Annotated in this window: 52 protein-coding genes and 3 pseudogenes (1 of these 55 running past the window's edge); 28 read left to right on the top strand and 27 right to left on the bottom strand. The window is 67.1% G+C overall.

Translation table 11 applies throughout. The features are described 5' to 3' along the window. Positions 1-100: 100 nt before the first annotated feature. Positions 101-355, top strand: a complete 255-nt coding sequence (locus VAPA_RS05325) for a hypothetical protein (RefSeq protein WP_021005741.1) — start codon at positions 101-103, stop codon at positions 353-355. 28 nt (positions 356-383) lie between these two features. On the opposite strand, the gene VAPA_RS05320 is transcribed toward VAPA_RS05325, so the two are convergent. The 4 genes from VAPA_RS05320 to VAPA_RS05305 form a co-directional block, all read right to left on the bottom strand. After that, a complete protein-coding gene (locus VAPA_RS05320; RefSeq protein ID WP_021005740.1) occupies positions 384-1616 on the bottom strand; it encodes a dihydrolipoamide acetyltransferase family protein in 1233 nt (410 codons plus the stop codon). Then, positions 1617-2630 (bottom strand): alpha-ketoacid dehydrogenase subunit beta, encoded by a 1014-nt coding sequence (locus tag VAPA_RS05315; protein WP_021005739.1) that lies wholly within the window; start codon positions 2628-2630, stop codon positions 1617-1619. Positions 2631-2635: 5 nt separating this feature from the next. Further along, on the bottom strand, positions 2636-3877 hold the full coding sequence (locus tag VAPA_RS05310; protein ID WP_021005738.1) for a 3-methyl-2-oxobutanoate dehydrogenase (2-methylpropanoyl-transferring) subunit alpha: 1242 nt from the start codon (positions 3875-3877) through the stop codon (positions 2636-2638). A 104-nt stretch (positions 3878-3981) separates the two neighbouring features. Then, the gene (locus VAPA_RS05305) at positions 3982-4260 is read right to left on the bottom strand and encodes a GIY-YIG nuclease family protein (RefSeq protein WP_021005737.1); all 279 of its coding nucleotides are present in this window, start codon (positions 4258-4260) and stop codon (positions 3982-3984) included. A gap of 29 nt (positions 4261-4289) precedes the next feature. Here VAPA_RS05305 and VAPA_RS05300 point away from each other — a divergent pair, with 29 nt between their 5' ends. From VAPA_RS05300 to VAPA_RS05285, 4 genes are all read left to right on the top strand, one after another. Beyond that, complete coding sequence (locus tag VAPA_RS05300) at positions 4290-4559, top strand: helix-turn-helix domain-containing protein (RefSeq protein ID WP_021005736.1); 270 nt, start codon at positions 4290-4292, stop codon at positions 4557-4559. A 48-nt stretch (positions 4560-4607) separates the two neighbouring features. Then, positions 4608-4988, top strand: a complete 381-nt coding sequence (locus tag VAPA_RS33785) for a hypothetical protein (RefSeq protein ID WP_230558971.1) — start codon at positions 4608-4610, stop codon at positions 4986-4988. 86 nt (positions 4989-5074) lie between these two features. Then, positions 5075-5536, top strand: coding sequence for a hypothetical protein (locus VAPA_RS33780; protein ID WP_196232546.1), 462 nt, complete (start codon positions 5075-5077; stop codon positions 5534-5536). After that, positions 5533-7323, top strand: a complete 1791-nt coding sequence (locus tag VAPA_RS05285; protein ID WP_021005733.1) for a SulP family inorganic anion transporter — start codon at positions 5533-5535, stop codon at positions 7321-7323. Before VAPA_RS33780 ends, VAPA_RS05285 begins: the two co-directional genes overlap by 4 nt. A 211-nt stretch (positions 7324-7534) precedes the next feature. Here VAPA_RS05285 and VAPA_RS05280 read toward each other — a convergent pair whose 3' ends face one another. From VAPA_RS05280 to VAPA_RS05270, 3 genes are read right to left on the bottom strand one after another with little or no spacing between them, the layout of a single operon-like run. Continuing rightward, positions 7535-8170, bottom strand: a complete 636-nt coding sequence (locus VAPA_RS05280) for an aspartate/glutamate racemase family protein (protein ID WP_021005732.1) — start codon at positions 8168-8170, stop codon at positions 7535-7537. Further along, positions 8167-9072: an allantoinase PuuE gene (locus VAPA_RS05275; RefSeq protein ID WP_021005731.1), complete on the bottom strand. Its 906-nt coding sequence runs from the start codon at positions 9070-9072 to the stop codon at positions 8167-8169. The genes VAPA_RS05280 and VAPA_RS05275 overlap by 4 nt, the downstream gene beginning before the upstream one ends. After that, positions 9069-10382 carry an MFS transporter gene (locus VAPA_RS05270; RefSeq protein ID WP_021005730.1) on the bottom strand — a complete coding sequence of 438 codons (1314 nt, stop codon included), beginning with the start codon at positions 10380-10382 and terminating at the stop codon, positions 9069-9071. The genes VAPA_RS05275 and VAPA_RS05270 overlap by 4 nt, the downstream gene beginning before the upstream one ends. Before the next feature lie 125 nt (positions 10383-10507). Between VAPA_RS05270 and VAPA_RS05265 the strand changes: the two genes are divergently transcribed. The 3 genes and pseudogenes from VAPA_RS05265 to VAPA_RS33775 all read left to right on the top strand — a co-directional run bounded on the left by VAPA_RS05265 (position 10508) and on the right by VAPA_RS33775 (position 13392). Further along, the gene (locus tag VAPA_RS05265; RefSeq protein ID WP_021005729.1) at positions 10508-11446 is read left to right on the top strand and encodes a LysR family transcriptional regulator; all 939 of its coding nucleotides are present in this window, start codon (positions 10508-10510) and stop codon (positions 11444-11446) included. 168 nt (positions 11447-11614) lie between these two features. Beyond that, a pseudogene (locus tag VAPA_RS05260) lies at positions 11615-13029 on the top strand (IS1182 family transposase). 75 nt (positions 13030-13104) lie between these two features. Then, positions 13105-13392 (top strand): DUF938 domain-containing protein, encoded by a 288-nt coding sequence (locus VAPA_RS33775; RefSeq protein WP_021005728.1) that lies wholly within the window; start codon positions 13105-13107, stop codon positions 13390-13392. A gap of 25 nt (positions 13393-13417) precedes the next feature. Here the strand turns inward: VAPA_RS33775 and VAPA_RS05255 are convergent, their stop codons facing one another. After that, positions 13418-14104, bottom strand: a complete 687-nt coding sequence (locus VAPA_RS05255; RefSeq protein ID WP_021005727.1) for a hemerythrin domain-containing protein — start codon at positions 14102-14104, stop codon at positions 13418-13420. A gap of 299 nt (positions 14105-14403) precedes the next feature. On the opposite strand from VAPA_RS05255, the gene VAPA_RS05250 reads away from it, so the two are divergent. Both VAPA_RS05250 and VAPA_RS05245 read left to right on the top strand, forming a co-directional pair. After that, positions 14404-15408 (top strand): NmrA/HSCARG family protein, encoded by a 1005-nt coding sequence (locus VAPA_RS05250; protein WP_021005726.1) that lies wholly within the window; start codon positions 14404-14406, stop codon positions 15406-15408. Positions 15409-15462: 54 nt separating this feature from the next. Continuing rightward, complete coding sequence (locus VAPA_RS05245; RefSeq protein ID WP_021005725.1) at positions 15463-18258, top strand: LuxR C-terminal-related transcriptional regulator; 2796 nt, start codon at positions 15463-15465, stop codon at positions 18256-18258. A 171-nt stretch (positions 18259-18429) separates the two neighbouring features. On the opposite strand, the gene VAPA_RS05240 is transcribed toward VAPA_RS05245, so the two are convergent. Beyond that, the gene (locus tag VAPA_RS05240) at positions 18430-19251 is read right to left on the bottom strand and encodes a hypothetical protein (RefSeq protein WP_021005724.1); all 822 of its coding nucleotides are present in this window, start codon (positions 19249-19251) and stop codon (positions 18430-18432) included. Between the two features lie 998 nt (positions 19252-20249). Next, positions 20250-22130 carry a glutamine--fructose-6-phosphate transaminase (isomerizing) gene (gene glmS / locus VAPA_RS05235; RefSeq protein ID WP_021005723.1) on the bottom strand — a complete coding sequence of 627 codons (1881 nt, stop codon included), beginning with the start codon at positions 22128-22130 and terminating at the stop codon, positions 20250-20252. Positions 22131-22268: 138 nt separating this feature from the next. Between glmS and VAPA_RS05230 the strand changes: the two genes are divergently transcribed. Continuing rightward, positions 22269-22754, top strand: a complete 486-nt coding sequence (locus tag VAPA_RS05230; RefSeq protein WP_021005722.1) for an Lrp/AsnC family transcriptional regulator — start codon at positions 22269-22271, stop codon at positions 22752-22754. Positions 22755-22775: 21 nt separating this feature from the next. On the opposite strand, the gene glmU is transcribed toward VAPA_RS05230, so the two are convergent. Next, positions 22776-24206 (bottom strand): bifunctional UDP-N-acetylglucosamine diphosphorylase/glucosamine-1-phosphate N-acetyltransferase GlmU, encoded by a 1431-nt coding sequence (glmU, locus tag VAPA_RS05225; RefSeq protein WP_021005721.1) that lies wholly within the window; start codon positions 24204-24206, stop codon positions 22776-22778. A gap of 31 nt (positions 24207-24237) precedes the next feature. On the opposite strand from glmU, the gene VAPA_RS05220 reads away from it, so the two are divergent. Continuing rightward, positions 24238-25092 (top strand): DUF6279 family lipoprotein, encoded by an 855-nt coding sequence (locus VAPA_RS05220; protein WP_230558970.1) that lies wholly within the window; start codon positions 24238-24240, stop codon positions 25090-25092. 30 nt (positions 25093-25122) lie between these two features. Here the strand turns inward: VAPA_RS05220 and VAPA_RS34825 are convergent, their stop codons facing one another. The 3 genes from VAPA_RS34825 to VAPA_RS05205 all read right to left on the bottom strand — a co-directional run bounded on the left by VAPA_RS34825 (position 25123) and on the right by VAPA_RS05205 (position 27001). Beyond that, a complete protein-coding gene (locus VAPA_RS34825; protein WP_021005719.1) occupies positions 25123-25794 on the bottom strand; it encodes an IS630 family transposase in 672 nt (223 codons plus the stop codon). Further along, positions 25794-26237, bottom strand: a complete 444-nt coding sequence (locus VAPA_RS34820; RefSeq protein WP_021005052.1) for a helix-turn-helix domain-containing protein — start codon at positions 26235-26237, stop codon at positions 25794-25796. The genes VAPA_RS34825 and VAPA_RS34820 overlap by 1 nt, the downstream gene beginning before the upstream one ends. A 71-nt stretch (positions 26238-26308) precedes the next feature. Then, the gene (locus VAPA_RS05205) at positions 26309-27001 is read right to left on the bottom strand and encodes a Crp/Fnr family transcriptional regulator (protein ID WP_041946019.1); all 693 of its coding nucleotides are present in this window, start codon (positions 26999-27001) and stop codon (positions 26309-26311) included. Positions 27002-27169: 168 nt separating this feature from the next. On the opposite strand from VAPA_RS05205, the gene VAPA_RS05200 reads away from it, so the two are divergent. Beyond that, a complete protein-coding gene (locus tag VAPA_RS05200; RefSeq protein WP_021005717.1) occupies positions 27170-27574 on the top strand; it encodes a BLUF domain-containing protein in 405 nt (134 codons plus the stop codon). A 90-nt stretch (positions 27575-27664) separates the two neighbouring features. Here the strand turns inward: VAPA_RS05200 and VAPA_RS05195 are convergent. From VAPA_RS05195 to VAPA_RS05185, 3 genes and pseudogenes are all read right to left on the bottom strand, one after another. After that, a pseudogene (locus VAPA_RS05195) lies at positions 27665-28515 on the bottom strand (reverse transcriptase domain-containing protein); the annotation flags it as partial. 176 nt (positions 28516-28691) lie between these two features. Then, positions 28692-29252 (bottom strand): annotated as a pseudogene (locus VAPA_RS05190) (reverse transcriptase domain-containing protein); the annotation flags it as partial. A gap of 426 nt (positions 29253-29678) precedes the next feature. Then, positions 29679-29999 (bottom strand): DUF2917 domain-containing protein, encoded by a 321-nt coding sequence (locus VAPA_RS05185; RefSeq protein WP_021005713.1) that lies wholly within the window; start codon positions 29997-29999, stop codon positions 29679-29681. Positions 30000-30165: 166 nt separating this feature from the next. Here VAPA_RS05185 and VAPA_RS05180 point away from each other — a divergent pair, with 166 nt between their 5' ends. Continuing rightward, entirely contained in the window at positions 30166-31149 is a 984-nt protein-coding gene (locus VAPA_RS05180; protein WP_021005712.1) for a LysR substrate-binding domain-containing protein, read from the top strand. A 99-nt stretch (positions 31150-31248) separates the two neighbouring features. On the opposite strand, the gene VAPA_RS05175 is transcribed toward VAPA_RS05180, so the two are convergent. Continuing rightward, positions 31249-31866, bottom strand: coding sequence for a 5-formyltetrahydrofolate cyclo-ligase (locus VAPA_RS05175; protein WP_012746142.1), 618 nt, complete (start codon positions 31864-31866; stop codon positions 31249-31251). A 36-nt stretch (positions 31867-31902) separates the two neighbouring features. Here VAPA_RS05175 and VAPA_RS05170 point away from each other — a divergent pair, with 36 nt between their 5' ends. The 3 genes from VAPA_RS05170 to VAPA_RS05160 all read left to right on the top strand — a co-directional run bounded on the left by VAPA_RS05170 (position 31903) and on the right by VAPA_RS05160 (position 35284). Beyond that, the gene (locus VAPA_RS05170; protein WP_196232545.1) at positions 31903-33906 is read left to right on the top strand and encodes a lytic transglycosylase domain-containing protein; all 2004 of its coding nucleotides are present in this window, start codon (positions 31903-31905) and stop codon (positions 33904-33906) included. 1 nt (position 33907) lies between these two features. Continuing rightward, the gene (locus VAPA_RS05165; protein WP_021005710.1) at positions 33908-34480 is read left to right on the top strand and encodes an MgtC/SapB family protein; all 573 of its coding nucleotides are present in this window, start codon (positions 33908-33910) and stop codon (positions 34478-34480) included. Between the two features lie 120 nt (positions 34481-34600). Further along, positions 34601-35284: a glutathione S-transferase family protein gene (locus VAPA_RS05160; protein WP_021005709.1), complete on the top strand. Its 684-nt coding sequence runs from the start codon at positions 34601-34603 to the stop codon at positions 35282-35284. 21 nt (positions 35285-35305) lie between these two features. Here VAPA_RS05160 and VAPA_RS05155 read toward each other — a convergent pair whose 3' ends face one another. Then, a complete protein-coding gene (locus tag VAPA_RS05155; protein WP_021005708.1) occupies positions 35306-36031 on the bottom strand; it encodes an OmpW/AlkL family protein in 726 nt (241 codons plus the stop codon). Between the two features lie 160 nt (positions 36032-36191). Between VAPA_RS05155 and VAPA_RS05150 the strand changes: the two genes are divergently transcribed. The 4 genes from VAPA_RS05150 to otsA all read left to right on the top strand — a co-directional run bounded on the left by VAPA_RS05150 (position 36192) and on the right by otsA (position 41603). After that, the gene (locus VAPA_RS05150) at positions 36192-37451 is read left to right on the top strand and encodes a multifunctional CCA addition/repair protein (protein ID WP_021005707.1); all 1260 of its coding nucleotides are present in this window, start codon (positions 36192-36194) and stop codon (positions 37449-37451) included. A 74-nt stretch (positions 37452-37525) separates the two neighbouring features. Continuing rightward, positions 37526-38302, top strand: coding sequence for a trehalose-phosphatase (gene otsB, locus VAPA_RS05145; RefSeq protein ID WP_021005706.1), 777 nt, complete (start codon positions 37526-37528; stop codon positions 38300-38302). Beyond that, the gene (locus VAPA_RS05140; RefSeq protein ID WP_021005705.1) at positions 38299-40221 is read left to right on the top strand and encodes a glycoside hydrolase family 15 protein; all 1923 of its coding nucleotides are present in this window, start codon (positions 38299-38301) and stop codon (positions 40219-40221) included. The genes otsB and VAPA_RS05140 overlap by 4 nt, the downstream gene beginning before the upstream one ends. Next, a complete protein-coding gene (gene otsA / locus VAPA_RS05135; RefSeq protein ID WP_021005704.1) occupies positions 40218-41603 on the top strand; it encodes an alpha,alpha-trehalose-phosphate synthase (UDP-forming) in 1386 nt (461 codons plus the stop codon). The genes VAPA_RS05140 and otsA overlap by 4 nt, the downstream gene beginning before the upstream one ends. A 9-nt stretch (positions 41604-41612) precedes the next feature. Here the strand turns inward: otsA and VAPA_RS05130 are convergent, their stop codons facing one another. After that, entirely contained in the window at positions 41613-41948 is a 336-nt protein-coding gene (locus VAPA_RS05130) for a hypothetical protein (protein ID WP_021005703.1), read from the bottom strand. Positions 41949-42122: 174 nt separating this feature from the next. Between VAPA_RS05130 and VAPA_RS05125 the strand changes: the two genes are divergently transcribed. Then, positions 42123-43670 carry an aminotransferase-like domain-containing protein gene (locus tag VAPA_RS05125; RefSeq protein WP_021005702.1) on the top strand — a complete coding sequence of 516 codons (1548 nt, stop codon included), beginning with the start codon at positions 42123-42125 and terminating at the stop codon, positions 43668-43670. On the opposite strand, the gene VAPA_RS05120 is transcribed toward VAPA_RS05125, so the two are convergent. From VAPA_RS05120 to hisN, 3 genes are read right to left on the bottom strand one after another with little or no spacing between them, the layout of a single operon-like run. Continuing rightward, the gene (locus tag VAPA_RS05120) at positions 43643-44569 is read right to left on the bottom strand and encodes an ROK family protein (RefSeq protein ID WP_021005701.1); all 927 of its coding nucleotides are present in this window, start codon (positions 44567-44569) and stop codon (positions 43643-43645) included. The two genes, VAPA_RS05125 and VAPA_RS05120, sit on opposite strands and share 28 nt — an antisense overlap. A gap of 43 nt (positions 44570-44612) precedes the next feature. Continuing rightward, entirely contained in the window at positions 44613-44807 is a 195-nt protein-coding gene (locus tag VAPA_RS05115; RefSeq protein ID WP_021005700.1) for a DUF2905 domain-containing protein, read from the bottom strand. Between the two features lie 9 nt (positions 44808-44816). Continuing rightward, the gene (gene hisN, locus VAPA_RS05110; protein ID WP_021005699.1) at positions 44817-45593 is read right to left on the bottom strand and encodes a histidinol-phosphatase; all 777 of its coding nucleotides are present in this window, start codon (positions 45591-45593) and stop codon (positions 44817-44819) included. Positions 45594-45699: 106 nt separating this feature from the next. Here hisN and VAPA_RS05105 point away from each other — a divergent pair, with 106 nt between their 5' ends. Continuing rightward, a complete protein-coding gene (locus VAPA_RS05105; RefSeq protein WP_021005698.1) occupies positions 45700-46095 on the top strand; it encodes a DUF5329 family protein in 396 nt (131 codons plus the stop codon). A 24-nt stretch (positions 46096-46119) separates the two neighbouring features. Here the strand turns inward: VAPA_RS05105 and VAPA_RS05100 are convergent, their stop codons facing one another. Beyond that, entirely contained in the window at positions 46120-46983 is an 864-nt protein-coding gene (locus VAPA_RS05100) for a TauD/TfdA dioxygenase family protein (RefSeq protein ID WP_021005697.1), read from the bottom strand. Positions 46984-47106: 123 nt separating this feature from the next. Continuing rightward, positions 47107-48222: a class I SAM-dependent methyltransferase gene (locus VAPA_RS05095; protein WP_021005696.1), complete on the bottom strand. Its 1116-nt coding sequence runs from the start codon at positions 48220-48222 to the stop codon at positions 47107-47109. A 26-nt stretch (positions 48223-48248) separates the two neighbouring features. On the opposite strand from VAPA_RS05095, the gene VAPA_RS05090 reads away from it, so the two are divergent. The 5 genes from VAPA_RS05090 to VAPA_RS05070 are packed head-to-tail and all read left to right on the top strand — an operon-like array spanning position 48249 to position 51738. After that, complete coding sequence (locus VAPA_RS05090) at positions 48249-49034, top strand: SDR family oxidoreductase (RefSeq protein ID WP_021005695.1); 786 nt, start codon at positions 48249-48251, stop codon at positions 49032-49034. An 8-nt stretch (positions 49035-49042) separates the two neighbouring features. Further along, positions 49043-49417: a dihydroneopterin aldolase gene (locus tag VAPA_RS05085; RefSeq protein WP_021005694.1), complete on the top strand. Its 375-nt coding sequence runs from the start codon at positions 49043-49045 to the stop codon at positions 49415-49417. Between the two features lie 54 nt (positions 49418-49471). After that, positions 49472-50404: a tRNA 2-thiocytidine(32) synthetase TtcA gene (gene ttcA, locus VAPA_RS05080; RefSeq protein WP_021005693.1), complete on the top strand. Its 933-nt coding sequence runs from the start codon at positions 49472-49474 to the stop codon at positions 50402-50404. A 46-nt stretch (positions 50405-50450) separates the two neighbouring features. Then, positions 50451-51068: a DUF4136 domain-containing protein gene (locus VAPA_RS05075; protein WP_021005692.1), complete on the top strand. Its 618-nt coding sequence runs from the start codon at positions 50451-50453 to the stop codon at positions 51066-51068. A gap of 22 nt (positions 51069-51090) precedes the next feature. Then, positions 51091-51738, top strand: a complete 648-nt coding sequence (locus VAPA_RS05070) for a histidine phosphatase family protein (RefSeq protein WP_021005691.1) — start codon at positions 51091-51093, stop codon at positions 51736-51738. Here the strand turns inward: VAPA_RS05070 and VAPA_RS05065 are convergent. Together VAPA_RS05065 and VAPA_RS05060 are read right to left on the bottom strand one after the other, a co-directional pair. After that, positions 51735-54899 carry an efflux RND transporter permease subunit gene (locus tag VAPA_RS05065; RefSeq protein ID WP_021005690.1) on the bottom strand — a complete coding sequence of 1055 codons (3165 nt, stop codon included), beginning with the start codon at positions 54897-54899 and terminating at the stop codon, positions 51735-51737. The two genes, VAPA_RS05070 and VAPA_RS05065, sit on opposite strands and share 4 nt — an antisense overlap. After that, on the bottom strand, positions 54896-55034 hold the end of the coding sequence (locus VAPA_RS05060; protein WP_041946342.1) for an efflux RND transporter periplasmic adaptor subunit. 992 nt of this gene lie beyond the right edge of the window; only the last 139 of its 1131 coding nucleotides appear in the window; its start codon lies beyond the right edge, outside the window — the gene reads right to left on this strand; it ends in the stop codon at positions 54896-54898. Before VAPA_RS05060 ends, VAPA_RS05065 begins: the two co-directional genes overlap by 4 nt.

The following is a 55034-nucleotide window of genomic DNA, read 5'->3' as shown; positions in this document are numbered from 1 at the left end:
AGCGGCCGGATTCACGACGATCTTGTTACTCCCCGCTGCGCTCGCCAGTCCATAGAGTTGCCTTGCGGCGCCATCCACGGCGCGCCACAAGGAGCCGGCGATGACCATCAAGAGGAGCAGCAGCAAGGACGGCCGAGTCGCGCAGGCGCTCGGAATCTATCGAAGCATTGCCGCATGCAATGAACGCCTTGCACGCGGCGATGACGTCCACACGCACACCGCGGCGTTGATGCTGCCCTGCTACCTGGCCGAGTTCAGGAGCCTGGCGAGCGAACTGACCCATGCGGAGGAGGACGAACTGAGTTCTGTGCTGCGGCAGATGGAAAACGCTGAACGTTCCCTTCAGGAACACTAGCGCACCACGACGCCGCTTCAGACACCGGCTACTCGACAAAAAGCAGCGCCGGGCATTCGAGCGAAGCGCGCACGGCCTGCACGAACTCGGCCGCCAGCTGGCCGTCGACCACGCGGTGGTCGAAGGAGGAGGACAGGTTCATCATGCGGCGCGCAACCACCGCGCCGCCCTGCATCACCGGGCGCTGCACGATGCGGTTGACGCCGACGATCGCCACCTCGGGCGCGTTGATGATCGGCGTGGAGGCGATGCCGCCCAGCGCGCCGAGGCTGGTGACGGTGATGGTCGAGCCGCTCATCTCGTCGCGTGTGGCCCGGCCCGCGCGCGCGGCCTCGGCCAGGCGCGCGATCTCGCTCGCGCTGGACCAGGGGTCGCGTGCTTCCGCGTGGCGCAGCACCGGCACCATGAGGCCGACCGCGGTCTGGGTCGCGATGCCGACGTGCACCGCGCCATGGCGCGTGACGATGCCCGCCTCGTCGTCGAAGCGGGCATTGATCTGCGGGAAGCGCGGCACGGCCAGCACGATGGCGCGCACCAGCAGCGGCAGCAGCGTCAGGTGCGCCCGCTCGCCGCCCCAGCGTTCGTTGATCCGCGCGCGCAGCAACTCCAGCTCGGTCACGTCGATCTCCTCGACGTAGGTGAAGTGCGGGATGCGGCGCATCGCATCCTGCATGCGCTGCGCGATGCGGCGACGCACGCCGGTCACGGGCACGGCCTCCTCGTCGTTGCGCTCCGCGTAGCGTGCCGCGCTCGGCGCCCGCGCAGCGGGTCTGCGGACGAGCCAAGCGTCGAGGTCCTCGTGCAGGATGCGGCCGTCGGCAGCGCTGCCCGGCACCTGCTGCAGATCGATGCCGAGCACCGCGGCCCGATGACGCACCGCGGGCGCGGCGAGCGGCTTGCCGGCCGATGGGCGCGGGCGCTCGGCCGACGCCGGTGCAGGTGCCGGTGTTGTTGCCGCTGGAGATGCAGATGTAGGTGCCGGCGCACGTGCGGGCGCAGCCGGCACCGCCTCGCCGCCGGCCCCCACGTCGATCCGGATCAACTCCGCGCCCACCGCAATCAACTGCCCCACTTCTCCGCCGAGCGCGAGCACACGGCCCGCGACCGGCGAGGGAATCTCGACGGTGGCCTTGTCGGTCATCACGTCGGCCAGCACCTGGTCTTCGACCACCGTGTCGCCGGGCTGCACGCGCCATGCGACAAGTTCCACCTCGGCGATGCCTTCGCCGAGGTCCGGCATCTTGATCGTGTGCGTGCCCATTCAGTTCTCCATGGCGCGCCGGAAAGCCGCGCCGACGCGTGCCGGGCCCGGAAAGTAGGCCCACTCCTGCGCATGCGGATAGGGCGTGTCCCAGCCGGCCACGCGCTGGATCGGCGCCTCCAGGTAGTGGAAGCAGTGCTCCTGCACCAGTGCGGTCAGCTCGGCGCCGAAGCCGTTGGTTCGCGTGGCCTCGTGCACGATCACGCAGCGGCCGGTCTTCTTCACCGATGCGACCAGCGTCTCCAGGTCCAGCGGCCACAGGCTGCGCAGGTCGATGATCTCGGCATCGATGCCGGTCTCCTGCGCGGCCGCCTCCGAGACGAAGACCATGGTGCCGTAGCTGATCACCGTCAGGTCGGCGCCGGGGCGGAACACGGTGGCCGACTCCAGCGGCACCGTGTAGTAGCCTTCGGGCACCTCGCCCAGCGGATGGGCCGACCAGGACACCAGCGGCCGGTCGTGGTGGCCGTCGAAGGGGCCGTTGTACAGCCGCTTGGGCTCGAGAAAGATGACGGGGTCGTCGTTCTCGATCGAGGCGATCAGCAGGCCCTTGGCATCGCGCGGATTCGAGGGCATCACCGTGCGCAGCCCGCAGACGTGCGTGAACAGCGCTTCGGGGCTCTGGCTGTGCGTCTGGCCGCCGTAGATGCCGCCGCCGCAGGGCATGCGGATGGTGATCGGCGCGGTGAAATCGCCCGCCGAGCGATAGCGCAGGCGCGCCGCCTCGGACACGATCTGGTCATAGGCCGGATAGACGTAGTCGGCAAACTGCACCTCCACCACCGGGCGCAGGCCGTAGGCACCCATGCCGATGGCCGAGCCGACGATGCCGCCCTCGTTGATCGGCGCGTCGAACACGCGCGAGCGGCCGTACTTGGCCTGCAGGCCTTCGGTGCAGCGGAACACGCCGCCGAAGTAGCCCACGTCCTGGCCGTAGATGATCACGTTGTCGTCACGCTCGAGCATCACGTCCATGGCGGAGCGCAGGGCCTGGATCATGGTCATCGAGGCCATGGCCGTCATCCCTCCGACGACAGCTGTTCGCGCTGCCGCTTCAAGTGCTCGGGCATGTCCTTGTAGACGTCCTCGAACATGGTCGCGGCGCCGGCAACGTGGCCGTCGGCCATGGAGCCGAAGCGCTCGGCTTCCTTCAGCGCCGCATTCACCTGCGCTTCCAAGTCTGCCTGCGTCTGGTCGTGCTCTTGCTGCGACCAGGCGCCGATGGCCGTCAGGTGCTGCGCCAGGCGCGGGATCGGATCGCCCAGCGGGAAATGCGCCCAGTCGTCGGCCGGACGGTAGCGCGAGGGATCGTCGGAGGTCGAATGCGCACCCGCGCGGTAGGTGACCCATTCGATCAGCGTCGGCCCCAGGTTGCTGCGGGCGCGCTCCGCAGCCCAGCGCGAGGCCGCCAGCACGGCGAGAAAGTCGTTGCCGTCGACACGCAGCGACGCGATGCCGCACCCCACGCCGCGCGCCGCGAAGGTGGTGGCCTCGCCGCCGGCAATGGCCTGGAAGGTCGAGATTGCCCACTGGTTGTTGACCACATTGAGGATCACCGGCGCGCGATACACGTGGGCGAAAGTCAGCGCCGTGTGGAAGTCGGACTCGGCGGTGGCGCCGTCGCCGATCCATCCCGAGGCGATGCGCGTGTCGCCCTTGATCGCCGAGGCCATGCCCCAGCCCACGGCCTGGATGAACTGCGTGGCCAGGTTGCCCGAGATCGAGAAGAAGCCGGCCCGCTTCATCGAATAGCACACCGGCAGCTGCCGCCCCTTGAGCGGGTCGCGCTCGTTGGACATCAGCTCGCAGATCATCTCCACCATCGTCACGTCGTCGCGCGCCAGCAGCAGGCCCTGCTGGCGGTAGGTGGGAAAGCACATGTCGCCCTGCTGCAGCGCCAGCGCGTGACCGGTGGCGACGGCCTCCTCGCCGAGGCACTGGATGTAGAACGAGATCTTCTTCTGCCGCTGCGCGATCAGCATGCGGGCGTCGAAGGCCCGCGTCTTCATCATCGCACGCAGGCCGCGGCGCAGCAGTTCGGGGTCGGCCTGCGGCACCCACGGGCCGACGGCGCGGCCTTCGTCGTCGAGTACGCGCACCAGCGTGTAGGCCAGATCGCTGGTGTCGGCGGGCGATGCGTCGATCGGCGGTTTTCGCACCTCGCCGGCACGCGACAGGTGGAGGTAGGAAAAGTCGGTTTCATGCCCCGGCCGCCCGGTGGGCTCCGGCACATGCAGACGAAGAGATGCGCCCTGGCTCATCGCGTTGTCTCCGCGCTCGATGGGATCGCTCGCCAGCAAAGCCTAGCGAATTTCAGGCGGGAGCGCAGTCGGTCAATCGCGCATTGTTTTCTGGATGCGACGCATCAGGCCATGGCTTCGAAGAAGGCAAGCTTCCGCGCGCGAGGCAGTGCCTTGACCCTGATTTCCGCCCGCAGCGCAGTTCCCTTGTCGGGGTATGCGCGGGCCGCAAGCACACGCAGCGGAGGACGCGCGCGCGTGAATTTGGCGCCCAGTCCGAACACATGCTGGAAGAAGCGCTGCTCCACGTCGAGCGCGATTCCCGTGTAATACACGCCGCCTTCGCATTCCAGGAGGTAGAGCCAGTATGGCGTGGGCCCAGGGTCAGGCAAGGTTCGAGGCATGGCGCAGATTGTGCAGCGACAATATCCTGATGGCCCAAGGCAAACGCATCTCGGCGGACATCGACAGTGGCGCCCTCCAGGCGATCAAGCACATGGGTGCGCAGGCCAAGCTGGCACGCACCCATGCCGGTGAAGGCCAGGCCGCAGCCGCAGCCCGGCTGGGCGTCCATGTCCAGACGGTCGCCCGAATCGAATCAGGTGAACCAGGCGTCGCCATCGGGCACGTGCTGGGCATGCTTGCGCTCTACGGCATCGCAACGAGGCTGCTGCTTCCCGGCGACGACCAGCCCACCGCCTGAGCGGATTCACCTGCCGAGTGCGCGCAAGCGGGAGCAGGCGTACAGTCGATGATCGAGCCCACCGGCGCTGGCAGCCGCCGCAGCCATATCGGGGCTCGCCACGAATGGAGTTCGAAGATGGCCCAGCATGCAATTACCGCTGTTCACTTCAAAGACGAAAAGATGGATCTCGTCGCCATTCATCCAGTTGTGGAGAAGGAGTTCGGTTCGACGGAATTTGCCCTGGGCACGGTACGACGAATCAGCGTTGGCGAATGCGCCGATCTCATTGCCGCCGGCGAGGAAGTGTGCCTTGCGCGACGCACCGAAAGCCATGCCTGGGAGGTCGTTTGCGACGTCCAGCTCTTGCCGGGCGGAGCCGGCATCACTGGCGTCGACATCGTGGGTCATCCCAACAATGCCTTGCAGGATCTTCCTGTGTGGGACTGAGCGCGGGGGCTGATCTCCAACGCTTCGATATTGAGTCCCCCGCCGGTTTTGACATCCCGGATCCTGGCTGCCGAGGCCCGTTCAGGATGCTTCGCCGTCAGGGCGCGCTTCAATCCGTCGACGACTTGGGGGTCCGCAACCCGGCTCCCCTCGTCGCCGTCGTCGTCGTCGTCGTCGTCGTCGTCTCGAGAATGCGATGTGATGGCATGGACGAAGCCTGCCCGATCCAAGGCAAGTCCTTCGAGATCATCCAGTTTCCAGCAGTCGCTGAAGATCTGAAACAGTCCAGCAGTGAGTTCGGTACTGTGGACGCTTCCGTCGGCGCCGATCACGACCAAACTGAAGGGGCGGCGCTTTCGTCCTCAACCACAAGAAAATGCCCGTCCGGCAATTGCTGGATCGCCGACGGCTCACGGATGCCGGTCAAGGGCTGGAAAGCAGGAGGTCTTGTCTGCGCCATGAAAAGCACTGTCTACCCACCCGCATCTTCCCCCTTGCATTTCCTTGCGCGCATCTGCACTGTCAACCAGGTAGCCAGCGGCTCATGAGCAAATCGGATCCTTCGTCCCCCCTGCCGGAACCGGGCCGGATCGCGCCGCGGTCGAAGGCCGCCGATCAGACCGGGTGGAGCCGATGGCTGCCGGGACTCCGTGCGCTGCGCGGTTACCAGGTGGCCTGGCTGCGGCACGACATCGTTGCCGGACTGGTGCTGACCACGATGCTGGTGCCCGTCGGCATCGCCTACGCGCAGGCGTCCGGCGTACCCGGCATCTATGGCCTCTACGCGACCATCGTTGCGCTGCTCGCGTACGCCGTGTTCGGACCCAGTCGGATCCTGGTGCTGGGCCCGGATTCCTCGTTGGCTGCCGTCATTCTGGCCGTCGTCCTTCCACTGTCCGGCGGCGACCCGCATCGCGCGGTTGCCCTTGCGGGCATGATGGCGATCGTGTCGGGGGCGGTGTGCATCCTCGCCGGCGTCGCGCGCCTGGGCTTCGTCACCGAGCTTCTTTCCAAGCCGATTCGCTACGGCTACATGAACGGCATCGCGCTGACGGTATTGATCAGCCAGCTGCCCAAGCTTTTCGGCTTTTCGATCGAGAGTGACGGACCGCTGGGAAACCTGAAGGCCATCGCTACAGCGGTGATGGATGGAAAGACCAACTGGACCGCGTTCATGGTCGGCGCAGGCACCCTGGCGGTCATCCTGCTGCTCAAGGGCCGCAAGCGCTTGCCGGGCATCCTGATCGCCGTGGTGGCAGCGACCGTCGTCGTTGCCGTGCTGGACCTTGCGGCACGCGCCGGGGTGTCGGTCCTCGGCGCCCTCCCACAAGGCCTGCCTGCGTTCGCCATCCCGTGGATCACCAGCGCCGACATCGTTCCCGTTTTGATCGGCGGTTGCGTCGTCGCTCTGATCTCGTTCGCCGACACCAGCGTGCTCTCCCGTGTCTATGCGGCACGGACGCGCACCTCTGTCGACCCGAACCGGGAGATGGTGGCGCTCGGCGCCGCCAACCTGGCGGCCGGGCTTTTTCAGGGCTTTCCTGTCAGCAGCAGTTCGTCACGCACACCCGTGGCCGAGGCCGCAGGCGCCAGAACCCAGCTGACCGGAGTCCTCGGCGCGCTTGCCGTTGCCCTGTTGCTGGTCGTGGCGTCGGACCTGCTGAAGAACTTGCCCGCCAGCGCACTGGCTGCGGTCGTGATCGCATCGGCCATCGGCCTGATCGAGGTCGCCGACTTGCGACGAATCTATCGCATCCAGCGCTGGGAGTTCTGGCTGTCGGCTGCCTGTACCGTTGGCGTGACCGTGCTGGGCGCGATCGAGGGCATCGGCCTGGCGATCGTGATTGCGGTCATCGAATTCCTGTGGGATGCCTGGCGTCCCTATTCCGCGGTTCTGGGACGCGCCGACGGCGTCAAGGGCTACCACGACATCACGCGCTATCCCGACGCGCGTCTCATCCCCGGCCTGGTCCTGTTTCGCTGGGATGCGCCGCTGTTCTTCGCCAACGCCGAGCTGTTCCACGACCGGGCCCTCGACGCCATGGCTTCGTCGCCTACGCCAGTGCACTGGCTGGTCGTTGCGGCGGAACCGATCACCAGCGTGGACGTGACCTCCGCCGACATGCTGGCCGAGCTGATCGAAACCCTGCACGCGGCCGGCATTCAGGTGGGCTTTGCCGAGATGAAGGACCCCGTCAAGGACAAGTTGAAGCGGTTCGGGCTTTTCGAGCGGCTTGGGGAAGCGGCGTTCTTTCCGACCCTCGGTGCCGCCGTCAGGCGATATCTCGAGACCCATAAGGTGGATTGGGTGGACTGGGAGGACGAGGGGCGCTGAGTTCATGCTGCACCCCTCGAGCTTTTGTTCGGCTGTGTGCCCGCTTCGGACTGGTTTCGATCCTCAAGTCGGGACGCTTTGACCGTCGCAATCGGGCCCGGAGCCGACGTTCGAATTTCTCCAAAGCGGCCTTAGTGAAACCGCCATTTGGGCTGCCTCTATCTGCCTACTCGATCGCCTGTCCGGGCCCTCGGCCGTCCCGTTGTGAAACCTAAGGGCTGCCGAGCCAGGCAAGCAGGTCGGACACCGGATCGACGAGCCCTGTCATACCGACCCGTCGCAGTTCTTCCGTCAGCGCGAGGCCGACCGCTCCCACGACAAAGATCGGATGAATCGACGTACTGGCCAGGTCCCGACATACGGTGCGCAATTTCTCGAGTGCCAGGCTGGGCTGCGCCGCGATGGCGGCCGGCTCGAGATCGACAACCGTCCAGCCGGCAACAACCATGCGATGTCCGGTAGCATCAATGGCGCTTTCGTAAAGAGAGGTCATCGACTTGTCAAAGGTGATGATCTGCAATTGCCGGCCAAGCCTGCGATGCTGCGAGAACACGCTGCGCGTAAAGCCGTATGCCTCGTCGCCTAACCGCTGGCGCGCGATGTGGTAGCCCGTGTCGAGCGATGACATCATGACCACCCGGTCGAATCCTCGGCTTAGCACCGGCAGTGCCCGTTCCACCGCGGCCTCGGCTTCAGCGTTCTGCGAGACGGATCCGATGATCCGGGGCGCGTCATCGACCTTCAATATCTCCCATCGGTCGGCCGGCCACCCACATCGCTCGACGTGACGCCGCAGCGTCGATGTGATTTCTGCACTCGAGTTCGGGTTCAAGAAAAGCGTTCTCATCGTGCCGCCGGGAACTTGTTTCGCCAAAAATCCGCAATATCGCCGCGCCGGCAGAACCAGACGTCGGGAAACTGCCGCGCCGACATGAGAAATTCGCGCAGAGCCTCTGCGCGACCGGGTCGACCTGCGAGCCGCAGGTGCAGGCCGATCGACATCATGGTCGATTGGCGATTGCCCTCTCGGCGCAGGCACGCGAGCGTGCGCCGCAGGTGATCTGCAAAGTCATCCGGGGTGTTGAAGCCGGGTGCCGAAGCGAATCGCATGTCGTTGCAGTCGAAGCTGTACGGCAACACGAGGTGCTGCCGGCCGCCGACATCGGTCCAGTACGGCAGATCGTCGTTGTAGCCATCGCTGTCGTACTGCATACCTTGCTCAACCGCAAGCGCGCGCGTGTTGGGACTGACCCGGCCCGTGTACCAGCCCACCGGACGTTGTCCGCACAGGCGTTCCAGCACTTCGAGCGATCGGATCATGTGCTCACGCTCGGTAGATTCATCGACGCGGTTGTAGTCGATCCAGCGAGCGCCGTGCGATACCACCTCGTGCCCTGCCGCGACGATCGAGCGCGCGGCCTCCGGGTGCTTCTCCAGTGCGCTCGACACTGCGAAGTAGGTGGCCGGGATGGCGCATTCCTGCAGCAGATCGAGAATGCGCCAATGGCCGACCCGGCTGCCGTACTCGTAGTGCGACTCGACGACCAGATTGCGGCGCCCCGCGCGGGGCACGGCGCCGGCCACGTCACTGTTGAGCTCCTCCGAATGGGCGTCGCCGTCCAGGACGCAGCTCTCGCCGCCTTCCTCGTAGTTGACGACGACGCTGACGGCGATCCGCCGCCCTCCAGGCCATTCGAAGGCGGGCCGCGTGCGGCCGTAGCCGACGAAGTCTCTTGCCGGGGCATTCATTGCTGCGGTCTCGCCTTGATGACGCACAGCGCAATCACCGCAAGGCCGACCGTGCAGTACGCCGAGATGTACAGCGGATTGTTGAAACGATCGAGCAGCCACACGCACACGGCAGGCGCCAGTGCACCGCCGAAGACGCCCGCGAGCTGGAACCCGAGCGATGCCCCGGTGCACCGGATCTTTGGCTCGAACATCTCTGGAATGAACGCTGCCAACGGCGCCCACAGTGCCGCCTGGCACACCATGCCGATCATGGAGGCGATGATGACGAGCATCGGATCGCGGGTCTCAAGCAGAGGAAAGTAGGCGAAGGACCAGATGATCGAGGCCGCGACACCGATGAGCAGCAGCGTCTTGCGCCCGATGCGATCCGACAGGGCGCCGAACAGTGGTATCGCAAGAACGCCGACCGCAGCACCCAGCAGCACAGCATTCAGGGCGACTTGGCGTGGCAGGCCGAGCCGGGTAGGCACATAGACCAGCAGCAGCAGAGAAAAGACGTACCAGATGATGCCTTCGCCGGCCCGCACGCCGATGGCGAGCAGAACCTGCCTCCAGTGATTGCGCAGCGTTTCGAGCAGCGGTGCCTCGGCCTTGTGCAAGGTCTTCTCGAGACTCTGGAAGACCGGAGACTCGGACACGCTGCGGCGAATGTAGTAGCCGACGCCAACCAGCAGGATGCTTGCGAGGAAGGGGATGCGCCATCCCCACGCCATGAACTCTGCATCGTCGGTGATGACGTTCATGAAACCGAACATTGCGTTGGCGAGCAGCACACCGATCGGACTCGCCACCTGAACCAGGCTGCCGTAGAAGCCGCGGCGACGCCCGGTCGTATCGAATTCATTGACCATCAGCGCTGCGCCGCCCCACTCCCCGCCGAGCGCCAGGCCTTGGGCAAATCGAAGCAGCGCCAGGAGCACCGGCGCGAGCAGTCCGACCTGCCCGTACGTCGGCAGCAGCCCGATGAGGAAGGTGGACAGGCCCATGATGAGCAGCGTCGAGACAAGCACGAAGCGCCGCCCGAGCTTGTCGCCCATCGAGCCGAACAGCGCCGCTCCGAAGGGTCGCGCGGCAAAGGCGATGCCGTAAGACAGGAGCGACAGGATGGTGGCGACAAACGGATCGGACTGGGAAAAGAAGAGCTTCGGAAATATCAGCGCCGCCGCGGTTCCGAAGATGAAGTGATCGTAGAACTCCAGGGTGGTGCCGACGAGGCTTGCAGCGGCCACGCGCCGGGAGCTGGCGGGAGATGCTGCTTGCTGCTGGTCTGCTGAGGGTGCCTGAAGGCCTTGGGAGAGAACAATCATGGTTGCTCCTGAAAGACGTGCTGATCGGACCACCGGCGCTTTGGCTTTTGTGGGTGGATACGTCGATTGCAGCACCGCGACGTTGCTAAGACAATTTCATTTATTTGAGCTATTCATCAGAACATATGAATATCACTCTCAGGCAGCTGCGTGCCTTCATTGCAGTGGCAGACACCGCCTCCTTTGTGCGGGCTGCCGAGCGCATGCACGTCTCGGCGTCGGGGCTGTCGATGCTGGTCCGTGAACTGGAGAACCAGCTTGAGTTGAAGGTGTTTTCCCGCAGCACCCGCCAAGTGCGCCTTACCGACGCCGGCAGTGAGTTCTTGCCTCTGGCTCGCAAGTCCCTGAGTGACCTGGAGGCAGCCATCGCTGCGACGCGCTCCTTGGCCACTATCCAGCGCGGTCGCGTCACAGTGGCGGCATCGGTCGTTCCAGCTGCCACGCTCCTGCCGTGGGCGGTTAGCGACTTTGTGCGTGCTTATCCGGGCATCCATTGCGCTGTGAAGGACGGATTCGAGGAGGAAATCCGTGATCAAGTCAGGCGTGGCGAGGTCGATCTTGGGGTCGGCACGCTGTTGGAGGACGACACCGGATTGGATGAAAGCGTGCTCTACGAAGATCACCTGATGGCTCTGATGCCCGACGAGCACCCGCTCGTCGCGCGCGGTACCGTGAGCTGGAAGGAGCTGTCACAACACCCACTGATCGCGCTGACAGCCGCCAGCCCGTCCAGACACCTCGCCGATCAAGCCTTCGCTACTGCGGGTGTGACAGCGGTGCCAAAGTACGAAGCGTCCTTTTCGTCCACCATCATCAGCATGGTCGCGGCCGGTCTCGGGGTGGCGGCACTGCCGGTCAACGTTCGTCAGGTTTCGCCACGAGTGAAGGTGCATGCACGCCTGCTTGTGCGGCCGACCGTGAAGCGCAAGCTTGGCATTTATTCGCGTTCAGACACCGAACTCTCGCCCGCGGCGAAGGCGTTTCGACAGCACCTGGAGTCGTTCGTTACCCAAATGCACGGCATCCCGGCTGAGGTCGTGTCGAATGCCATTGACACCTCGTAGGGCTTTGAAAGCCATCGGCCGTGGGAAGCGGTTTCGTGCATGTGACGAGTACGTAGTGAACGGCCTGTCGAATGTCTGGTTCTTGTCGATTGTGTTGAAAAACTCCCCCGAATTCTAGGAGCTGGCTCGCAGTTTGCATGCCCTTGATCATCGATGGAGGTACGCATCATGATGGGTCGGAGCACCGTTCAAGATCAGCTGTTCTACGCATTCGATCTCGAAGACCAGGTCCCGCGCGATCACCTGCCGCGAGGCGTTGACCGCTTCCTCGATCTCGGCGAATTGCGCCAACATCTGGCGCCGTTCTACAGCCACACCGGCCGGCCCTCGATCGATCCCGAACTCATGATCCGCATGCTCGTCATCGGCTACTGCCTGGGCATCCGCTCTGAGCGCCGGCTGTGCGAGGAAGTCCATCTCAATCTGGCCTGTCGTTGGTTCTGTCGCCTCGGCCTCGAGGACACAGTGCCCGATCACTCGACCTTCTCCAAGAACCGCCACGGCCGCTTCCGCCAGAGCGATGCATTGCGCTTCGTCGTCGAGACAGTGCTGCGCCGTTGCATGACCGAAGGCCTGGTTCAAGGCGAGGGATTCGCCGTCGATGCCAGCATCATCAAGGCCGATGCCAACCGTGCGCGCAACGTTCCAGCTTCCGATGTCGCCCAATGGCGCCAGGGCACCCAGTGCAACCGCGCCGTGCGCGAGTATCTTGACGCACTCGATGCCACCAATCCGGTGGCCGAGAATGCACTTGAAGAGGTGCCCGACACAGCGGCTGCATCGCGCAACATCTCCCCGACCGACCCGGCTGCGCAGTGGACCGCAGCACCAGGTGTCCGGCGTTCTACGCTTACTCAACCAACTACCTGATCGATCTGTCGGCGGGAATCATCATGGACGTGGAGGCCACGCCGGCGCACCGCACGCCGGAGGTCGACTCCACCCGGACGATGATTGACCGTGTCGAGAAGCGCTTCGACATCAGGCCGCGGCGGCTCGTGGGTGACACCGCGTACGGCACCGCCCCACTGCTGGGCTGGATGGTCGAAGACAAGCAGATCGAGCCTCACGTCCCCGTGTGGGACAAGACGGTCCGCAAGGACGGAAGTCTGTCGATCGGCGAGTTCCAGTGGCAGCCCGAGCGCAATGAATATGTTTGTCCTGAAGGCCGTGCGTTGCGCAACGACCGGCGGCAGTTCACGGCGCCGCGCACTCGCATCACCAAGGCCGACACCGTTATCTGTCGGGCGAGCCAGGCAGACTGCGTCGCCTGTGGGATGAAGGATCGCTGCTGCCCGAGCACGCCGTTCCGAAAGATCGCCCGCAGCATCCATGAGGGTGCCCGTGAGGTGGCACGGTCCATCGCGCAGACGCCGCAGTACAGGCAGTCGCGCAGGGAGCGCAAGAAGGTGGAAATGCTGCTCGCGCACCTCAGGCGCATCATGAAGCTGGATCGCCTGCGGCTTCGCGGGCTCAGTGGTGCGCAGGACGAGTTCTTGATGGCTGCCACGGCCCAGAACCTCAGGCGAATGGCGAAGTGGTTGATGCCATCTGAAGCAGATGCGGCAATGAAGACAGCGTGAGGTGAGACTGACGGCTTGCCACGTGCTCTCGCATCGCCAATTCAATTGCGAATCCTGTGTGATCTGTGATCGCCAGTGCGGGGAAGATTCAAGGCGAGTTTTTCAACACAATCGGCCGAACCCGGAAGTCTAGCTCCGGCCAACGACAGTCCGCTATCGCTGCAACCCGTCCTCAATGCACTGGCCCGCATCCTCGGCAAGCGTGGCACCGCACTGGAGAGCGCATCCGGCGCAGGCCAGCGCGGCGCCTGGTTCGCATCGGAAATGCCCCAATGGACCTGGCAGCCCACAGACGCAGACGGCCGCATGTGCCGCCTGATGCAAGGGGCCGCGCGGCATCTGCTTCTAATCCGGCCCCCGTAATTCAGGGCGCGTCCTGGGGGTGCGGTCAGGCGGGGATTAGATCGTGAACGGGCGCCAGGCCCAATGCGCCGCAAAGCCGCGCCTCGCGCGGTGCATCGAGCCAGCGACGCATCTCGTCCAGCGCGGTCTGGAAGACCGGCGGGTTGTCGCGCAGCCCGTTCAGCAGTTCGGCCAGTTCGGGCACGCTCAGCCCCTTGGCCATCCAACGCAGGCTGGCCAGCATGTCCTGCGGCGGAATGCTGGCCACCAGCCGGTCATGCAGGGCGATCAATGCCGTGTCGTCCAGGCTGGCCCACAACAATGCGTTGTGGGCCTCTTCCTCGACCAGCATGTGCGTCAGGTTGTGGGCCACAAAGGCCGAGAAGCGGCGGTACAGCGCCAGACCCAGGGCGCCTGCGCGCTCGGTGGGGGCGGCCCGCAGCGCGGAGACGTCCGCTTCCAGCGAGGCAATGTCATGCGCGTGGGTGCGGTGGTCGTCCGCCACGTCGCGGCTGCTGCCGGGCAGGGCGGTCTCCATGGCGGGATGCACGAAGTCGTTTTCGTGGCCAAGGTGGGCCCGCATCAGTTGCAGCAGCGCCTGCGCGTCCTCCAGCGTCGCCTGGCGATCGGACGGCCGGCACCAGTCCGTCTGGCCCAACTGGCCCTGGGTGTGGAACAACGCGGCGCGCAGCGCCTTGTGGATGGGGGTGTAGAGGTCAAAGCGGGGGGGCATCTCAGGTCTCCTGGTCGGGCCGCGGCAACAGGCCGGGGCTGGCTGCCAGTGTTCCGGGCACGGGCTGGCGCCACATCGGCCAAACGGACCAGTTCGATGGGCCATGCGGGCCGGTCGGCGGGGGGACTGGCGCCATGGGCCGTCGTCGGTGGTCCATGGCCCATTTGGTCGATGCGGGTGCCGGCGCAGTTCCGGACACTGAGGCGGCCTCGGCCCTCGCGTTCGGCGCGCTTGCATGCCAGGCCGGCCGAACCGATTCACCTCCCAACGATCCTGCACTTTCCCCGAAAGGACTTCCCATGCCCATCCATGCCACTCAGCCGGTGATCGCCGTTTTCGGCGCCACGGGCACCCAGGGCGGCGGTCTGGTGCGCGCGCTCCTGCGCGACCCGCACCGCCGCTTCGCCGTTCGCGCGATCACCCGCCAGCCCGGCAGTGCCGCCGCTCGCGCCCTGGCCTGCGCGGGAGCTCAACTGGTGGCGGCCGACCTGGACCAGCCCGACAGCCTGGCGCCGGCCCTGGAGGGGGCACACGGCGTGTTCGGCGTCACCAACTTCTGGGAGCATTTCAATCCCGAGCGCGACCTGCGCCAGGCGGCCCACCTGGCCCGTGCGGCGGCCGCCGCCAAGGTGCAGCACATCGTCTGGTCCACATTGGAAGATACCCGCCGCCTCATGGCCCTGGACGATCCGCGCATGCCCACGCTGATGGGCCGCTACAAGGTGCCCCATATGGACCTGAAGGCCGAGGCCGACGCCTGCTTCGCCGGCCTGCCGGTCACTTTCGTGCTGACGTCGTTCTACTGGGACAACCTGGTGCGCGCCGGGCTGCACCCGCGGCGCGACGCGCAGGGACAGTTGGTGTGGGTGCTGCCCATCGGCAGCGCCCATCTCCCTGGCGTTGCGGGCGAGGACATCGGGGCCTGTGTAGCGGCGTTGTTTGCGCGCGGCAAGGCGGTGGTGGGCCAGCGCATCGGGCTGGCCGGCGATGTGCTGAGCGGCGCCGAGATGGCGGCTGCCATGTCCCACACGCTGGGCGAGCCCGTGTGCCACGTCGCCCTGCCGCCGGCGGAGTTTGCCCGGCTGCCGTTTCCCGGCGCGGCCGAACTGGCCAACATGTTCCAGTTCAAGCGCGACTTCGAGTCTGCCTACTGCGCGGCCCGGCCAGCCGAGGCGGCCCGTGCGCTCTACCCGGGCTTGCGTCGTTTTTCGCAATGGCTGGGGGACGAGGCGGCAGCCCTGCGAGCGGTGGTGGGTTCGGCGCCGGCGAGCGACGACGCCTTGCCGGTCAGGGGGCTGCCGTGAACGCTACGCGCGCCTGGCGCACCGGCCGACAACCCCGTGCGTAGAATTTCGGGCATGCCGATCGACCCTGTCGCGACATCTGATCCGGCACTGTGCACGCCGAGTGCCGCACCCTCGCCCGGCCCGGCCGCCGAACCGCGGGCGGCCAGGCCCGCGCGAGCGGCCAGGCCCGCGCGAGCGGCCCTGCCGGCCACGAAATTCCGCACACCCCGACTGCGTCGCGACACAGTCGAGCGGGCTGCGCTGCTGGCGCGTGCCGCGGCGGGGGCACTGGATTGCCAGGTCACCCTGGTGCAGGCACCGGCGGGTTTCGGCAAGACCACCTTGCTGGCCCAGTTGGCCGAGACGCTTGCGCAACGCCCGGACTGCCATGTGGCCTGGGTGACGCTGGACAGCGACGACAGCGATGCCAATCGCCTGCTGGCAGCGCTGTTGAGTGCCCTGCGGCAGTGGCCGCTGGACTGGCCGGTCGATGTAGAGAGCGTGTTGGGCCAGGTGCATGACGATGGGCCCGCCGCGCGCGCCGCCCTGGTGCCGGTGCAGAACGCGCTTTGCAGCTATGCCGGAGAGCGTGCCTGGCTGGTGATCGACGATCTGCACCGGGTCACCGAGGCTGCGGCATTGCGCCTGCTGGATCTGCTGCTGGATCGGCTGCCTCCTGAGATTGGCGTTCTCATCGGTTCCCGCACCGAGCCGGCGCTGTCGCTGGCTCGCTGGCGGATGCGCGGTCAACTTGCCGAAGTGCTGGCCCAGGATCTGCAGTTCAGCCTCGACGACGCACAGGCCTTGCTGAGTGCGCGAGGCCTCGGCAACTGCCCTGCCGACTGGCTGAACACCGCGCTGGCGCGCACCAGCGGCTGGGCCGCCGGCCTTCAGTTGCTGGCGGGCGCGCGTGCGGGGCGCGACACCCTTGGGCCCATGCCTCCCGGTGCCATGGCCATCGGCATCACCGCGCATCGCCACCTGTTCGAGTTCTTTGCCAGCGAAGTGCTGGCCGATCTGCCGCCCGAACTGCGCGCGTTCGTGCTGGACTGTGCCGTGCTGTCCGAGTTGAGTCCCGCGATGTGCGAGGCCGTCACGGGCCGCACCGACAGCCGGGCAGTGCTGGAGGCGCTGTACCGCCGCCACCTGTTTCTCAGCGCGCTGGACGACACCCTGCCGGTGCTGCGCTTTCATGACCTCTTCCTGGACTTCCTGCGCAGCGAGCTGAACCGCCAGGCGCCGGAACGGGTGCCGACTTTGCACGCGCGTGCCGGCCAGGCGGAGCCGGACGCGCAGCGCGCTGTGGGCCACTGGCTGCAGGCCGGCCGCTGGGACGAGGCACTGGCAGCCATGCACGTGAGCGCCCGGGCGCTGCTGCCCACCGGCGGCACGGCCCTGATCGAGCGCTGGCTGGCGCAGTTGCCGCCCGAGGTGCGCGCTGCCCGGCCGGCCGTTGCCCACTTGCAGGGCCTGTGCGCCTGGTCAGCCTGGAACTGGCCGCTGGCGCGCGACCGCTTTCGCCAGGCCTGCGACCGCTACCGCACCGCTGGCGAGCACGAGGCCGCCTTCGACGCCCTGGGCATGCTGGGCGCTTGCCACAACGGCATGGGCGATCTCGCCAACGCCCGGGCCGTGCTGGACGAAGTCCGGGGCCAGGCCTTGCCGCCGGCGCTGCAGGTGCCGTTCGATTCACTACAGGCCTGGTCGTCGCTGGCCAACGGCGAACTCGAGCAGATCGGCCCGGCACTGACGCGCATGGCGGCACATGTGGCGCAGGCGCCGGCCACCCGCTACCCCAACGTGGTCGACATGGGCTATGGCCACCTGGTCGGCCTGCCTGGCACCCAGCGCCCGATCGCGCAATTGCGGGCGCTTTGTGCGCCCCAACCCGACGATCCGCGCGAGGTCATGGTGCCGGCACTGGATGCGTGGCTCTCGTTCTGGCGGGGCGACCGACTCGCCGTTGAACCCGTGCTGCGCCGGTTGCAGCACCTGCAGCCGCAGATGCCAGGCGCACTGATGCTGGCCATGAGCACACAGCATCTGGCAGCCTTGCACCGGGCCGCGCTGGGCGAGCATGCCGCGGCCCTGGCTGCATTGCGCCAGGCGCATGCGGCGCTGGCGTCGCCCGAGGCCGTGGGCCAGCGTCTGGGCTGGCAGCGCAGCTACTTGCATGTGCAGGCCCGGCTGCACTGGATGGCGCAGGATACCGAGGCGCTCGGCGCCCTGATGCCCAGGCTGCGAGCGCCTCGCGGCGATCACGAGTGGCCCGTGCTGGACATGGCGAGTGCCATGGTGCAGGGTCAATACGCCCTGCTGCGCGGAGATCCGACACAGGCACTGTCCTGCCTGGCGCGTGCGGTCGATCTGCATCGGCACCGGCGTCTGCCGGTGTTCCTGGGTGACGCCCGGCTGTCGCTGGCGTATGCCATGCAGGAGGCGGGGGACGAGCACCGTGCGCTCGAATGGTTCGGGCAAGTGCTCGCCGAAGCCGTCGAGACAGACACACTGGGGCCCTTGCTCATGGAGCCGGCGCCGCGTCTTGAACGCCTGTGGGACCGGTGGCTGTCGTCCAGTCGACGAACCGCCGACGAGGCCCACGCCGGGCGGGCCGAGTGGCTGCGTGCCCGCTGGGACGCATGGCACACCGGGGGAAACGGAGCCGTCCGGCGTGACGCCCTGGGAGACCTGTTGTCCGAGCGCGAGCGCGAGGTGCTGGCACTGCTGGCTGGCGGCCAGAGCAACAAGCAGATTGCCCGAGGCCTGGACATCAGCCCGCACACGGTCAAGCGGCATGTGGCCAACATCCTGAGCAAGCTGGTGGTGGACACCCGAACACAGGCCGCAGCGCGCTGGCTCCAGCGCTGAGACTTCGCGTTGCCTCCGCTGCGCGGTTTGCCGGCCTGGGCGACGGTTGACGGCGATGATGCGAACGATCTGGCCGAGGTCGCTGTCTCGGACATTCATGGCAAAGAACAATCCTGTGCACCCAGAACCAAGTCGCTTGCCAGGCGGCCGCCGGAGCTAATAGCCAATGAACTAAAAAGGAGGCCGAACGACAACCAGCGGCCCGGTAACATTCCTTCGTGAGGCAACACGCCGCTCAGGATAGTCGACGCCGAGCAGACCGGACGGCGCGTCTTCACCGAACATGCCGGCATAGGCCGGCTGGACGATCCGGAAAAGCCCTTGCCGCAGGCCGTCCTGGGCCTTCGCCGTGTCCTGCAGCAGGCCGTCGTATGCCAGGTAGGCCGGCTCCTCCAGGTCGGAGGTATGGGTGGTCTGGTGGAGAACGGCCTGCTGCTCGTCCCGGAGCGACTGCTCGATCGCCACGAAGGGCCTGAAGCTCGATGTCATGTCGGGCGCTCCGTAGGTCGTGGTGACCCGCACGATCAATGTGCTGTAGCCGGGGGTGGACTGAAATCCAGGTACCTGCATCCGGGCGAGCTCGCCGTCAACGCGCGCAGCGGGTGTCAGCTTCACTTCGCGGCCGCTGGTCCGCAGGCGCGCCGCCAGTTGCTCCGCGAATTGCCTGTTGAGCGGCATCGCCCCGCTGTTTTTCACGGCGGCCGTGAACTCCTTGCTGCGCCGCTCGATGCGGCTGGCCATCGTCACCCGGGTGCCGACCTCGACGCCAAGGGCCACCAGCGTGCCTACAGGTCCGAAAACCCCGGCCCAGCCCACGATGGCGGAGCCGCCGCCATCCATCACGGACAGCTGGTCCTGCGCGTTGTAGACGAGTTCGATCTTCGTGATCGACCGGGTGGCGTCGTGGCGAACCTGCGGCGCAGGCTCGGGCGTGTTCGTGGCGCATCCAGCCAGAAGGGCTGCAGCAGCCAGCAGGGAAACAAGCGTTTTCATGGGGCAGCGCGATTGTGAGAAATTGGTTAACGGTCACGGAATCCGCGAAATGTAAAAATCCCCTCCGGCTTTCACAGAGGAAAAATTCACAATTGATCCGCAATCTCCCAACAATTCGCAACACTCGTGCCACCGGTTTTTTCTCGGCGAAGGCCTCAACTTGAAGAAATAAGAATTATTTTTGCGGTAATTTTCAAGAATTGAAGGCGCAATACGAGAAGGCGATGAATGCCGTTACGTAACGACAGATGAAATGCGGGGGCACATGCACACCCATGTTGGGCATCCAATCCCCGAAATGACTCGCGCTACAGCCTCTCTGTTTAAAGAGCAAAGTGCTGCGACTGGTTCCATGGAGAACTCGAAATCTGTTTTTCTTGGAAGCACCTCTCAAAGGCTGGATTCGATGAGAACCAAAGAACTGGTGGTCGCCAGCGACCTGAACTGCACGAGGGACAATGGGACACCGGCAATTGATGAAAGAGCGTGCGAGCGCATCAGCCCCCCGAAAGTGAAAGCGCCTCGGTCGCCTCGAGGGCGCGACCGAACTGCCGCCAATGAGTTACGACCAAATTGCTACTTCAGCCTTATTTAACTTCATCGGGGGATGGGCAAAAAATAGCCAATATGCGTCCGGTGCGCCCGCAGGGAGATGCCTACAGCCGAAGAAGCTCGCCGGGCTTCAGGCCAGGCAAGGCTCCGCGCCCTTCTCGCCACGCCACGACTGCCTCGGCAAACCGCTCGCTGCAATCCCGCAGGGGACGATACGTTTTCTCATCTCCGGCCGTGGCATCCAATTCCTCGAACAACCAGATGGAGCCGCCAGCTGTGGCGCAATCCTTGGCGAGGCGGCGAAGCCCATCGTCTCGCCCCCGCTCCTGTAGGCAGGGTATAGATGGATTTGTCCAGATGCGCGACGAAATACCGTGTCTCGGACTTTAATGCGCTGTCTCAGACATTAATGGCAAAGAACAACTGTCGGCGAAATCCCCCTTCGATCACTCCACCGTCACGCTCTTCGCCAGGTTGCGCGGCTTGTCGACATCGGTGCCCCGCGCGCAGGCCGTGTGGTAGGCCAGCAATTGCAGCGGCACCACGTGCAGCAGCGGCGAGAGTGCGCCGTAGTGCTCGGGCATGCGGATCACATGCAGGCCTTCGCTGCCCTTGATCTTTGTGTCGCCGTCGGCCAGCACGTAGAGCACGCCGCCGCGCGCGCGCACTTCCTGCAGGTTGCTCTTGAGCTTTTCGAGCAGGGTGTCGTTCGGCGCCACGGCCACCACCGGCATCTCGCTGGTGACCAGCGCGAGCGGGCCGTGCTTGAGTTCGCCGGCGGCATAGGCCTCGGCGTGGATGTAGGTCACTTCCTTGAGCTTGAGCGCGCCTTCGAGCGCGATCGGATAGTGCAGCCCGCGGCCGAGAAAGAGCGCGTTGTCCTTGCGCGCGAAGTCTTCGGCCCAGCCGATGATCTGCGGTTCCAGCGCGAGCACCGATTGCAGCGCGACGGGCAGATGGCGCATCTCCTTCAGGTAGCGCGTCTCGTCGGCCTCGCTCAAGTGGCCCTTGGTCTGCGCGATGGCGAGCGTCAGCAGGAACAACCCGGCCAACTGCGTGGTGAAGGCCTTGGTCGAGGCCACGCCAATTTCCACCCCGGCTCGCGTGATGTAGGCCAGCTTGCATTCGCGCACCATCGCGCTGGTGGCCACGTTGCAGATGGTCAGCGTCTGCGCCATGCCGAGCTCCCGCGCGTGCTTCAAGGCGGCCAGCGTGTCCGCCGTTTCGCCCGACTGGCTGATGGTGACCACCAGCGTCTTCGGATCGGGCACCGAATCGCGGTAGCGGTACTCGCTCGCGATCTCGACCTGCGTCGAGATCTTCGCGATGCTCTCGAGCCAGTACTTGGCGGTGCAGCCGCTGTAGTAGCTGGTGCCGCAGGCCAGGATGAGGATCTTGTCGATGTCCTTGAACACGCGGTGCGCGCTCGCGCCGGTGGCGCCGTCCTGCCCGATGCCGTCGAACAGCTCGGGCACGATGCCGGCCACGCCCTCGAGCGTGTCGCCGATGGCGCGCGGCTGCTCGAAGATTTCCTTCTGCATGTAGTGACGGTACGGGCCGAGCTCGGCCGCGCCGCTGTGCGCCTGCACGGTGCGCACCTGGCGCTGCACGGGCTTGTGGTTGCGGTCGACGATCCAGTACTTGCCGGGCTGCAGGTCGACCACGTCGCCTTCTTCGAGGTAGACGATCTGGTCGGTCACGCCGGCCAGCGCCATGGCGTCGCTCGCCAGGAAGTTCTCGCCGCCCTCCTTGCCCGCGCCCAGGATCAGCGGCGAGCCCGCGCGCGCGCCCACCACGCGCTGCGGCTCGTCGCGGCACATCACGGCAATGGCATAGGCGCCGTGCAATTGCAGCACCGCGGCCTTCACGGCCTCGAACAGGTCGCCGTCGTAGAGGCTGTCGACGAGGTGGGCGATGACCTCGGTGTCGGTCTGGCTCTCGAACACGTAGCCCTTGGCTTCGAGCGCCGCGCGCAGGGGTTCGTGGTTCTCGATGATGCCGTTGTGCACCAGCGCGATGCGGCCCGGCCGCGCGCCTTGCGCATCGGCGCCGGGGCCATGGCTGAAGTGCGGGTGGGCGTTGTGCACGGCGGGCGCGCCGTGCGTGGCCCAGCGCGTGTGGGCGATGCCCGTCAGGCCTTCGACATGGTCTTCGCGCACCTGTGTGACGAGGTCCGCTACGCGCGACGTGGTGCGCGCCCGCGTGAGCCCGCCCGCATGGACCGCCACGCCGCAGGAGTCGTAGCCGCGGTATTCGAGCCTCTGGAGGCCCTGGACCAGGACCGGAACGATGTTGCGATGGGACGCTGCGCCGACGATGCCGCACATGGTGAGCTGCCTTTGAATGAAGAAGAGGCTCGATGGTAGGAAGCAGTTGAAAAAATATGCATTCGAAATTTCATTCATTTCGAACTTTTCTTTCATCACTTCAGAGAAGTGGATTTTTATTCCATAATCCAATTGAATATGGAATCCATTTCTCTGGATGCAATAGACCTTCGCCTGCTCGATGCGCTCCAGCGCGACGCTTCGCAGACCAACCAGCGGCTGGCGGCCGACCTGGGCATCTCGCCGCCCACCTGCCTGCGCCGCGTTCATCGCCTGCGGCAGGAGGGGTTGATCGAGCGCCAGGTCGCGCTGCTCTCGCCCGATCGGCTCGCCGCGGTGCTGGGCCACGGCTTGCAGGCGGTGGTCGAGATCTCGCTGGACCGGCAGGACGCCGCGGCCCTCGATGCCTTCGAAGCCCGCGTGATCGCCGACGACGCCGTGCAGCAATGCTGGCGCGTCTCGCCGGGGCCGGACTTCGTTCTGGTGGTGGCGGCGCGCGACATGCCGGACTACGGCGCGCTGACCCAGCGCCTGTTCACGGCCGACGCCAACGTGCGCAACGTCAAGGCCTTCTTCAGCCTGAAGCGCGCGAAGTTCGAGCCCAGGGTGCCGCTGACGCCCTGACGCGCCGCAGGCGCCCTTCGATCAGGCCTTCGGCTGTTTCTGCGGGCGCTTCCAGTTCGCAAAGCTGACCTGCTTGCCGCGTGCCACGGTGAGCGCGCCGGGCTCGGTGGACTTGTTCACGGTCGAGCCGCCCCCGATGGTGCCGCCCGCGCCAATGGTGACCGGCGCCACGAGCACGCAGTTGCTGCCCACGTGCACGTCGTCCTCGATGACGGTGCGGTGCTTGTTGGCGCCGTCGTAGTTGGCCGTGATGCTGCCCGCGCCGTAGTTGACGCGCCGGCCCACGCTGGCGTCGCCCAGGTAGGCCAGGTGATTGGCCTTGGCGCCCTCGGCCAGGGTCGAGTTCTTGACCTCGACGAAGTTGCCGATGTGCACCTCGGCGCCCAGTTGCGCGCCGGGCCGCAGCCGCGCGAAGGGGCCGACCAGCGACCTTTCGCCCACGGTCACGCCGGCCTTCTCGCCGTCGATGTGGGTGAACGGGTGGATCACCGCGCCCGCCTCGATGCGCGCATTGGCAATCACGCAGTTGGCGCCGATGCGCACGCCTTCGCCCAGGAACACCGAGCCCTCGAACACGCAGTTGACGTCGATCTCGACGTCGGCCTCGCAGGCCAGCGCGCCGCGCAGGTCGAAGCGCGCCGGGTCGGCAAGCCGCACGCCTTGCGCCATCAGCGCATCGGCCTGCCGCAGCTGCCAGGCCCGCTCCAGCGCCGCCAGCTGCGCGGGGCTGTTGATGCCGGCGACCTGGAGCGCGTCGGCGATGACATGCGCGACCACGGGCACGCCGTCGGCCGCGGCAAGCTTGACGATGTCAGTGAGGTAGTACTCGCCCTGGGCGTTGCGGTTGTCCAGCCGCGCGAGCCAGCCCTTGAGCCGGGCGGCGGGCACGGCCATCACGCCGCTGTAGATCTCGCGGATTTCGCGCTGCGCCTCGGTGGCATCCTTCTGCTCGACGATGGCCATGACTTCGCCCGCCGCCTGCCCTTCGGCGCGGACGATGCGCCCGTAGCCCGCGGGATCGTCGAATTCGATGGTCAGCAATGCCAGCCGCCGGCCCGCGCTGGCGGCAATCAGCGCGCGCAGCGTCTCCTCGCCGATCAACGGCACGTCGCCCGACAACACCAGCACCGTGCCGTCGTCCGGCAGGAGCGGAACCGCCTGCTGCACCGCGTGGCCGGTGCCCAGCTGCGGCTCCTGCCGCGCGAACTGCAAGGCGGCGCCGATGGCGCTGCCGGACATGGCAGCCTCGACCTCGGCCGCGCCGTGACCGGTGACGACGACCACATGGCGCGCACCGATGCGCGCGGCGGTATCGGTCACGTGCCCGAGCAATGCGCGCCCGGCCAAACGGTGCAACACTTTGGGCAGCCTGCTTTTCATGCGCGTGCCCTTGCCGGCCGCCATGATGACGACGTCGACCGGTCCCTGGTTGTCCTGCGGAATCTGATTCATGCTTCTTTGTACCCGAATGCGTTGCGCCAACTTGGCGCGGATTATCGGCGTGCTGCTGGTGGCCGCTGCGCTCGCGGCCTGCAGCGCGGTCAGGCTGGCCTACAACAACCTTCCCGAGCTGAGCTATTGGTGGCTCGACACCTACCTCGATTTCGACGGCTCGCAAACGCCCAAGGTGCGCGACGAGCTCGCGCAATTGCTGAACTGGCACCGGCAGAACGAGCTGCCGCGGGTGGTCGCCCTGCTGCGGGAAGCAGAGGCCCTGGCACCGCGCGACGCAACCGCGGCCCAGGCCTGCCGCATGGCGGACCAGATCCGCGAGCGCCTGCTGGCGGTGACCGAGCGCGCAGAGCCGGCGGGCACCGAGCTGGCATTGAGCCTGACCGAGGCGCAGCTGCAGCAGCTCGAGCGCAAGTACGCCAAGAACAATGCCGACTACCGCAAGGAATGGCTCGACCGCAGCGCCGCCGATGTGCAGGAAAAGCGCTACGACCGCTTCCTCGACCGCCTCGAGGATTTCTACGGCCGGCTGACTCCGGAGCAGCGCGACCTGCTGCGGCGGCAGGTGGCGCAATCGGTGTTCGACCCGCGGCTGGCCGACGCGGAGCGCCGCCAGCGCCAGCTGGAGACGCTGCAACTGCTGCGCGGCTTCAACGCCACCAGCCCCCCGGCGGCCGAAGCGCGCGCGGCCATCCATGCCTACGTGATGCGCATCGCGGCGCCGCTGCCCGGACCCTGGCGCGATCACCAGCGAGCCCTGCTGCAGGAAGGCTGCCGCAACCTGGCGGCCCTGCACAACACCACCGGCGCCGGCCAGCGGGAGCAGGCCGTGCGCCGGCTGCAGGCCTACCAGGACGACCTGCGGCAGCTGGTGGCCGCGCGCTGAATGCCACCAAGGCATCGCCCCACTAGTACGTCAACACGTAAGTTTCGAAACGTAATGACGACCGAGCTTGTGATCTGCATCCTGTCGAGTGAACTTCCACTCGATGGTTCGGCGCAGCGCGTTTCGATCTGCTTGCCAGGCATCGACTTCGCGTCGCAGGAGTTGCTGGCTGGGGAGGCGGCGGTTCAGGCATTGGCGCGTGAGGATGCCGATCTCGATTTCTGCCATGTTGAGCCAACTTGCGTGCTTGGGCGTGTAGTGAAAGCACACCCGGCGCAACAGCGTGTTGGCCGCGCGCACTCCCAACACATCGTCGAAGCATTTCCTGAAGTGAATGTTCAGGTTGTCCAGCACGAGGTGAACGCGGCGTGCCGTCGCATAAGTGTCGGTGAGAAGTGCCTGGACGAAGCCGACGAAGTCTGTCTTGCCCCGGTGATCGGTGACCGAGACGACGCGCTGTCCCGCCTTGGGCTCGACTGCCACGAACAGATTGGTCGTGCCCTTGCGCACGTATTCGTAGTCCAGCTTGGCCGCCTCGCCCGGCGCCATGGGCAACGGCTCTCGGCTATGAGCAACGAGTTGCAGACTCTTCTCGTCGATGCAGATCACGGGCTCGTCGCCGCACATCGGTTTGGCGTACAGCTTGAGCAGGTTGTACATGCGGCAGCGGTACTCTTCGGTGAGCGTGCCGATGCACCACATCAGCCGTCGCCAGGGCTTGAGATCGTTTTTTTTAGCATGCGCCGGACGGTTTCCCGACTGACGTTGCCAAGGCCCAATTCCTGGCGCGCGGCACGTTCGAGTTCGACGATCGTCCAGCGCTGGCGACCCTCGGGCGCAGCCGAGCATGCCAGTGCCGTCACGCGCGCCTCGGCATCGGTGTCGTACTGTCGCGGCCGACCCGAGCGTGCAACGTCGAACACGGCCAGATCGACGCCCCCTTGCAGGTATGCCGACCGGGTGCGCCACAGCGCGGTGCGTCCGATCCCCAGAACGTCCATGATCTGCGCCTCGGGAATCCCGCGATCCAGGCACCACAGCGCATGCGCCCGGTTCACTTCGCGCGAATGATGGATTCCCTTGCGTCGAATCTCCTCGATGATCGCCCGATCCTTCTCGGTCAAATGCAGTTCGGTCTGGCGCATGAGCACTCCTTCGTAACCCCAACGGGGATAGATGGAGTGTATTCATGTTTTGTTATTTACGTGTCAATGTACTAGATCAGCGGTGTCGGCCGCATCGGGCGCTCGAAATAATCCCCCAGCGTTTCGAGCGCACGAGGCTCGAGAATGCGCAGCCAGCCCCCGTCGAGCTTGTAGAGCCCCAGGTTCTGCAGCCTGCGCAGCGTCTTGTTGGTATGCACCAGCGACAGCCCCAGCGCATCGGCCAGGTGCTGCTGGTTGAACGGAAACTCGACCCAGCCGTCGCGCACCATGCCCACGCGCTGGGCACGGCGGTACAGGTGCATCAGCAGCATGGCCACGCGCTCGGCCGCATTGCGGCGGCCCGTGGTCACCAGGTTGTCGTCCACCAGCTTTTCCTCGCGCGCGGCAAGCCAGGTGATGTCGTAGCCGAGCTTCGGCTGGGCATGGAACAGCTCCCAGAGCCTGCCGCGCGGGAACACGCAGAGCGTGGTGTCGCTTGCAGCCTCCACGCCGTGCGTGTGGCCGTCGGCAAACTCGTCCTGCAGGCCGATGAAATCGCCGGGCAGCAGAAAACTCAGGATCTGGCGCCGGCCGTCGCTCAGCGTCTTGTAGCGAAAGGCCCAGCCCGCATAGAGCGTGAACAGTTCGGAACTCGGCCGGTGCTCGTCGATGATCGAGGCGCCGGCCGCAACGCGGCGGGAACCGGCTCTGAAGGACTCGATGGTCTTGAGTTCTTCCGGCGACACCGGCAGGAAAGCTTCCATTCTGCGCAGCGCGCAGGCCTCGCAGGGATGGGCGCCCGGAGGGGGCGACGCGGGGGGTGCATGGTCCTCGAACTTCACGCGCCACTATAGGCCGCGGGCCTGTGTCTTTTGACATTTCGCATGACCCGGGAGATTCATACACTTCGCACGCCTTTCACTTCCGAACGCATGACAGAAAAACAGGCTCTCCACGAAGTCTTCTATTGCAGCCTGCTCACGCCGGACCTGCCGCCGGCCACCGTGGGCTCGATCGTGACCCAGGCCCGCGCACGCAATGCCCAGTACAGCATCACCGGACTGCTCGTCTTCGATGGCATGCGTTTCTGCCAGCACCTCGAAGGCCCGTACGAAGCCGTGGAAACGCTGATGCGCCGCATCGAACGGGACCCCCGGCACACCGACATCAAGGTTTTCCACCAGGGCCCGCTCGCGGCACGCCGCTACAGCGGCTTTGGCATGGGCCTGGCCGAAAGCGAAGGACCCGACCTCATGGCCGGCATCCGGGCGCTGGACGGCGAAGCCGCCCTGAAGCATTTCCTGGCCCTGCGCCCCAGTTTCGACATCAACGGCTGAAAATCGGGATAGGGGCCGGTCAGCGAAGACCGGTCCCCTCCCACACCACCCGGCATGCGGGTCCGCACCGGGCGGTTCGAGAAGTTGAGGTCAGCATAGGCGGGGAACTCCGAGCGCATCGAAGTACGCGATGGTGAGCACGCGGTTCAGCGCCATCGCGCTGTTGTGCCACCAGCGCCGAGCATTGGCCGCAATCCGGGCGGCCACGTCGCGACTGGCACCCAAGGCGCGCAGTTCACGGTACATGGTCGGGCCCCGACACCAGAACTTCAACTGGATGGCTCGCAAGCGGTGCCGCAACCATTCGTCCAGTCGCCGCCAGACCGAGGGCGTCTGTGCCAGTTGGAAGTACGCCTTCCACCCCGGCAGGAACGCTTGCAGGTCCTGTGCGATCTGGTTCATGCTGCGCCCCGTCTGGCGCCGGGTTATCTGGCGAATGCGCTGCTTGTAGCGTTGCACCGCCTCCCCGGCCACGGCCAGTTTCACCTGCTTTTGCGGCGCAGCCCACAGGCAGTAGCCCAGGAACTTGCGCCCCCATGCCGTCGCCACAGCGGTCTTGGTCTCGTTGACCTTCAACCACAGCTTGGCATAGCACGCCCGCAGCCCGTCCAACACCCGTTGCCCGGCACGCTTGCTCTTGACGTAGACATTGCAGTCGTCCGCATAGCGCACGAACTTGTGCCCCCTGCGTTCGAGCGCGCGGTCCACCTCGTCGAGCAGCACGTTGGCCAGCAGCGGCGACAGCGGCCCACCTTGCGGCGTGCCCCCTCCACGCGCATCTGCATGACCCCGTGCGCCATGATGCCGGCGTTCAGGTAGTGACGGATCAGCCGCAGCACCGCCTTGTCGGCGATTCGCTTGCCCAGCCGATCCATCAGGATGTCGTGGTTCACGCGGTCGAAGATGCCCCAGAGAGCTACGTCGTGATGCAGGAAGCGACCAAGCGCCTGGGCGTCACCCGCCAGACCGTGTTGCACCGTGTCCAACGCGGCGAACTCGACGCCGTGCTCGTCTGCCGCGGACGGCAAAAAGGCTTACGCATCAAGGTGTTAGACGATCAACCCACCTTATTCGACGAGGCGTCATGAACCAAGGGGCATTATGGAGACCGATCCAAGAATTTCTCCAGGTCCACGTCCACCACCACACGCCTGCCTTGCTCCACGTACCGTCTGGCCGCTTGGACCGCCTGATGCGCGCTGCGCCCCGGCCTAAAGCCGTAGCTGTGCTCGCTGAAGGTCGGATCGATGAGCGGTTGCAGCACCTGCAACAGGGCCTGCTGGATCAGCCTGTCCACCACGGTGGGAATCCCCAATTCCCGTGTCCCTCCACCCGGCTTGGGTATGCCCACGCGGCGTACCGGACTGGGCCGGTAGGTACCGTCGAGCAAGCCGCGCCGGATGTCGGGCCATTGGGTCTTCAGGTCTTCCCCCGTTTGCTGCACCGTGCGTCCATCGACGCCGGCGCTCCCCTTGTTGGCCTTGACGCGTTTCCACGCCGCCGCCATGTTGTGCTGTGCCAGTGCCTGCCCCATCAGGTCCTCTGGCCCCCAGTGCGTGTGGTCATGCCGCGCCGGCCGTGCTTCATCGCGCCCACGCTCCGGCGAGGCTTCACCGCGCCCTTGCGTCGGTCGCTGCGCTTGCGCGCACTTCTGATGCCTTGCACTTCCAAGCGGCATGTCTCGTCACTGTCCTTTTCGTTTGGCCCTTCGTCGGGGAACCCGACTACTACGGCCGCTGCTGACTTCTCGCTCCGGGCAAGCCCGTCGCCCTTTCAGGCACGAGGCGAGATCTCCCCGGGTAAGAACGCGATCCTTCACCGCACAATCGCCCCATTTACGCCACCTCGCCTTGACCACAAGAGCTTCGCAGTCTCATGCCCGCTCGCCCTGCTCGGCAGCGCCTCGTATGAGGTTCGTGTTCCTCGACTCGCGGTTTCGCTCCCCGCTTCCTCCCCACGCTCGGTCGCCCTCGCGCAGTTGCGGTTCGCTTCGCTCGCTGTGGCCAGCTCGCGGGAGGACTTGCACCTCCAGGATCGCGCCCATGCTGGGCACACACGAAAAAGGCGGCCGAAGCCGCCCTTGCGTCCATGGAAGGATGACCGCTCAGGCCTGGTCCCACGAGTAGGTGGCACCGTAGCCGTCCCATGCTTCCATGACGATGCGCTGGCCCGCGGCCACGTTCAGCGATTCGCCCGGGGCCAGCACCAGGTCTTCGCTGGGGCTGGCGGACGTGGCGTCCGGCGTGACCCAGACCCGGCCCTGCTTGACGCGCAGCACGCTGGCCGACCGCGCCTTCAGGCTCATCGCCTCGCCGGGCGCAATCTGCCAGGCACCGCGGCGCACGGCCGGCGGAATGGCGGAAGCGGTGCGGGTCGAGGACGGCAGGGAAACGAGCGATTCGGTGGTGCAGACGGCGGTGGACATGATGAAACTCCTTGGGCGTTCTCCGAAGTGCGATGACAAGACAGAGGCAATGGCGCAGTTCGGGAATGAATGATCGTTTGCACGGCGTTGGCAGTCCAATGAAAACGAGGTAGCCTACTGATTCCGAATCCGCATCAATCGACCGACGCCGCCCACGCCCTCATCCATGCAGCATTCGCAAACCCACCTGCGCTCCCGCCCCATCTCCGCGGGGCACCTGCGTGCCTTCGAGGCGGTGGCGCGCCATCTCAATTTCCGCGCCGCCGCGGAAGAAATGGCGCTCACCCAGTCCGCCGTGAGCCGCCAGATTCAGTCGCTCGAGGAAGAAGTGGGCGTGGCGCTGTTCCTGCGCCACACGCGGGCGGTGGAGCTCACGAGCGCGGGCGCGCAGCTGCTGCTCGCGGTGCAGCAGTCGCTGCCGCGCATCGACATGGCCGTGCGCCAGATCCGCCAGAGCGCGGGGCGCAAGAGCGTGTCGCTCACCACCTTTGCGTCTTTCGCATCGATGTGGCTGATCCCGCGGCTCGAGGCCTTCCAGCGCGACAACCCCGAGATCGACATCCGCATCGACGCCAGCGACGTGGCGGTCGACCTGGAGGTGGCGGACGTCGACATCGCGCTGCGCTACGGCCCGCGCGAAGCCATGCCGGCCACGGCCGTGCGCCTCTTCGGCGAAACCCTCACGCCGGTAGCGAGCCCCTGGCTCCTGAAGAGCAGCCCGCCCATCAGGACACCCGCCGACATCACCGGCTTCACGCTGATCGAAGCCGGCGACGCGCACCGCACCCACCTCGAATGGCTGACCTGGCGGCGCTGGTTCGAGGTCAACGGCCTGGAACGGGCGCAGCCCAAGCGGTGGCTTTACTTCAACTACGCCTACCAGATGGTGCAGGCCGCGCTCACCGGGCAGGGGGTGACGCTGGCGCGCAGTTCGCTCATCGCCGAAAGCCTGGCCAATGGCGACCTGGTGGAGGTGCTGCCGCAGCACCGCATGGATTCGCCGATGGGCTACTGGCTCATCGCCGGGCCGCGCAATGCGCTGCGGCCCGAAATCAAGGCCTTCTGGGACTGGCTGCAGGTGCAGGCCGTCACCACGCGCGAGACCATCGGCGAGGTGCCCGACCCGGACACCGTGGACAACATCGACTGAACGCTGCGCCAGCGAGAGGTGGCCGCCGCCGGGCCGCCCCAAGGCGGGCCATGCCACCCCCTCGGGGGGTGGAATTACACGAAGTGAAAAGCCGGGAACTCAGGAAGTTGGCCAGACGACGCCGTTGTCGTTGAGGATCGCGTCCAGCGGCAGGTCGTGCGCCTCGGGCTCGAAGTCTTCGAGGAAACCGTTGGTGAAGCCCAGCCCCACCGTGAACGGGCGCGGCTCCAGCGCAGCCAGCGTGCGGTCGTAGAAGCCGCCGCCGTAGCCCAGCCGGTAGCCGCCGGCGCTGTAGCCCACGCAGGGCACGAACAGCAGCGTGGGCACGATCAGCTCGGTGTCCTTCGGCTTGGGAATGCCATAGGCGTCTTCCTCCATCTGGCAGCCCGGATACCAGGCGTGGAAGGTCAGCGTCTTGTGGACCTTGTTCATCACCGGCAACCCGATGCGGCGGCGCTGCGGCTCGTCGATCAGTTCGCCGTCTTCCTTCCAGCGGTGCAGCGCGGGCAGCGGATCGAACTCGCCCTTGATCGGCCAGTAGGCGCCGATCACGGTGTCGGGCCGGCCGACCAGCCAGATCCGCATCACCCGCTGCAGCAGGTCGGCCTTGGCGAGCCGGTCGGGCATCGCCAGACGCTGCTCGATCAGTGCTTTTCTCACCTGATCCTTGAGAAAACTCGTGGTCGCCGAGGTGTCGGCATCCTTTGACTTGTCCATAATCCCCCGATGCAGTTCCCAAGCATTTTGGCACCCATGCGCCATCGCCCGCGCAATGCAGCGTCCGCGCTGGTTTTTTCCGCCGTTCTGGCCGCCGCCGCACTGCTTTCGCAGCAGCCCGCCGCCGCACAGGCCAACAGCAACGACGACGTGCTGGTGCAGATGAAGCAGGCGTTCCAGCGCGGCGACAAGGGCCGGCTCGCGGCCCTGCTGCCGCAGGCGCGCGGCCACGCGCTCGAACCCTGGGCCGCCTACTGGGAACTCAAGGCCCGCCTGCAGGAAGCCGCGCCGAACGAGGTGCAGGACTTCTTCGCCCGCTATCCCGGCACCTACCAGGAAGACCGGCTGCGCAACGACTGGCTGCTGCTGCTGGGCCAGCGCCGCGACTGGGACGGCTTTTCCTCCGCGCTGGACGGCTTCCGCATGGGCGACGATCCGCAGGTGCGCTGCTACGCGATCCTGGTCGAGGCCCTGCGCTCCGGCAGCGCCACGCAGGCCCAGGCCCACGAGGTGCGCCGCAACTGGTTCGCCCAGAAAGATTCGGACGACGGCTGCCTCACCGCGGCCGACCGCCTGGTCGCGGCCCGCCTGATGTCGCCCAACGACGCCTGGAAGAAGGCGCGCCTGGCCATGGAGGCCAACCGCCCGCAGGCTGCGCGCGGCGCCGTGACCATTGCCGCGCCCGATGCGCTGCCGCTGTTCGAAGAGCTCAACGCCAGCGCGGCCAAGTTCCTGGCCGGCCGCGCCTTCGTGGCCGCCAAGTCGCGCAAGGAGCTGGTGGTGCTGGCGCTCGTCAAGATCGCCATGGCCGACCCCGAGCAGGCCGCCACCCAGCTCGACAGCAAATGGGGCCCGATGCTTTCCGCCGAGGAGCGCAACTGGCTCTGGGGCACCATCGGCCGGCAGGCCGCCAGCAAGCTCTCGCCGCTGGCCGGCAGCTACTTCGCCAACGTCACGAAGAACGGCGACCTGTCCGACGACATGCTCGGATGGCGCGTGCGCGCCGCGCTGCGCACCGGCCAGTGGAAGGAGGTGGCGCCCGCCATCAACGCCATGAGCGAAACCGCCCAGCTGGAACCGACCTGGGTCTACTGGAAAGCGCGCGCACTCGGCGTCGCGGGCGGCGACGATCGCCGCGCGCAGGCGCGCGAGCTCTACCAGAGCATTGCGGGCACGCGCGGCTTCTACGAGATGCTGGCGCTGGAGGAACTCGGCCAGCGCACCGTGGTGCCCACGCGCCCCGCGCCGCTCACGCCGGAGGAAAAGAACGCCGCGCGCAGCAACATCGCGCTCAACCGCGCGCTCTACGCCATCGCCATCGGCCTGCGCTCCGAGGGCACGCGCGAATGGAACTACGCCACCAACCTGCACGACAAGGGCGGCATGGACGACCGTGCGCTGCTGGCTGCGGCCGACTTCGCCTGCCAACGCGAGGTGTGGGACCGCTGCATCAACACCAGCGAACGCACCAAGGGCACGATCGACGTCGAGCAGCGCTTTCCCATGCCCTTCCACGACACGGTGCTGCGCAAGAGCCAGGACATCGGGCTCGACCCGGCCTACGTCTACGGGCTGATCCGCCAGGAAAGCCGCTTCATCATGGACGCGCGTTCGGGCGTCGGCGCCTCGGGCCTGATGCAGGTCATGCCCGCCACTGCGCGCTGGACCGCGCGCAAGATCGGCCTGGCCGGCTTCACGCCCGGGCAGATCAACGACCACGAGACCAACATCACCATCGGCACCAACTACCTGAAGCTCGCACTCGACGACTTCGACGGCTCCATGGCGCTGGCCGCGGCCGCCTACAACGCCGGCCCCGGCCGGCCGCGCAGCTGGCGCAACGGCCCGGTGATGGAAGCGGCGATCTGGGCCGAGAACGTGCCCTTCAACGAAACACGCGACTACGTGAAGAAGGTGCTCGCCAACACCACCAACTACGCCGCGCTGATCAGCGGGCGCCCGCAGTCGCTGAAGGAGCGCCTGGGCCGCGTGGGCCCGCGAGACGCGGCAGAGCCCGAGCCCAACAAGGACCTCCCCTGACATGAGTTGGGGCGGCCAGGTGCTCGACACCGTCGCGGCCGAATTCTCGGACGTGGGCGACATCGCGCAGCTCACGCGCATCGTCGTTCGGCTGATGCTTGCGGCGGCCATCGGGTTCATGCTCGGCTTCGAGCGCGAGCAGCAGGGCAAGGCGGCCGGCGTGCGCACCCACATGCTGGTGGCCATCGGCTCGGCGCTGTTCGTGCTGATCCCGCAGCAGACCGGCATCGTGCCCGCCGACATGAGCCGGGTGATCCAGGGCCTGGTGGCGGGGGTGGGCTTTCTCTGCGCCGGCACCATCCTCAAGCAGGGCAAGGACGAGCACCATGTGCAGGGCCTCACCACCGCCGCCGGGCTGTGGATGACGGCCGCCATCGGCATGGCCTGCGGGCTCGGCCGCGAAGTGACCGCGGTGCTGAGCGCACTGCTGGCGCTGGCCGTGCTCGCGCTGGTGCCGCGCCTGGTCGACCTGGTCGAGCGCATGGTCGGGCCGCCGCGCATCGAGGAAGACAAGACCGGCGCAGCGCCGCGCGTGATCGCCTCGCCTGAAGACGACCAGCCGCCGCCGCGCTGAAGAAGAAGCAAGCAGCGCCCCGACGCATTAATTCGGCCGCATTTCGGCATCAATTCGCCGGCACGGGCCCGCTAGCATCGAAAGTTTCTCTCTCTCTCATCCCAACCGCAGGATCACACCATGCGCAAGCTCTACATCGGCAACAAGAACTACTCGTCCTGGTCCATGCGGCCCTGGGTGCTCATGACGCAGGCCGGCATCCCGTTCGAAGAGGTGAAGGTCCGCTTCGATTCCTTCGCGCCCGACTCGCACTTCAAGAAGACCATGGGCGCGATCAATCCGGTGGCCGAGGTGCCGGCGCTGGTCGACGGCGACCTGGTGGTGTGGGACACGCTCGCCATTGCCGAATACCTGGCCGAGACCTTTCCGCAGAAGCAACTCTGGCCCCGCGCCGCGGCCGAGCGGGCCCGCGCGCGCAGCATCTGCGCCGAGATGCATGCGGGCTTCGGCAACCTGCGCAGCCTCTGCCCCATGAACATCGAGGCGTCGTTGGCCGACGTCGGCGCACGGCTCCTGAAGGACAACCCCGTCCTGCAGGCCGACCTCGACCGCATCGTGCAGATGTGGAGCGGCCTGCTCGATGCCCACGGCGGCCCGCTGCTGTTCGGCGGCTTCAGCATTGCCGACAGCTACTTCGCGCCGGTGGGCACGCGCATCAAGACCTACGGCCTGCCGGTGCCGCCGGCCATCAGCGCCTACATCGAGCGCGTGCAGGCGCTGCCTGGCGTCAAGGCATGGATCGACGATGCCCTGGCCGAGAAGGACTTCGTGGCGTTCAACGAGCCCTACCGCACGGCGCGCTGAGGCTCTTCGAGTCCCGGCGCCTCAGAAGCGGTAGGTCGCCGAGAGGTAGGTCACGATCGGGTTCAGCTTGAGCCTGGCCTCGCTGGTGGCGACCGGCAGGCCGGTGATCGTGGTGGTCGTGAGCCTGGCCTTGGTCTTCAGCGCAATGTAGGAGACCGAGAGCGACACGCCCCAGTGCTTGTCGATCTGGTAGGCCACGCCGGCATTGAGCACCGGCGCGAACGAGCTGTCGAGCTTGGCGGTGGTCGAGGTGGAGAGCGGCCGCTGGCGCAGCTGGCTGCCCAGCGCACCCTGAAGCTCCGGTGTCAGCTTGATGTCGCTGTACCAGACATAGGTCGCCCCCAGGCCCACGAAGGGGCGAAGGGCGGCATTGCCCTCGTTGAAGTAGTACTTGCCGAGAATGGTGGGACTCCACTGGCGCGCTTCACCCAGTTCGCCCACGCGGCCCAGCGTGCCGGTGCCGTTGAGCTTGAACTTCGGCGGAACGCCGAACACGCCCTCGACAGCCCAGTGGCTGTCGACGAAATAGACGGCGCTCAGGCCCAGCGTGTCCGAATCGCTGACCGACGCGCCCGAACCGGCCACCACGCTGCGCACCGGCGCCGTCAGCGTGAGCGGCTTGCTCGAATCCTGCGGGGCCAGATGAAGCCACCCCGCGCCGACCACCCAGTCTCCAGCGCTCTGGGCCCACGCGCTGCCGGACGCCAGCGCGCCCGTTGCCGCCAGCGCAAGCATTGCTTTCTTCATGACGTGATTACTCCTTTTGGTTTAAAAATCTGCAGCGCACGGCCTCCACTGCGACAGTGGCTGCTTTTTTGGCAAATCGGCGAACGATCGTTCGATTTGCAGGAAAATTCTCGAACGGTCGTTCTATTTTTTCCATCTGGAGTATCCCTACACTGGGCGCATGAAAACCTATCTCGTCGGCGGTGCACTGCGTGACCGGCTGCTCGGGCGACCGGTGTCGGATCACGACTGGCTGGTGGTGGGCGCCACGCCGGAAGAAATGGCGGCGCGCGGCTACCTGCCCGTGGGGCGCGACTTCCCGGTGTTCCTGCATCCGCAGACCCGCGAGGAATACGCGCTGGCCCGCACCGAGCGCAAGAGCGCTCCCGGCTACCGCGGCTTCACCGTGCACGCCTCGCCCGACGTCACCCTCGAACAGGACCTGGCGCGGCGCGACCTCACGGTCAACGCCATCGCGCTGCCCGCGGAGTTCGTGGACGCCGACGGCCGGTTCGAGGCCGACCCCGACAGGCTCGCCGACCCCTTTCATGGCCGGCGCGACCTGCAGCAAAAGCTGCTGCGCCACGTCACCGACGCCTTTCGCGAAGACCCGGTGCGCATCCTGCGGGTGGCGCGCTTTGCGGCGCGCTTGGACGATTTCTCGGTCGCGCCCGAAACCATGGCCTTGATGCGCGAGATGGTCGAAGCCGGCGAAGCCGATGCGCTGGTGCCCGAGCGCGTCTGGCAGGAGCTTTCGCGCGGGCTGATGGAAACCCGCCCGTCGCGCATGTTCGAGGTGCTGCGCGCCTGCGGGGCGCTGGCGGTGCTGCTGCCCGAGGTGGACCGGCTCTGGGGCGTGCCGCAGCCCGAGGCCCATCACCCCGAAGTGGACAGCGGCGTGCACCTGATGATGGTCATCGACACCAGCGCCAAGCTGCAGGCTTCGCTGCCGGTGCGCTTCGCCTGCCTGATGCACGACCTCGGCAAGGGCACGACGGAGCCCGGGCTGCTGCCGCGCCACATCGGCCACGAGAAGCGCAGCGCCGAGCTGCTGCGCGCGGTGTGCGACCGCTGGCGCGTGCCGGTCGAGATCCGCGAGCTCGCCGAGGTGGTGGCGCGCGAGCACGGCAACATCCATCGCAGCGGCGAACTCGCGGCCGCGGCGCTGGTGCGCCTGCTGGAGCGCTGCGACGCGTTTCGCAAGCCGGCGCGCTTTGCCGAGGTGCTGCTGGCCTGCGAGTGCGATGCCCGCGGACGGCTCGGCTTCGAGGACCGGCCCTATCCGCAGCGCGAGCGGCTGCTCGGGGTGCTCGCCACGGCGGCTGGCGTGCCCACCGACGCCGTGGCGCGCGCGGCGCAGCAATCCGGCGCCGCCGGGCCGCAGATCGGCGAGGCGATCCACCGCGCACGCGTGGAGGCCGTGGCGGCATCGCTGGGCTGAAGCCCCGCCGCAGACGTCCGACTTTGGCCGACACGGGAGATGCCAGGCCCGTGTTATGGTTTTCACCGATGCCAATGTCCTCCCAGTTGCCACCTCCGTTGGGCCGAGATACCGCCCTCTTTCTCGACTTCGACGGCACCCTGGTCGCCCTCGCACCCACCCCCGAGGCGATCGAGATTCCTTCCGCCCTGGTGGCGCTGCTCGAAGACCTGCGCGACCAGCTCGGTGGTGCGCTGGCCGTGGTGTCGGGCCGCCAGATCGACGTCATCGACCGCTTCCTCGCGCCGCTGCGCCTGCCTGCCGCCGGGGAGCACGGCGTGCAGCGCCGCGACTCGCAGGGCCGGATGCAGGAGCAGCACGCACCCGACCTCGTGCCCATCCTGGACATCGCCAACGAACTGGCCCGGGTGCACGAGGGCCTGCTGGTCGAGCGCAAGCACGCGGCCATTGCGCTGCACTACCGGCTCGCACCGCAGCTGGAGGCCGTGTGCCGCGACGCCATGTCGCGCGCCATCACAGGCCGGCCGCAGCTCGAACTGCTGCACGGCAAGTTCGTGTTCGAGATCAAGCCCACGGGCGTCAACAAGGGCATTGCCATCGAGGCCTTCATGAACGAGGCGCCATTCGCGGGGCGCCTGCCGGTCTTTGCCGGCGACGACACCACCGACGAGAGCGGCTTCGCGATCGTGCAGCCGCGCGGCGGCATCGGCATCAAGGTCGGCTCGGGCCCGAGCCTGGCGCTGCACCGGCTCGAATCGCCGCGCGCGGTCTACGAATGGCTGGTGCATCTGCGCGACCAGCTGGCCGCGCCGGCCCGCAGGAAAGACGAATCCCCGAGGAGCGATGGATGAGCGAGCTGCAACTGTCGAAGGCACCCGAGGACCGCGCGGGCATTTCCCTTTCCGGCGCGGCCGGGCCCGCCGACCAGGCGCCGGTCGACCCGCGCGCTGCGACTTCGGCCGCGCAGCGCGGCTTCGGGGCGCCGGCCGAGCCCTCGCTCAACGTCGGCGTGATCGGCAACTGCGCCTACAGCGCACTCATCGATGCACGCGGGCGCGCCGTGTGGTGCTGCCTGCCGCGCTTCGACGGCGATCCGGTCTTCAATGCCCTGCTGCACCCCGGCGAGGAGGCCGGCGCCTGGGCCATCGAGATCGAGGACTTCGCCTCCAGCAAGCAGTGGTACGAGCCCAATACCGCGGTGCTGCGCACGCAGCTGTTCGACAGCGCCGGCCAGGGCATCGAGATCACCGACTTCGCGCCGCGCTTCTACAGCCGCTCGCGCTACTTCCGCCCGCTGATGATGGTGCGCCGCGTGCGGCCGATCGCCGGCGCGCCGCGCGTCCGGGTGGCGCTCGACCCGCGCTTCCAGTGGGGTGCCTCGGGGCCGCTGGAGGTCACGCGCGGCAGCAACCACATCCGCTACGTGGGGCCGGACGTGACGCTGCGGCTCAACACCGACGCATCGATCTCGCACATCCTTTCGCGCCAGCCTTTCGTGCTCTCGCGCGAATACAACTTCATGTTCGGCGTCGACGAAACCCTGCTCGACGGCATTGCCGACACCGCGCGCAGCTTCGAGCAGGAAACCATCGCCTACTGGCGCACCTGGAGCAAGCGGCTCGCGATTCCGTTCGAATACCAGGACGCGGTGATCCGCGCGGCCATCACGCTCAAGCTCTCGCTCTACGAAGACACCGGCGCCATCGTCGCCGCCATGACCACGAGCATTCCCGAGGCGCCGGGCAGCCAGCGCAACTGGGACTACCGCTACTGCTGGCTGCGCGATGCCTTCTTCGTGGTGCGCGCGCTCAACTCGCTGAGCGAGGTGGGCACCATGGAAGACTACCTGCGCTGGCTCGGCAACGTGGTGATCGGCTCGCACGGCGAGCACATCCAGCCGCTCTACGGCATCGGGCTGGAACGCGAGCTGCCCGAGTCGATGGTCGAGAACCTTGCGGGCTACCGCGGCATGGGGCCGGTGCGCGTGGGCAACCAGGCGCAGGAGCACTTCCAGCACGACGTCTACGGCAACATCGTGCTCGGCGCGGCGCAGGCCTTTCATGACCACCGCCTGCTGAGCCGCGCGGGCGTGGCCGAGTTTCCGCACCTCGAGGCCGTAGGCGAACAGGCCATCCGCGTCTACGGCACGCCCGACGCCGGCATGTGGGAGCTGCGCACGCGCGCCCGCGTGCACACCAGCTCGGCGCTCATGAGCTGGGCCGCCTGCGACCGGCTCGCCAAGATCGCACGCGCGCTCGCGCTGCCCGAACGCGCCGCCTACTGGCACGGCCACGCCGCGCGCATGAAAGAGGAAATCCTGGCCAAGTCGTGGTGCGAGGAGCGCCAGGCCTTTGCCGAAAGCTTCGGCGGCCATGAGCTCGACGCCAGCATCCTGCTGATGGTCGAGGTGGGGCTGATCGACGCGCGCGACCCGCGCTTCATCTCCACCGTCGACGCCATGGAAAAGTCGCTCTGCGACGGCCCCTACATGCGCCGCTACGAAGCGGCCGACGACTTCGGCAAGCCCGAGACCGCCTTCAACATCTGCACCTTCTGGCGCATCGACGCGCTGGCCAAGATCGGCCGCAAGGCCGAGGCGCGCCAGATCTTCGAGACCATGCTGGCGGCGCGCAACCCGCTCGGCCTGCTCTCGGAAGACACGCATCCGGTCACAGGCGAGATGTGGGGCAACTTTCCGCAGACGTACTCCATGGTCGGCATCATCAATGCGGCCGTGCGGCTGTCGGCGCCCTGGGATTCCTGCATATGAGCCGCTTGGTCGTCGTCTCCAACCGCGTGGCCGACCCGCGCAAGCCCGCCGCCGGCGGCCTGGCCGTGGCGCTCGGCGAAAGCCTGCAGCAAAGCGGCGGCATGTGGTTCGGCTGGAGCGGCCAGATCATCGAGAACGGCCCCACGGGCGAAGGCGAGCTGCACATGCAGCAGGCCGGCAAGGTCACCCTCGCCACCATCGACCTGAGCCGCGAGGACCACGACAGCTACTACCTGGGCTACAGCAACGACGTGCTGTGGCCGGTGTTCCACAACCGCCTCGACCTCGCCCACTTCGACGCCGGCTTCATCGGCGGTTACCGGCGCGTGAACCAGCTGTTCGCGCGCAAGCTCAAGCCGATGCTGAAGGACGACGACGTCATCTGGATCCACGACTACCACCTGATGCCGCTGGCGGCCGAGCTGCGCGCCATGGGCTGCAGGCAGCGCATCGGCTTCTTCCTGCACATTCCGCTGCCGCCGCAGATCATCATCGCGGCCGTTCCGCAGCACGAATGGCTCATGCGCTCGCTGTTCGCCTACGACCTGATCGGTTTCCAGGCGCAGCAGGACGTGCAGCATTTCGAGCACTACGTGCGCAACGAGGCGCACGGCGAATACCTGGGCGACGAGATGTACCGCGCCTATGGCCAGACCGTGCGCTGCAGCGCCTTCCCGATCGGCATCGACGTCGACGAATTCGCGGCGCTCACGCATGCGAAGGAGTCGCGCGACATGTTCGAGACCATGAAGCGCGAGTATTCGCAGCGCCGGCTGCTGCTGGGCATCGACCGGCTCGACTACTCCAAGGGCATTCCCCAGCGCGTGCGCGCCTTTCGCGAGTTGCTCGCCAACTATCCCGAGAACCGCCGCAGCGCCACGCTGATCCAGATCGCCTCCCCCACGCGCGAGACGGTCGATGCCTATGGCGACATCCGGCGCGAGCTCGAGTCGCTGTGCGGCGCCATCAACGGCGACTACGGCGAACTCGACTGGATGCCGGTGCGCTACATCCACCGCATGGTGGCGCGCAAGCGCGTGCCGGGGCTGTGCCGCGCGGCCGCGGTCGGGCTGGTGACGCCGCTGCGCGACGGCATGAACCTGGTCGCCAAGGAATACATCGCGGCGCAGGACCCGGCCGACCCCGGCGTGCTGGTGCTGTCGCGCTTCGCCGGCGCGGCCGAGCAGCTGAAGGAAGCGCTGCTGGTGAATCCCTACGACACGCACGGCACGGCCGAAACGGTGCAGCAGGCGCTGCAGATGCCGCTCGAGGAGCGGCGCGAGCGGCACCAGAAGCTGCTGTCGCGCATCCGCGAGCAGGACATCCATTGGTGGCGGCGCAGCTTTCTCGAGGCGCTGCGCCACGCCGCGAGCCAGCGGTAGACGAGGCGGCTAGCTTCCGGTCAGCAGCCGCACGAGCCGCATCACCGGCCGGGGCTCGGCGGGCCAAGCCGCCGGTGCCTGCTGCGGCGCATGCACGCGCAGCCGCGCCGGCGTCAGCGCCGACAGTTCGATCCAGCCGCCGCGTTCCAGGCGATGCACCTCGCCCTCGTTCAGGACGGTCTTCGCGGTGAACACGGTGTCGCCGAACCATGAGGGCGGCGACACGAGCAGCGCGCTGCCCTCCAGCATCTCCAGCCAGGTGGCGGGGTCGAGCGCGGCGCGCAGGGCCTCGCCCGGTTGCAGGACGACGGTATCGGGCAGTCGGTCGAGAGTGAGGGGGGACATGGGGCGCCTTCGGGAGTTGGGTGCACTCATCGTAGGAATTCGGGCGCCCGGAAAACAGGCACACGCCAAGGCGATTCGCACCGGAACAGTGGTCGTCGCGGCGCATCTGTTATGGTCATTTTCCTTCGCAACTGCATCTGTTTTCGGATGCGCGATAGAGGGAGCATCGACACCATGGACTCGCTACCGCTCTACCGCCAGCTCGCAGCGCACTACGTGGACGCGATCCACACCGGCTCGCTCAAGCAGGGCGACAAGCTGCCTTCGCTGCGCAGCCTCATGCGCCTGCACGGCATCAGCCTGTCGACCGCGCTGCAGCTGTGCCGCACGATGGAAAGCGACGGCTGGGTCGAGGCGCGCGACCGCTCGGGCTACTTCGTGCGCCGGCCGCGGCGGCTGGCCATCGCGCCGATGGAGGAGCCCCCGGCCGGCGTGCCGCCCGACCCGGCGCAGTACGTGGGCATCCACGCCAAGGTCTCGGACTTCGTGGCGCGCCGCCGGCGGCTTCCCGAGAAGCTCAACTTTTCCATCGCGCGCGGCGCACCCGAGCTGTATCCCGCCGAGGCCCTGCGCAATGCGATGACGCGCATGCTGCGCCAGCGGCCCGACATGCTGACGGTCGCGGCGCCGCTCAAGGGCCATCGCCAGTTCCGGGAGGTGCTCGCGCAGCGCAGCCTGCGCGTGGGCATGGCGATCTCGCCGGAAGATATTTTGGTCACCAACGGCTGCATCGAGGCGCTCAACCTCGCGCTGCGTGCCGTGGCGCAGCCGGGCGACACGGTGGCGGTGGAATCGCCCACCTTCTACGGCCTGCTGCAGGTGCTCGAGAGCCTCGGCATGCGTGCGCTGGAAATCCCGACCAGCCCGCAGACCGGCCTCTCCATCGAAGCGCTGGAGCTCGCGATCCGCACCTACGACAACATCAAGGCCGTGGTGGTGGTGCCGCACCTGCAGAATCCGCTGGGCAGCGTGATGCCCGATGCCCACAAGGCGCGGCTCGCGCAGCTGTGCGAACGGCACGCGATTCCGCTGATCGAGGACGACACCTACAGCGAACTCGTCGACGCCCCGACGCCACCGCGCGCGCTCAAGTCCTGGGATGCCGGCGGCAACGTGATCCACTGCGCCTCGCTGCACAAGATCCTCGCGCCCGGCCTGCGCCTGGGCTGGATCACGGCCGGACGCTGGCACGCGCGAGTGGAGATGCTCAAGTACGCGCAGACCCGCAACAACGAAGGCCTGTCGCAAAGCGGGGCCGGCCTGTTCATGGCCACCGGCGGCTACGACCGCCATCTGCGCCATCTGCGCACCTGCCTGAAGACGCAGCGCGAGCAGACTGCCGATGCGATCGCCGGCTACTTTCCGACGGGCACGCGCATCAACCTGCCGCCCGGCGGGCTGCAGCTGTGGGTCGAGCTGCCCGAGCGCCTGTCGTCGTCGCGGGTCTTCGATGCGGCGCTCGCGGAGCGGATCGTGGTGGCACCCGGCACGCTGTTCTCCAACTCCTCGCGCTTCGATCACTACCTGCGCATCAACTGCGGCTGGCCGTACGGCGAGGCGGTCGACACGGGCCTGCGCCGCCTGGGCCAGATCATCGAGACGCTGATGAGCCGCAGCGCCGGTGCGGCAACGGCGCTGCCCGTTCGGCCGGCATCGCCCCCGGCTCCCGCCCGGCCGTCCGAGGCCCGCCGGAGTCAGTCGAGCAGTGCCAGGGCGGCGTAGTCGCCGACCTTTTCGCCCAGCCCGGCGGGCACCAGCAGCACGCCGCGCGTGAGCGGCTTGAGCTTGCCGTCGACCTGCGCCTGCAGCCGCGGCAGCAGAAAGTCGCGGTGGTGCCAGAACACGCTGCCGCCCAGGCTGATGCGCTGGAGATCGAGCGTGGCAATCAGGTTGTAGATCATCCGGCCCATGACGCGGCACAAGGCATCGACGATCTCGACGGCATGCGGTTCACCGCCCGAAGCGGCCGCGAACAGGTCGGGTGCGGGCTGCCCGAAGCGGCGCGCGATGGAGTTGCCCGCCACCAGCGCCTCCACGTCGCCGAGGTTGCCGCAGCCGCAGAGCGCGCCGCTGGCGTCGTCCGCCACGAAGCTGTGGCCCGCATGGCCGGCATTGCCGTTCTTGCCGCGCAGCGCACGGCCGTCCACGCACAGGCCCACACCCACACCGGTGCTCCAGGTGACGTAGGCGCAGTGATCCATGCCCTGCAGCGCGCCCCAGTGGCGCTCGGCCTCGAGCGCGGCCACGGCGTCGTTCTCGACCCGCACGCGGCCGAAGCGCCGGGCCAGCGGAGCTTCGATGATCGCCGTCATCCAGCTGTTGGGCAGGCCGCGCGCCGGTCCGGCAATGCCGCCGCAGATATTGGGCGTGGCCAGTTCCACCATGCCGTCGCGCAGCTCGAAGGGGCCGGTGGACGAGACGCCCACGCGGTCGATGTCGGCGGGAGCGATGCCCTGCTCGGCGCAGACCTCGTCGATCATCCGCATGATCTGCACCGCCACGGCGTCGTTGTCGCCGGTCTTGGCCGTCGGCTCGCTGCGGCGGCCGACCAGCGGCGCATCGCTCGAAGGGGAAAGGCTCACGGCCACCTTGGTGCCGCCGATGTCAACGCAGGCTCTCATCGCGTGGTACTTCTCTCTGGGGTCTCTGGGTTCATCGACAGCACTAGATGAAGCGCGCCACCAGCGCCGCGATCATGCTGAGCACCAGGGTGCTCGATATCGGCAGCTGCCAGTCGCGGCCGAAAGCGCGGAATTCGAAATCGCCAGGCAGCCGCCCGAAGCCGAACCGGCGCAGCCAGGCCGTGAGGCCGCTCATGAGCACCAGTGCAAGGACAACGACGATCAGCCAGCGGATCATGGGAACAGTCTAGGCCGCAAGGATGGCCATGGCTTGTCGGTGAAGTTCGGGCGTTGCGGCCGCAATCACCCGGCCGTCGGACGCGAGCCCCAGCGGCTGGCCCTGCCAGTCGGTGATGACGCCGCCCGCGGCCTCGATCACGCCCGCCGGGCCCAGGTAGTCGTAGGGCTGCAGCCCGGTTTCCACCACGAGGTCGATGGTGCCGCCCGCCAGCTGGGCATAGCCGTAGCAGTCGCCGCCGAAGCGCCGCATCGCGCACTGCCGGCTGAGCCGGTCGAAGGCCTGCCAGTCGGCGGGCGCAAAGATGTCGGGCGAGGTGGTGACGATGCGCGCCTTGGCCACTTCGGTGCAGCCGCTGGCGTGCACCGGCTGGCCGTCGCGCGTGGCGCCCCGGCCGGCCTGGCCGATCCAGCGCTCCTGCAGCACCGGCATGTCGACCATGCCGAGCACCACGCGCGAGCCCTGCAGCACGCCGATCAGCGTGCCCCAGAGCGGCGACCCGGTGATGAAGCTGCGCGTGCCGTCGATCGGGTCGAGCACCCAGACGCGGTCGGCATCGAGCCGCTCGAGGCCGTGCTCCTCGCCGAAGATGCCGTCCGCCGCGACGCGCGCGGCAAGTATCTCGCGCATGGCCGTCTCGGCGGCGCGGTCCGCCAGCGTCACGGGGCTCTCGTCGGCCTTGGTGATGATGTCGAGCGGCGTGCGGAAATAGCGCATCGACTGGGCGGCAGCGGCATCGGCCAGGGAGTGCGCAATCGACAGCAGATCAAGGGGGGAAGAGCTCATGGGAAACGAAGCGTGCCAAAACCTGCGATTAGACCCGAGCCGGGCCCGGTTTGACATGCGTGGGGCCACCGCTCTAGCATGGTCCGGAAATTGCCACATCGACCGCATGGCTTCATTCCAACTTCTGCGTACCGCCCTGCTGGCGCTTGTGCTCGGCCTTGCGGCCGCACTGGCCCAGGCCACCCCTTCCGCATCGGAGCAAAAGCTCATCGACACGTTGATCCTGCGCGTCTCGAAGATGACGACCGTGACCTTCATGCGCAACGGCAATGAGCACGACGCCGCCGATGCCGCCAAGCACATGCAGGCCAAGTTCGACTACTTCAAAGACGACATCGCCACGGCGGAAGACTTCATCGACCGCTGCGCCTCTCGCTCGGAAGTGACGGGCAAGGCCTACAAGGTGAAGATGCCGAACGGTTCGATGCGGGATGCCAACGAGTTCCTCAATGCCGAATTGCGCGCGCTGCGCCAGGGTGGCGGCAAGCCCGGAGCCGGTTGAACCCGCTGCGTCGGGGGAAAAGCATCAGAAGGGCGCGTCGCCCACGATGGTGGTGCGGTTCAAGCGGCGCCGCAGATGGTCGGGCGTGCCGGCCGCCAGGTGCATCAGCGAGCGGTTGTCCCAGAACACCAGGTCGTGCGGCGCCCATTGATGGCGGTACACGAACTCGGGCTTCACGCTGTGCGCGAACAGTTCGGCCAGGAGCGCGTCGCTTTCCTGCGGCGGCAGGCCGACGATGCGCGTCGTGAAATGCTCGCTGACGAACAACGCCTTGCGGCCGGTTTCGGGATGCGTGCGCACCACCGGCTGAACGGCAGGCGCAACCTGGTCGATCTGCGCCTGCGAGAGCTTGGGCCGCCACGGGTTCTTTGCGCGCAGATCTTCGTACTTGGCGAGGTAGCTGTGCTCGGCCTTGAGGGGGAGGATGCGCTGCTGGAGTTCGGGGCCCAGCGATTCCCAGGCGAGGTGCTGGTCGGCAAAGAGCGTGTCGCCGCCCTCGCTCGGCAGCTCCTGCGCATGGAGCAGCGAGCCCAGGCTGGGCTTGGGCCTGTAGGAGATGTCGGAGTGCCAGTAGACGCCCGCATCGCCCAGGCCGATGGGCTCGCCGTTCTCCTTGATGTTGGAGACGATCAGGATCTCGGGATGGTTCTTCAAATGGAACTGGTGCAGCACATGGATCTCGAGCGGGCCGAAGCGGCGGCTGAATTCGATGTGCTCGGCCGGGGTGATCTGCTGGTTGCGGAACACCAGCACGTGGTGGCCCAGATGCGCGCGGTGGATGCGCGCGAAATCTTCGTCGTTGATGGGCTGCGAGATGTCGAGGCCGACGATTTCTGCGCCTGCGGGGGCGTTGAAGGGGCGCACTTCGAAGTGCTGCGGGGCGGTCATTGCGCCAATGTAGGTTTGGATGAGGGGTTTCTCAACGAAATCCTTGTTGGTTGCTTATGGGCTTTTTTTTGAGTTCCGGGGCCGGGGCGAGACCCGGCCCCGGAAAACAAGCAAACCAAAGGGTCAAAGGGTATGACTCCGATCCCCCTCGGCAAACCCCATCGCATCCCAAGCATCCCCCACCGCAAACCCCACCACCTTGAACAGCTCCCCCATCTCATGCTCATGAACGAGCCGAGCCGCCATCCCTCTTTCGGCAGTGCTGCCTTGTTCCATCCTCTCCAGCAGCCCGCAGTTCAGCAGAAAGCGCGCCTGGCTGGTGTAGCCCAGCACCTCGAGCCCGGCTTCCTGCCCCGCGAGTGCAATGCCGGTGAAATTGACGTGCGCCGTGATGTCCTTGTAGCCCACGTCGGACAGCGGATCGCCATCGGCCTGGTGCGCGCGGTGGCACATCACCGTGCCCATGTGGCGCTGCGGGTGGTAGTACTCGCGCTCCGGAAAACCATAGTCGATGAAGAAGGCCGCCCCCTTTTTCAGGCGGTCCGCCAGGGTCGCGACGAAGGCCTCGGCCTGCGGATGGATTTCGGTCAGGTAGTCGTGCTCGCCGGGCACCTCGAACGGCGGCCGGAGGGCGGTCGCGCGGTCGGCCCAGGCCCAGCCGTCGGCGCGCGCATTGCGCACCACGCCGCGCTCGAACCATTGGCCACCCACGCGGGCCAGCAGCTGCACCGGCATCGCGTCGAGCACCTCGTTGCCGACCACCACGCCCTGCATCGCCTCCGGCAATTCGCCGAGCCATTCGACGCGGTCCGCGTAGCGCACCAGCGCCTGCTGCTGGCGCTCGCGCAAGGTGCCGGAGAGGTCGACGATGCGGTAGCGCACGTCGCCGCGGCCCATCTCGTCGAGCGCATGCAGCAACTGCACGGCGAGCGCCCCCGTGCCGGCGCCGAACTCCCAGACCGTGTCGGTGCCGGTCTTCTCCAATGCCTCGGCCACCTGCGCCGCGAGCGCCTGCCCGAACATGGGCGTGAGCTCCGGCGCCGTCACGAAGTCGCTGCCCGAAGACGGCATGTGGCCGAACTTGGCCGAGCTGTTGGCGTAGTAGCCCAGCCCCGGCGCATACAGGGCCAGCGCCATGAAGCGGTCGAAGCCGATCCATCCGCCCGCGCGTTCCACCGAACGGGCGATCAGGATATCGAGGGCGATGGGTAAACTGTTTGTCGTCGTTTTTGTCGTCACCCGCCGATTCTCCCTTCTCTCCCCGCATGAGCACAGTGCCCCTTCCTCCTGTTACGCCGGCCCGCCGCACCGTCCTGGTCACGGGTGCCGGCCGCCGGCTGGGCCGCGAGATCGCGCTGGCGCTTGCCGCGGGGGGCTGGCAGGTGGCGGTGCACTACCGCAGCTCGCGCGCCGAGGCCGAGCAAACGGCGGCCGATTGCGCGGGCCTCTCCGGCAGCTCGGCGGTCTTCGAGGCCGACCTGCTCGACGAAGGCGCCACCCGCGCCTTGCTGCCGCGCGTGGCGGCGCACTTCGGCAGCGTCGATGCCGTGGTCCACAGTGCGGCTCTCTTCGAGCATGACGACGCCGCCAGCTTCAGCTACGCGCTCATGGAGCGCCATGCGCGCAGCAACACCGGTGCGGCCATTCTGCTGGCGCAGGCGCTGCGCGACCACCTGGCGCTGCGCGACGCGCAGGGCGCGGTGGTGCACCTGCTCGACCAGAAGCTCTGGAACCCCAACCCCGACTTTCTCAGCTACACGCTGTCGAAGGCCGCGCTCGAGGCCGCCACGCCCATGCTGGCGCTGGCGCTGGCGCCGCGCGTACGGGTGGTGGGCGTGGCGCCCGGCCTCACGCTGCCCAGCCACATGCTGGACGAAGACAGGTTCTCGAAGCTGCACAAGCTCTCGCCGCTGGGCCGCTCTTCCACGCCGGCCGACGTGGCGGCCACGGTGAAGTTCGCGCTGGAAAACAACTCGATCACCGGCACCACGCTCCTGGTGGACGGCGGCCAGCACCTCATGAAATTCGACCGCGACTTCTCGCTGATGTGAGCCCCACCATGTCCTCTACCCCGATCGGCCGCCAGACACTCACCCTGCAAGGGCTGCGCTTCGACGCCAACCTGGGCATCCTCGACCAGGAAAAGACGGCGCCGCAGCCGATCCAGGTCGATGCCGAGCTGCACCTGGGTGCGCAGCCGCTGATGCCGAAGGACGACGACATCTTCCACGTGCTGGACTACCGCAAGGTGCGCCGCATCATCATCGACGAGTGCACGGCCGAGCATGTGAACCTGCTCGAAACGCTCATCGGCAAGCTCGCGCAGCGGCTGCTACAACTGCCCGGCGTGGTCGGCGTGCGGGTGAAGATCGCCAAGCTCGAAATCTTCGACGACTGCGAGGTGGCTATCCGCATGGAAGCCGGGGAATGGTGAACCGAGGCAAAATCGGGCCCTCCCCCCGATTTGCCTGACCGAAGCAGCCCACCCATGAACGCCGTCTGGATCGACGAGGCGCCCGTCGCCGGCGCCACCACCACCCATTCCCTGAAGATCGAACGCGAGACGCACAAGCTCGAGAAGCGCCTGTGCCGCGAGGTCGGCCGCGCCATCGTCGACTACAACATGATCGAAGAGGGCGACAAGGTCATGGTGTGCGTCTCGGGCGGGAAGGACAGCTACGCCATGCTGGACATCCTGCTCAAGCTCAAGGCCCGCGCCCCCATTCACTTCGACATCGTCGCGGTCAACCTCGACCAGAAGCAGCCCGGCTTTCCCGAAGAGGTGCTGCCCAAGTACCTGAGCGAACTCGGCGTGGCCTTCCACATCGAGAACCAGGACACCTACAGCATCGTCAAGCGCGTGATTCCCGAGGGCAAGACGACCTGCGGCCTGTGCAGCCGGCTGCGCCGCGGCATCCTGTACCGGGTGGCGGACGAACTGGGCGCCACCAAGGTCGCGCTCGGCCACCACCGCGACGACATGCTGCAGACTTTCTTCCTCAACATGTTCTTCGCGGGCAAGCTCAAGAGCATGCCGCCCAAGCTGGTGAGCGACGACGGCAAGCACATCGTGATCCGCCCGCTCGCCTACGTGGCCGAGAAAGACCTGGTGCGCTGGGCCCAGCACCGCGAATTCCCGATCATTCCCTGCACCCTCTGCGGCAGCCAGGAAAACCTGCAGCGCAAGCAGGTCGGCGAAATGCTGCGCGAGTGGGACAAGAAGCACCCGGGCCGCGTGGAGAACATGTTCACCGCGCTGCAGAACGTGGTGCCTTCGCACCTGCTCGACGGAACACGGCACGACTTCAAGGGTCTGAGGGCGACCGGCGTGGCCGACGAAGACGGCGACAAGGCCTTCGACACGCCCTCTTTCGACCTGCTCTCCCAGGCACCTGCAGCCCTGCGCATCCTTCAGGGCTGAGCGGGCAACCCAGGGGAATTTTGGGCCGCCGAGCCCGGAGATCCTCATGAAACGTGCGTTTTCAGCTCTTCTTTTGGTAGCAACCCTGAGCGGCTGCGCCACCTCCTGGGTGGTCGACAGCGATGTGAAAAGCTTCTCGTCGCTCAGCACCATGCCGCCCGGCGCCACCTACCGCTTCGAGCGCCTGCCTTCGCAGCAGGCCGACCCCGCCCGGCAGGAATCGCTCGAGGCCATGGCCGCCGCCGCGCTCGACAAGGTCGGCCTGCGCCGCGACGATGCCAGGCCGCAGTACAGCGCGCAGATCGGCGCCCGCGTCACGGCCGGCCTCTCGCCCTGGGCCGACCCGTGGCTCTTCGACGGCCCCTGGGGTTACGGCTATCCCGGCTACGCACGCCGCTGGTATGGGTATGGCGGCGGCTGGTATGGCGGCCCTGCCTTCATGCCCCCCGCGGCCAACCCCTGGTACGAGCGCGAAGTGAGCATCGTCCTGCGCGACATCGGCTCGAACCGCGTGGTCTACGAGACGCGGGCCCGCAACGACGGCCCCTACAACGTCAGCGCGACCATCCTGCCGGTGATGTTCCAGGCCGCGCTGCAGGGCTTTCCGAACCCGCCGCAGGGCGAGCGCCGGGTGAACATCGAGCTGCCGACCGCGAAGAAATGACGCGCTTCTAGAATCCTGCCAGATGGAAGAAGTCACCCGCCTGATTGCCGTTCGCCATGGCGAAACCGCCTGGAATGTCGACACGCGCATCCAGGGCCAGCTCGACATCGGTCTCAACGACACCGGGTTCTGGCAGGCCCGGCGCGTCGGACAGGCGCTGACGCACGAGGACATCGGCGCGATCTACGCCAGCGACCTGTCGCGCGCCTGGCAGACCGCGCAGGAGATCGCCAGGCCCCACGGCCTGGCGGTGCAGCCCGAGCCCGGCCTGCGCGAACGCGCCTTCGGCCGCTTCGAGGGCATGAGCTTTGCCGAGATCGAGTCCACCCTGCCCGAGCAGGCCAGGCGCTGGCGCGAGCGCGATCCCGAATTCCAGCCCGAGGGCGGCGAGAGCCTGCTGGTCTTCCGCGAACGGGTGACGCGCATTGCGTCGAAGCTGGCCGCCCGCCATCCGGGCCAGCTGGTGGCGCTGGTGGCGCACGGCGGCGTGATGGACGTGCTCTACCGCGCCGCCACGCGCCAGGAGCTGCAGGCGCCGCGCACCTGGCAGCTCGGCAATGCGGCCATCAACCGCATGCTGTGGACGCCCGAGGGCTTCAGTCTGGTCGGCTGGAGCGACATCGCCCACCTGGCGGCGGACGACGACGTTCTCGACGAAACAACAACCTAGGCGTGCGACGCCGCGTGCCCCGCGGCACCGGCCTCGGCCTTCGCCTCGCCCGGCAGGTCGACCATCGGCCCCGTGCCGCTGTAGCGGTCGAGCGCCAGGTAGATCGCAGGCGTGATGTAGAGCGTGATCACCTGCGAAAAGATCAGCCCGCCCACCACCGCCACGCCCAGCGGCTGACGCAGTTCGGCGCCGGCGCCCAGCCCCAATGCGAGCGGCAGCGCGCCCATCAGCGCGGCCAGCGTGGTCATCAGGATCGGGCGGAAACGCAGCCGGCAGGCCTCGCGGATCGCATCGACCGGCTTCATGCCCTCGGTGCGCTGCGCGTCGAGCGCGAAGTCGATCATCATGATCGCGTTCTTCTTCACGATGCCGATCAGGAGCAGGATGCCGATGGTCGCGATCAGCGTCAGGTCGAAGCCGAGGATCTTCAGCGAGAGCAAGGCGCCCACGGCCGCCGACGGCAGCCCGGCCAGGATGGTCAGCGGGTGGATGTAGCTTTCGTACAGCACGCCCAGCAGCACGTAGATCACGAGCACGGCCAGCACCAGCAGCACCGCCTGGCTGGCCTGCGAGCTCTGGAACACCGCCGCATCGCCGCCGTAGGTGGTGATGATCGACTGCGGCATCTTCAGCTCTTGCTTGAACTGGTCGATCTTCGCGGTCGCGTTGCCCAGCGGCACGTCCGGCGCGAGGTTGAACGACACCGTCACGGCCTGCAGCTGCCCCTGGTGGTTGACCGAGGTGGGCCCCACGGTGCGCTTGACGGTCGAGAAGGCCGACAGCGGCACCAGCCGGCCGCTGGTGCTGCGCACCGACAGGCGCGAGACGTCGTCCTCGAACTGCCGATCGTTGTCGGCGGCCGAGAGAATCACCTGGTAGGTGTTGCTCGCGCCGTAGATGCTGCCGATCTGCCGGTCGCCATACGCGTTGTAGAGCGCGGTGCGCAGGTCGCCCACGGCGACGCCAAGCACGCCGGCCTTGTCGCGGTCGATCTCCAGCGTGGCCTGCAGGCCGCGGTTCTGCGAATCGCTGGTGACGTCGCGGAAAGCCGGGTCGGCGCGCATGCGCTCCATGAGCCGCGTGGCCCAGGGCACCATCTCGCCCGCGTTGACGCTCTGCAACGTGTACTGAAAGCGCGCCTTGCTCTGGCGGCCGCCCAGGCGCAGGTTCTGCACCGGCTGCATGTAGACCGCAATGCCCGGAATCTCGCGGAAGCGCTGGCGCAGCGACTCGAGCACCGCGGCCATCTTGGGGCGCTCGCTGCGCGGCTTGAGCACGGCGAACAGGCGGCCGGAATTCTGCGTGGCGGTCGGCCCGCCCACACCGACGAACGAGCTCACGTAGGCCACGCTCGGATCGGCCTGGAGCGAAGCGGCCACGCGGTCCTGCAGCGCCTTCATGGCGGTGAAGGAAATGTCCTCGGCCGCTTCGGTGGTGATCTGGATCTGCCCGATGTCTTCCTCGGGAAAGAAGCCCTTCGGAATGGAGATGAACAGCCAGGCCGTGACGACGAAGGTGCCGCCGGCCACCAGCAGCATCAGCTTGCGGTGCGCGAGCGTCCAGTCGAGCGTACGCATGTAGCTCGCATGCACCCAGCGGTAGCCGCGCTCGAAACCGCGTCCAACGGCAGTGCCGGGCTCGGGGTGCTCTTCCTCGTGGTCGAGCACGCCTTCCTTGCGCGGCACGTGCTTGAGCAGCCGGCTCGCAAGCATCGGCACCAGCGTGAGCGACACGATGGCCGACACCAGCACCGCCAGCGCCACCACCACCGCGAATTCATGGAACAGGAGGCCGATCACGCCCGGCATGAAGAAGATGGGAATGAACACCGCCACCAGCGAGATCGAGATCGAGATGATGGTGAAGCCCACCTCGCGCGCGCCGCGCAGCGCCGCGGCCATCGGCTCCATGCCCTTCTCGACGTAGCGCATGATGTTTTCGAGCACCACGATCGCGTCGTCCACCACCAGGCCCACGGCCAGCGTGATGCCCAGCAGCGAGACGTTGTCCAGGCTGTAGCCGAAGGCATAGAGCAGCGCCACCGCGCCGATCAGCGAGATGGGAATGGTCGCGGCCGGAATCAGCGTGGCCACCAGCCGGTGCAGGAACAGGAAGATCACCAGCACCACCAGCGCAACGGTGCCCAGCAGCGTGAGCTGCACGTCGTGCACGGCTTCGCGAATGGACAACGAGCGGTCGTTCACCATGTGGATCTCGACCGATTGCGGCAGCTCGGCCCTGAAGCGCGGGATGAGCGCGCGCACCGCATCCACCACCTCCACGGTGTTGGCATTGGGTTGGCGCTGCACGGCCAGCGAGATCGAGCTCTGGCCGTTGAAGCTGCTGGCGGTCTTGACCGATTCGAAGCTGTCCTCGATGGTGGCCACTTCGTCGAGCCGCACCGGCGCGCCGTTGCGCTGCCCGACGATCAGCTTGGCGAAGTCTTCCGCCTTGGTGAGCTGCCGGTTGGCCTGGATGGTGAGCGTCTGGCGCGGCCCGTCGAGCACGCCGACGGGCGTGTTGGCGTTGGCCGAGTTCACCGCCTTGGCCAGTTCGTCGAGCGTGATGTTGCGCGCGTTGAGCAGGTCGGCGTTGGCCTTGATGCGCACCGCAAAGGCCTTGCGGCCGTACACGGCCACTTGCGCCACACCGTCGATGGTGGAGAGCGTGGGCGAAATCAGGTTCTCGGCATAGTCGTTGAGCTCGGCCGGGTTCATCGACGGCGAGATCAGCGAGATGAACAGCACCGGCGCATCGGCCGGGTTCACCTTGCGGTACGAAGGCAACTGCGTCAGCTCCTGCGGCAGCTGGCGCTGGGCGCGCAGCAGCGCGGCCTGCACGTCGACGGCCGCGGCGTCGATGTCGCGGCTGCTCACGAACTCCAGCGTGATCGAGCTCACGCCCTGGGTGTTGACCGAGCTGATGGTCTGCAGGCCCGGAATGGTCGAGAACTGCTTCTCGAGCGGCAGCGCGACCGACGAAGCCATGGTGTCCGGGCTCGCGCCCGGCAGCTGGGCGTTCACGTTGATGACCGGCGTGTTGTAGCTCGGCAGCGCGGCGACCGGGATGCTGAAATAGGCAAAGACGCCGGCGACCACCGCCGCGGCGGACAACAGCACCGTCATCGCCGGACGACGGATGCACAGCTCCGAGATGTTCATGCGCGTTCCCGCGGAGGCTGGGGTGCGTCCGACGAGGCCGCACTGCCCGGTGTGACGCCGGTGGTGCCCGCCGGTGCGGGCTTTTTGTCGAGGCGGACCTTGCCGCCAGGGCGCACGTTCTGGCTGCCCTCGATG

The sequence above is a fragment of the Variovorax paradoxus B4 genome (assembly GCF_000463015.1).
Classification (GTDB): domain Bacteria; phylum Pseudomonadota; class Gammaproteobacteria; order Burkholderiales; family Burkholderiaceae_C; genus Variovorax; species Variovorax paradoxus_E.
The sequence above is the reverse complement of the archived record's forward strand: the minus strand, read 5'-3'. Positions and strand labels throughout refer to the sequence as shown.

Bases quoted from the DNA above. Each gene is read 5' to 3' on its own strand.
- VAPA_RS05325 (WP_021005741.1), top strand. From the start codon at position 101: ATGACCATCAAGAGGAGCAGCAGCAAGGACGGCCGAGTCGCGCAGGCG.
- VAPA_RS05320 (WP_021005740.1), bottom strand. From the start codon at position 1,616: ATGGGCACGCACACGATCAAGATGCCGGACCTCGGCGAAGGCATCGCC.
- VAPA_RS05315 (WP_021005739.1), bottom strand. From the start codon at position 2,630: ATGGCCTCGATGACCATGATCCAGGCCCTGCGCTCCGCCATGGACGTG.
- VAPA_RS05310 (WP_021005738.1), bottom strand. From the start codon at position 3,877: ATGAGCCAGGGCGCATCTCTTCGTCTGCATGTGCCGGAGCCCACCGGG.
- VAPA_RS05305 (WP_021005737.1), bottom strand. From the start codon at position 4,260: ATGCCTCGAACCTTGCCTGACCCTGGGCCCACGCCATACTGGCTCTAC.
- VAPA_RS05300 (WP_021005736.1), top strand. From the start codon at position 4,290: ATGGCCCAAGGCAAACGCATCTCGGCGGACATCGACAGTGGCGCCCTC.
- VAPA_RS33785 (WP_230558971.1), top strand. From the start codon at position 4,608: ATGATCGAGCCCACCGGCGCTGGCAGCCGCCGCAGCCATATCGGGGCT.
- VAPA_RS33780 (WP_196232546.1), top strand. From the start codon at position 5,075: ATGCTTCGCCGTCAGGGCGCGCTTCAATCCGTCGACGACTTGGGGGTC.
- VAPA_RS05285 (WP_021005733.1), top strand. From the start codon at position 5,533: ATGAGCAAATCGGATCCTTCGTCCCCCCTGCCGGAACCGGGCCGGATC.
- VAPA_RS05280 (WP_021005732.1), bottom strand. From the start codon at position 8,170: ATGAGAACGCTTTTCTTGAACCCGAACTCGAGTGCAGAAATCACATCG.
- VAPA_RS05275 (WP_021005731.1), bottom strand. From the start codon at position 9,072: ATGAATGCCCCGGCAAGAGACTTCGTCGGCTACGGCCGCACGCGGCCC.
- VAPA_RS05270 (WP_021005730.1), bottom strand. From the start codon at position 10,382: ATGATTGTTCTCTCCCAAGGCCTTCAGGCACCCTCAGCAGACCAGCAG.
- VAPA_RS05265 (WP_021005729.1), top strand. From the start codon at position 10,508: ATGAATATCACTCTCAGGCAGCTGCGTGCCTTCATTGCAGTGGCAGAC.
- VAPA_RS05255 (WP_021005727.1), bottom strand. From the start codon at position 14,104: ATGCCCCCCCGCTTTGACCTCTACACCCCCATCCACAAGGCGCTGCGC.
- VAPA_RS05250 (WP_021005726.1), top strand. From the start codon at position 14,404: ATGCCCATCCATGCCACTCAGCCGGTGATCGCCGTTTTCGGCGCCACG.
- VAPA_RS05245 (WP_021005725.1), top strand. From the start codon at position 15,463: ATGCCGATCGACCCTGTCGCGACATCTGATCCGGCACTGTGCACGCCG.
- VAPA_RS05240 (WP_021005724.1), bottom strand. From the start codon at position 19,251: ATGAAAACGCTTGTTTCCCTGCTGGCTGCTGCAGCCCTTCTGGCTGGA.
- glmS (WP_021005723.1), bottom strand. From the start codon at position 22,130: ATGTGCGGCATCGTCGGCGCAGCGTCCCATCGCAACATCGTTCCGGTC.
- VAPA_RS05230 (WP_021005722.1), top strand. From the start codon at position 22,269: ATGGAATCCATTTCTCTGGATGCAATAGACCTTCGCCTGCTCGATGCG.
- glmU (WP_021005721.1), bottom strand. From the start codon at position 24,206: ATGAATCAGATTCCGCAGGACAACCAGGGACCGGTCGACGTCGTCATC.
- VAPA_RS34825 (WP_021005719.1), bottom strand. From the start codon at position 25,794: ATGTGGTGCATCGGCACGCTCACCGAAGAGTACCGCTGCCGCATGTAC.
- VAPA_RS34820 (WP_021005052.1), bottom strand. From the start codon at position 26,237: ATGCGCCAGACCGAACTGCATTTGACCGAGAAGGATCGGGCGATCATC.
- VAPA_RS05205 (WP_041946019.1), bottom strand. From the start codon at position 27,001: ATGGAAGCTTTCCTGCCGGTGTCGCCGGAAGAACTCAAGACCATCGAG.
- VAPA_RS05200 (WP_021005717.1), top strand. From the start codon at position 27,170: ATGACAGAAAAACAGGCTCTCCACGAAGTCTTCTATTGCAGCCTGCTC.
- VAPA_RS05185 (WP_021005713.1), bottom strand. From the start codon at position 29,999: ATGTCCACCGCCGTCTGCACCACCGAATCGCTCGTTTCCCTGCCGTCC.
- VAPA_RS05180 (WP_021005712.1), top strand. From the start codon at position 30,166: ATGCAGCATTCGCAAACCCACCTGCGCTCCCGCCCCATCTCCGCGGGG.
- VAPA_RS05175 (WP_012746142.1), bottom strand. From the start codon at position 31,866: ATGGACAAGTCAAAGGATGCCGACACCTCGGCGACCACGAGTTTTCTC.
- VAPA_RS05170 (WP_196232545.1), top strand. From the start codon at position 31,903: ATGCGCCATCGCCCGCGCAATGCAGCGTCCGCGCTGGTTTTTTCCGCC.
- VAPA_RS05165 (WP_021005710.1), top strand. From the start codon at position 33,908: ATGAGTTGGGGCGGCCAGGTGCTCGACACCGTCGCGGCCGAATTCTCG.
- VAPA_RS05160 (WP_021005709.1), top strand. From the start codon at position 34,601: ATGCGCAAGCTCTACATCGGCAACAAGAACTACTCGTCCTGGTCCATG.
- VAPA_RS05155 (WP_021005708.1), bottom strand. From the start codon at position 36,031: ATGAAGAAAGCAATGCTTGCGCTGGCGGCAACGGGCGCGCTGGCGTCC.
- VAPA_RS05150 (WP_021005707.1), top strand. From the start codon at position 36,192: ATGAAAACCTATCTCGTCGGCGGTGCACTGCGTGACCGGCTGCTCGGG.
- otsB (WP_021005706.1), top strand. From the start codon at position 37,526: ATGTCCTCCCAGTTGCCACCTCCGTTGGGCCGAGATACCGCCCTCTTT.
- VAPA_RS05140 (WP_021005705.1), top strand. From the start codon at position 38,299: ATGAGCGAGCTGCAACTGTCGAAGGCACCCGAGGACCGCGCGGGCATT.
- otsA (WP_021005704.1), top strand. From the start codon at position 40,218: ATGAGCCGCTTGGTCGTCGTCTCCAACCGCGTGGCCGACCCGCGCAAG.
- VAPA_RS05130 (WP_021005703.1), bottom strand. From the start codon at position 41,948: ATGTCCCCCCTCACTCTCGACCGACTGCCCGATACCGTCGTCCTGCAA.
- VAPA_RS05125 (WP_021005702.1), top strand. From the start codon at position 42,123: ATGGACTCGCTACCGCTCTACCGCCAGCTCGCAGCGCACTACGTGGAC.
- VAPA_RS05120 (WP_021005701.1), bottom strand. From the start codon at position 44,569: ATGAGAGCCTGCGTTGACATCGGCGGCACCAAGGTGGCCGTGAGCCTT.
- VAPA_RS05115 (WP_021005700.1), bottom strand. From the start codon at position 44,807: ATGATCCGCTGGCTGATCGTCGTTGTCCTTGCACTGGTGCTCATGAGC.
- hisN (WP_021005699.1), bottom strand. From the start codon at position 45,593: ATGAGCTCTTCCCCCCTTGATCTGCTGTCGATTGCGCACTCCCTGGCC.
- VAPA_RS05105 (WP_021005698.1), top strand. From the start codon at position 45,700: ATGGCTTCATTCCAACTTCTGCGTACCGCCCTGCTGGCGCTTGTGCTC.
- VAPA_RS05100 (WP_021005697.1), bottom strand. From the start codon at position 46,983: ATGACCGCCCCGCAGCACTTCGAAGTGCGCCCCTTCAACGCCCCCGCA.
- VAPA_RS05090 (WP_021005695.1), top strand. From the start codon at position 48,249: ATGAGCACAGTGCCCCTTCCTCCTGTTACGCCGGCCCGCCGCACCGTC.
- VAPA_RS05085 (WP_021005694.1), top strand. From the start codon at position 49,043: ATGTCCTCTACCCCGATCGGCCGCCAGACACTCACCCTGCAAGGGCTG.
- ttcA (WP_021005693.1), top strand. From the start codon at position 49,472: ATGAACGCCGTCTGGATCGACGAGGCGCCCGTCGCCGGCGCCACCACC.
- VAPA_RS05075 (WP_021005692.1), top strand. From the start codon at position 50,451: ATGAAACGTGCGTTTTCAGCTCTTCTTTTGGTAGCAACCCTGAGCGGC.
- VAPA_RS05070 (WP_021005691.1), top strand. From the start codon at position 51,091: ATGGAAGAAGTCACCCGCCTGATTGCCGTTCGCCATGGCGAAACCGCC.
- VAPA_RS05065 (WP_021005690.1), bottom strand. From the start codon at position 54,899: ATGAACATCTCGGAGCTGTGCATCCGTCGTCCGGCGATGACGGTGCTG.